At 68.9% G+C, this 57,671-nt stretch carries 47 protein-coding genes (1 of these 47 running past the window's edge); 11 read left to right on the top strand and 36 right to left on the bottom strand.

The genetic code is table 11. The features are described 5' to 3' along the window. The 4 genes from D3H34_RS22695 to D3H34_RS22710 form a co-directional block, all read right to left on the bottom strand. Positions 1 to 2,713, bottom strand: a 2,713-nt coding sequence (locus D3H34_RS22695) for a beta strand repeat-containing protein (protein ID WP_119556556.1), incomplete at its 3' end; no start/stop codon positions are given. 174 nt (positions 2,714 to 2,887) lie between these two features. Beyond that, complete coding sequence (locus tag D3H34_RS22700) at positions 2,888 to 3,517, bottom strand: hypothetical protein (protein WP_286186092.1); 630 nt, start codon at positions 3,515 to 3,517, stop codon at positions 2,888 to 2,890. 914 nt (positions 3,518 to 4,431) lie between these two features. Next, positions 4,432 to 5,121, bottom strand: coding sequence for a response regulator transcription factor (locus tag D3H34_RS22705; RefSeq protein WP_119556509.1), 690 nt, complete (start codon positions 5,119 to 5,121; stop codon positions 4,432 to 4,434). A 254-nt stretch (positions 5,122 to 5,375) separates the two neighbouring features. Further along, positions 5,376 to 5,609, bottom strand: coding sequence for a hypothetical protein (locus D3H34_RS22710; protein WP_119556510.1), 234 nt, complete (start codon positions 5,607 to 5,609; stop codon positions 5,376 to 5,378). Positions 5,610 to 6,007: 398 nt separating this feature from the next. Between D3H34_RS22710 and D3H34_RS22715 the strand changes: the two genes are divergently transcribed. After that, entirely contained in the window at positions 6,008 to 6,229 is a 222-nt protein-coding gene (locus D3H34_RS22715; protein WP_286186093.1) for a hypothetical protein, read from the top strand. A gap of 9 nt (positions 6,230 to 6,238) precedes the next feature. Beyond that, a complete protein-coding gene (locus D3H34_RS22720) occupies positions 6,239 to 6,490 on the top strand; it encodes a general secretion pathway protein GspL (protein WP_119556512.1) in 252 nt (83 codons plus the stop codon). 30 nt (positions 6,491 to 6,520) lie between these two features. On the opposite strand, the gene D3H34_RS22725 is transcribed toward D3H34_RS22720, so the two are convergent. The 3 genes from D3H34_RS22725 to D3H34_RS22735 are packed head-to-tail and all read right to left on the bottom strand — an operon-like array spanning position 6,521 to position 10,143. After that, positions 6,521 to 8,284: a cytochrome c biogenesis protein DipZ gene (locus D3H34_RS22725; protein ID WP_119556513.1), complete on the bottom strand. Its 1,764-nt coding sequence runs from the start codon at positions 8,282 to 8,284 to the stop codon at positions 6,521 to 6,523. Positions 8,285 to 8,316: 32 nt separating this feature from the next. Then, positions 8,317 to 9,675 carry an ATP-binding protein gene (locus D3H34_RS22730; protein WP_119556514.1) on the bottom strand — a complete coding sequence of 453 codons (1,359 nt, stop codon included), beginning with the start codon at positions 9,673 to 9,675 and terminating at the stop codon, positions 8,317 to 8,319. 48 nt (positions 9,676 to 9,723) lie between these two features. Further along, positions 9,724 to 10,143 carry an organic hydroperoxide resistance protein gene (locus tag D3H34_RS22735; RefSeq protein WP_119556515.1) on the bottom strand — a complete coding sequence of 140 codons (420 nt, stop codon included), beginning with the start codon at positions 10,141 to 10,143 and terminating at the stop codon, positions 9,724 to 9,726. Between the two features lie 212 nt (positions 10,144 to 10,355). Between D3H34_RS22735 and D3H34_RS22740 the strand changes: the two genes are divergently transcribed. Together D3H34_RS22740 and D3H34_RS22745 are read left to right on the top strand one after the other, a co-directional pair. Further along, positions 10,356 to 11,096 (top strand): response regulator, encoded by a 741-nt coding sequence (locus D3H34_RS22740; protein WP_119556516.1) that lies wholly within the window; start codon positions 10,356 to 10,358, stop codon positions 11,094 to 11,096. 398 nt (positions 11,097 to 11,494) lie between these two features. Continuing rightward, entirely contained in the window at positions 11,495 to 12,526 is a 1,032-nt protein-coding gene (locus tag D3H34_RS22745; protein WP_119556517.1) for an alpha/beta fold hydrolase, read from the top strand. A gap of 24 nt (positions 12,527 to 12,550) precedes the next feature. Here D3H34_RS22745 and D3H34_RS22750 read toward each other — a convergent pair whose 3' ends face one another. From D3H34_RS22750 to D3H34_RS22765, 4 genes are read right to left on the bottom strand one after another with little or no spacing between them, the layout of a single operon-like run. Next, a complete protein-coding gene (locus D3H34_RS22750) occupies positions 12,551 to 14,161 on the bottom strand; it encodes a GMC family oxidoreductase (RefSeq protein ID WP_119556518.1) in 1,611 nt (536 codons plus the stop codon). A gap of 6 nt (positions 14,162 to 14,167) precedes the next feature. Continuing rightward, positions 14,168 to 15,169 (bottom strand): ABC transporter substrate-binding protein, encoded by a 1,002-nt coding sequence (locus D3H34_RS22755; RefSeq protein ID WP_119556519.1) that lies wholly within the window; start codon positions 15,167 to 15,169, stop codon positions 14,168 to 14,170. 39 nt (positions 15,170 to 15,208) lie between these two features. Beyond that, positions 15,209 to 16,033, bottom strand: a complete 825-nt coding sequence (locus tag D3H34_RS22760) for an ABC transporter ATP-binding protein (protein ID WP_119556520.1) — start codon at positions 16,031 to 16,033, stop codon at positions 15,209 to 15,211. Further along, entirely contained in the window at positions 16,030 to 16,797 is a 768-nt protein-coding gene (locus D3H34_RS22765; protein WP_119556521.1) for an ABC transporter permease, read from the bottom strand. Before D3H34_RS22765 ends, D3H34_RS22760 begins: the two co-directional genes overlap by 4 nt. 86 nt (positions 16,798 to 16,883) lie before the next feature. Between D3H34_RS22765 and D3H34_RS22770 the strand changes: the two genes are divergently transcribed. The 4 genes from D3H34_RS22770 (at position 16,884) to D3H34_RS22785 (ending at position 20,315) form a co-directional block, all read left to right on the top strand. After that, positions 16,884 to 17,639 carry a GntR family transcriptional regulator gene (locus tag D3H34_RS22770; RefSeq protein ID WP_119556522.1) on the top strand — a complete coding sequence of 252 codons (756 nt, stop codon included), beginning with the start codon at positions 16,884 to 16,886 and terminating at the stop codon, positions 17,637 to 17,639. Beyond that, entirely contained in the window at positions 17,636 to 18,796 is a 1,161-nt protein-coding gene (locus D3H34_RS22775; RefSeq protein WP_119556523.1) for a mandelate racemase/muconate lactonizing enzyme family protein, read from the top strand. Before D3H34_RS22770 ends, D3H34_RS22775 begins: the two co-directional genes overlap by 4 nt. 194 nt (positions 18,797 to 18,990) lie before the next feature. Then, entirely contained in the window at positions 18,991 to 19,776 is a 786-nt protein-coding gene (gene xth / locus D3H34_RS22780) for an exodeoxyribonuclease III (protein WP_119556524.1), read from the top strand. 5 nt (positions 19,777 to 19,781) lie between these two features. Then, positions 19,782 to 20,315, top strand: coding sequence for a hypothetical protein (locus D3H34_RS22785; protein WP_119556525.1), 534 nt, complete (start codon positions 19,782 to 19,784; stop codon positions 20,313 to 20,315). 158 nt (positions 20,316 to 20,473) lie between these two features. Here D3H34_RS22785 and ntrC read toward each other — a convergent pair whose 3' ends face one another. The 12 genes from ntrC to D3H34_RS22850 all read right to left on the bottom strand — a co-directional run bounded on the left by ntrC (position 20,474) and on the right by D3H34_RS22850 (position 34,326). Further along, positions 20,474 to 22,006 carry a nitrogen regulation protein NR(I) gene (gene ntrC / locus D3H34_RS22795; protein ID WP_119556526.1) on the bottom strand — a complete coding sequence of 511 codons (1,533 nt, stop codon included), beginning with the start codon at positions 22,004 to 22,006 and terminating at the stop codon, positions 20,474 to 20,476. 26 nt (positions 22,007 to 22,032) lie between these two features. Further along, positions 22,033 to 23,112, bottom strand: a complete 1,080-nt coding sequence (gene glnL / locus D3H34_RS22800; RefSeq protein ID WP_119556527.1) for a nitrogen regulation protein NR(II) — start codon at positions 23,110 to 23,112, stop codon at positions 22,033 to 22,035. A gap of 14 nt (positions 23,113 to 23,126) precedes the next feature. Further along, positions 23,127 to 23,648 carry a hypothetical protein gene (locus D3H34_RS22805; RefSeq protein WP_119556528.1) on the bottom strand — a complete coding sequence of 174 codons (522 nt, stop codon included), beginning with the start codon at positions 23,646 to 23,648 and terminating at the stop codon, positions 23,127 to 23,129. A gap of 232 nt (positions 23,649 to 23,880) precedes the next feature. Next, on the bottom strand, positions 23,881 to 25,296 hold the full coding sequence (gene glnA / locus D3H34_RS22810; protein ID WP_119556529.1) for a type I glutamate--ammonia ligase: 1,416 nt from the start codon (positions 25,294 to 25,296) through the stop codon (positions 23,881 to 23,883). A gap of 147 nt (positions 25,297 to 25,443) precedes the next feature. Beyond that, a complete protein-coding gene (locus tag D3H34_RS22815; RefSeq protein ID WP_205736795.1) occupies positions 25,444 to 26,244 on the bottom strand; it encodes a competence/damage-inducible protein A in 801 nt (266 codons plus the stop codon). Continuing rightward, the gene (locus D3H34_RS22820) at positions 26,241 to 27,140 is read right to left on the bottom strand and encodes an EI24 domain-containing protein (RefSeq protein WP_119556531.1); all 900 of its coding nucleotides are present in this window, start codon (positions 27,138 to 27,140) and stop codon (positions 26,241 to 26,243) included. The genes D3H34_RS22815 and D3H34_RS22820 overlap by 4 nt, the downstream gene beginning before the upstream one ends. A 57-nt stretch (positions 27,141 to 27,197) precedes the next feature. Further along, on the bottom strand, positions 27,198 to 28,172 hold the full coding sequence (locus D3H34_RS22825) for a sterol desaturase family protein (RefSeq protein ID WP_119556532.1): 975 nt from the start codon (positions 28,170 to 28,172) through the stop codon (positions 27,198 to 27,200). A 16-nt stretch (positions 28,173 to 28,188) separates the two neighbouring features. Continuing rightward, positions 28,189 to 29,025 carry a polysaccharide deacetylase family protein gene (locus tag D3H34_RS22830; RefSeq protein WP_119556533.1) on the bottom strand — a complete coding sequence of 279 codons (837 nt, stop codon included), beginning with the start codon at positions 29,023 to 29,025 and terminating at the stop codon, positions 28,189 to 28,191. Continuing rightward, on the bottom strand, positions 29,009 to 30,016 hold the full coding sequence (locus D3H34_RS22835) for a YncE family protein (RefSeq protein WP_119556534.1): 1,008 nt from the start codon (positions 30,014 to 30,016) through the stop codon (positions 29,009 to 29,011). Before D3H34_RS22835 ends, D3H34_RS22830 begins: the two co-directional genes overlap by 17 nt. A gap of 105 nt (positions 30,017 to 30,121) precedes the next feature. Beyond that, positions 30,122 to 30,862, bottom strand: coding sequence for a pseudouridine synthase (locus tag D3H34_RS22840; RefSeq protein ID WP_119556535.1), 741 nt, complete (start codon positions 30,860 to 30,862; stop codon positions 30,122 to 30,124). Positions 30,863 to 30,923: 61 nt separating this feature from the next. Continuing rightward, positions 30,924 to 32,657, bottom strand: coding sequence for a gamma-glutamyltransferase (ggt, locus tag D3H34_RS22845; protein WP_119556536.1), 1,734 nt, complete (start codon positions 32,655 to 32,657; stop codon positions 30,924 to 30,926). 73 nt (positions 32,658 to 32,730) lie between these two features. After that, complete coding sequence (locus D3H34_RS22850; protein ID WP_119556537.1) at positions 32,731 to 34,326, bottom strand: class I SAM-dependent methyltransferase; 1,596 nt, start codon at positions 34,324 to 34,326, stop codon at positions 32,731 to 32,733. Positions 34,327 to 34,472: 146 nt separating this feature from the next. Between D3H34_RS22850 and D3H34_RS22855 the strand changes: the two genes are divergently transcribed. Beyond that, on the top strand, positions 34,473 to 34,679 hold the full coding sequence (locus tag D3H34_RS22855) for a hypothetical protein (RefSeq protein WP_119556538.1): 207 nt from the start codon (positions 34,473 to 34,475) through the stop codon (positions 34,677 to 34,679). A 55-nt stretch (positions 34,680 to 34,734) separates the two neighbouring features. Here D3H34_RS22855 and D3H34_RS22860 read toward each other — a convergent pair whose 3' ends face one another. The 3 genes from D3H34_RS22860 to D3H34_RS22865 all read right to left on the bottom strand — a co-directional run bounded on the left by D3H34_RS22860 (position 34,735) and on the right by D3H34_RS22865 (position 36,204). Next, entirely contained in the window at positions 34,735 to 35,172 is a 438-nt protein-coding gene (locus D3H34_RS22860; RefSeq protein ID WP_119556539.1) for a PPC domain-containing DNA-binding protein, read from the bottom strand. Positions 35,173 to 35,200: 28 nt separating this feature from the next. Then, positions 35,201 to 35,554, bottom strand: coding sequence for a hypothetical protein (locus tag D3H34_RS34015; protein ID WP_147400473.1), 354 nt, complete (start codon positions 35,552 to 35,554; stop codon positions 35,201 to 35,203). 95 nt (positions 35,555 to 35,649) lie between these two features. After that, a complete protein-coding gene (locus tag D3H34_RS22865) occupies positions 35,650 to 36,204 on the bottom strand; it encodes an ureidoglycolate lyase (RefSeq protein WP_434057710.1) in 555 nt (184 codons plus the stop codon). A 186-nt stretch (positions 36,205 to 36,390) separates the two neighbouring features. Between D3H34_RS22865 and D3H34_RS22870 the strand changes: the two genes are divergently transcribed. Continuing rightward, positions 36,391 to 37,716 (top strand): MFS transporter, encoded by a 1,326-nt coding sequence (locus D3H34_RS22870; protein WP_119556541.1) that lies wholly within the window; start codon positions 36,391 to 36,393, stop codon positions 37,714 to 37,716. Positions 37,717 to 37,790: 74 nt separating this feature from the next. Next, the gene (locus D3H34_RS22875) at positions 37,791 to 38,504 is read left to right on the top strand and encodes a FadR/GntR family transcriptional regulator (protein ID WP_119556542.1); all 714 of its coding nucleotides are present in this window, start codon (positions 37,791 to 37,793) and stop codon (positions 38,502 to 38,504) included. 12 nt (positions 38,505 to 38,516) lie between these two features. Here the strand turns inward: D3H34_RS22875 and D3H34_RS22880 are convergent, their stop codons facing one another. From D3H34_RS22880 to D3H34_RS22925, 10 genes are all read right to left on the bottom strand, one after another. After that, complete coding sequence (locus D3H34_RS22880; protein WP_119556543.1) at positions 38,517 to 38,774, bottom strand: hypothetical protein; 258 nt, start codon at positions 38,772 to 38,774, stop codon at positions 38,517 to 38,519. Next, positions 38,774 to 39,322 (bottom strand): YbjN domain-containing protein, encoded by a 549-nt coding sequence (locus D3H34_RS22885; RefSeq protein WP_167481259.1) that lies wholly within the window; start codon positions 39,320 to 39,322, stop codon positions 38,774 to 38,776. Before D3H34_RS22885 ends, D3H34_RS22880 begins: the two co-directional genes overlap by 1 nt. 40 nt (positions 39,323 to 39,362) lie before the next feature. Further along, positions 39,363 to 40,319, bottom strand: a complete 957-nt coding sequence (locus D3H34_RS22890) for a peptidylprolyl isomerase (RefSeq protein ID WP_119556545.1) — start codon at positions 40,317 to 40,319, stop codon at positions 39,363 to 39,365. Next, complete coding sequence (locus D3H34_RS22895) at positions 40,316 to 41,047, bottom strand: hypothetical protein (RefSeq protein WP_286186102.1); 732 nt, start codon at positions 41,045 to 41,047, stop codon at positions 40,316 to 40,318. The genes D3H34_RS22890 and D3H34_RS22895 overlap by 4 nt, the downstream gene beginning before the upstream one ends. A 19-nt stretch (positions 41,048 to 41,066) precedes the next feature. Then, positions 41,067 to 42,926 carry a putative porin gene (locus D3H34_RS22900; protein ID WP_350308485.1) on the bottom strand — a complete coding sequence of 620 codons (1,860 nt, stop codon included), beginning with the start codon at positions 42,924 to 42,926 and terminating at the stop codon, positions 41,067 to 41,069. A gap of 5 nt (positions 42,927 to 42,931) precedes the next feature. After that, a complete protein-coding gene (locus tag D3H34_RS22905) occupies positions 42,932 to 43,702 on the bottom strand; it encodes an energy transducer TonB (RefSeq protein ID WP_205736796.1) in 771 nt (256 codons plus the stop codon). A 10-nt stretch (positions 43,703 to 43,712) separates the two neighbouring features. After that, positions 43,713 to 44,126 carry an ExbD/TolR family protein gene (locus D3H34_RS22910; protein ID WP_062474100.1) on the bottom strand — a complete coding sequence of 138 codons (414 nt, stop codon included), beginning with the start codon at positions 44,124 to 44,126 and terminating at the stop codon, positions 43,713 to 43,715. A 12-nt stretch (positions 44,127 to 44,138) separates the two neighbouring features. Further along, a complete protein-coding gene (locus tag D3H34_RS22915) occupies positions 44,139 to 45,956 on the bottom strand; it encodes a DUF2341 domain-containing protein (protein WP_119556547.1) in 1,818 nt (605 codons plus the stop codon). A gap of 90 nt (positions 45,957 to 46,046) precedes the next feature. Next, positions 46,047 to 47,699 carry a ShlB/FhaC/HecB family hemolysin secretion/activation protein gene (locus tag D3H34_RS22920; RefSeq protein WP_286186103.1) on the bottom strand — a complete coding sequence of 551 codons (1,653 nt, stop codon included), beginning with the start codon at positions 47,697 to 47,699 and terminating at the stop codon, positions 46,047 to 46,049. Between the two features lie 280 nt (positions 47,700 to 47,979). Beyond that, a protein-coding gene (locus tag D3H34_RS22925) for a filamentous hemagglutinin family protein (protein WP_167481260.1) crosses the window boundary here: on the bottom strand, positions 47,980 to 57,671 show its 3' portion. It continues 3,985 nt past the right edge of the window; 9,692 of the gene's 13,677 nt are visible here — the last part of the coding sequence; its start codon lies off the right edge, out of view; its stop codon occupies positions 47,980 to 47,982.

Here is a 57,671-nt window from a genome sequence, read left to right on the forward strand (position 1 = left end):
ACATGTTGGTCACCGGAGCGGCGCCTTCATTGGTGGCAACGACGCGGTACACGATGCACTCACCGGGCTTGGCGACCAGCGGAGCCGACGAGGACGGGACCTCGGTGCCGTCGCAGTTCGTGTCCAGTGCCTGGGTCTTCACGAGACGCATCTGGCCCGTGATGACAGTGGTCACGTCGGTGGCCGAGGGCGTACCGCACGAGGTGGGACCTGCGGGGAAGGTCACCGTGACGGTGGCCGTGTCCACGGCGCCAGCCGATGCGCCGCCCGGTGCGAACACCTTGACGAGCAGCTTCTGCGTGCCGTTCGCGAGCAGCGGGCCCGCGATCGGACCGGTCACCAGCGTATCGCCGCCGTCGATCTGGCCATCGCCGTTCACGTCGATGTACAGCGCCGTCGTCCAGCCTGCCGTCACGTCCGCCGCGGGCAGCGTGGCCGCCACGGTGTACGGACCTGCGCAGCTTTGCGTGCCGGTGTTGGTCAGCGTGTGGGCGTACACGACCGAGCCGCCGGGGGCGATCTGGCCGTTGTTGTTCGGCGTCAGCGTCGCACCGTAGGTCACGGATTGCGTCACGGTCACGGCATCGGTCTTCGTGTCGATCGCCACGGCGCCCGTCGAAGTCACGATGGTGGAACGCACCTGGAAGTACACCAGCTGGCCGGTGACAGGCGTCTGCGTGGCAGGCGGCGTCACGCAGGCATCGACCGGCGTCTGGGCGTTGGCCGCAACGTTCACCGTGGTGATCGCTGCGCCCGTGCAGGTGCCACCCGCCGCCACGAACTTGACGGTCCAGCCCGCGGGCAGGCTGCCCGGGAAGCTGTTGGTCTGGCTCGCCGCCAGGCTGTAGGTGTTGGCCACCGTGTCGTTGTTCTTGACGAACAGCGTGAAGATCGTGCCGGTGCCGGCAGCGGTCGTGTTGGTGGTCGTCGGCTGCGGGCTCGGGCCCGTGCCCACGTCGCCGTTGCCGGTGTTGCCTGCCGTGCCGTTACCGGTGGCCGTGTTGGTCAGGTCGACCAGCACGCCGATCATGGCGGTCAGGGTGTCGCGGGTGGATTCCGTCTTCGTGCTGTCGCCCGTCGAGGTACCCGTCACGATCGCGCTGAACGGACCGGTGGGCAGCGTGCCGGGCGACGGCAGGGTGGCGGCGAGCACGAACTGCACGCTGCCATTGGCCGCGACCGGGCCGGTGTCGGGAATGCCGTCGCTGTTGTTGTCGATCAGCGGCGTCACGCCGTCGGCGGCGAAGAACTTGAAGGTCGTGCCGGCCGGGAACGTGCCCAGGGCCGCCGTCAGGTTCACGACGTCCGGCGCATTGCCGACGTTGAACACCGTCTGCGTGAACTTCACCGTGGCACCCATGGCCGCGCTGGCGACAGTCGTCGTGTCGGCTGCGGTCGTGTTGGGGTTGCCCACTGCCGTGTCCAGCGAGGTGGTCGGGCTGCCGCTGGCGGAGCCGAGCACGATGCCGAAGGTGCCGATGACGTTGTAGCTCGCCGGGTTGGTCGGCGAGTTCGTCGCGCCAGGCGTCGTCGAGGTGGCACCCGGTGCGTCGACGGGGTTGTACTTGGCGGTGTTGGTCGTGGTCGACGTGCCGATGGCCGCCGTGTTGTTGACCATCACCACGAAGCTCACCGTCTGCGTGACGTTCGGCTGCAGTGCGTTCACGACGACGGTCAGGTCGTTTCCAGCGGCGCTGAAATCGATCCCGGCCGTGTCGCCCGCTGCCGCATCCGTGAGCGCGACGCCGGGGGCGTTGCTCCAGACCGCGGAACCGGGGACGTACGTGAAGCCTGCAGGCAGCGTGTCCGTCAAGGCGAACCGGCCGACCGCGCCACCCGTGTTGTTGAACTTCAACGTGTAGGTGGTGTAGACGCAACCTGCCGCGGGCGCGCCAGCAGCCGTGGTGGTAGCCGCGCAACCTGCGACCGAGCGCGGACCGCTCACCGAAGCCGCGGGCCAGGTGCCGCCATTGGCGGACCAGGCGACCGACGGAACGCTCAGGCTCTTGGTGGCATTGAAGGCCGCCTTGTCCGTGAGGTTCACGTTGTCGACGTCGGCTGCCGTCAGGTTGGCCGGTGCGTACAGCGCCGGCGTGCCTGCGGTGGCCGTGATGGTCGCAGCGACCGGCGAGGTGAACGTGCTCGACGATGCGGTGCTCGGGATCGAGTACGCGACAACGAAGGGGAACGTGCCGTTGCCGCCTGCCACCGTCTGGGCCGGGACATTACAGACCGCGCCCGGAACGACCGAGCACAGTGCGGTCGTGCTGTCAGGCACGCCGTCCGCATTCGCGTCGGCGAACACTTCGACCTTGGTGAAGCCATTCGGGCTGGCCGGTGCGGCCACGCTCAGCGTGAACGTGTCGCTGCCGTTGCCGGTGTTGGTCAGCACGTGCGGTGCGTACACGGTCGTGCCTGCAGCGCCGGTCTTCGTGTTGACCACGTTGGTCGTCACGGTGGTGTAGGTGTCCAGGTTGAACGAGCCGACCTGCTGCACCGTCGTCTGCACGAGGTTGGAGGTGGCCAGCTGGCTGGCGCCGTTCGGATCCAGGTACGTCGCCGAAGCCTGGTTACCGATGATGGTGTTGGCGGGTGGTGCCGCAGCGAGCGCGCCGGAACTTCCAAAAAGGAAGCTCAGCGTCAGGGCTGCTGCGCCCGCCCAGAGCGCGCGCGGCGCGGGGCCGGTGCGACGGGCAGACAAGGTAGGGGTCACTTGGTTTTCTCCTCGGGGTTGGGGTCAGAAAAAGGTCAAAAAAAAGGACGAACTCACCCCGGCCGGGGATTTCCGCGAACGGAAACCGGCAATGGAAAAACCAACGGGGTTTGGAAAAAGAGATCCGGCCGTCAGGGCGGCTCAGTGCCGCCGACGGCCGTCAGCACCGGGAACTCAGGGCGCGATGCGCGCCACCTTCTGCGGTTCGCCAGCAGCAGCTGCTGCAGGTGCGGGCGGCACCACCGTCTCGACCTTGGCGCGCGCGGTCACCGCGGCCGAGCCGTTGGCCGGCAGCTGGCCCAGCGTCCAGCGCAGCGAGCGGTATTCGTTGTACGGAACCGCTTCGCTCTTGCCGTTGACGGTGCGTGCCAGCGGCTCGGCGGCGAACGCGCCGTCCTTGGTCGCTGCCTTGACCAACGTCGCGCCGGGCTTGGCGGTCTTGGGCAGGTACTCGAGCCCTTCAGGGATCGGCAGGTTGGCCACCAGGCCGGTGACGGCCTTGCCCGTGTGATTGGTGTAGGTCGCCGTGTACTCGAGCACGTCGCCCGGCTTGACCGAATCGGCCGCCACCAGTTGCTCCTTGCCCTGCGCGTCCTTGACGACCTTGGCCTGCGTCAGCACGACCGCCACGGTCTTCTTCTGCGCGGCCTCGGTGGGCGCGGGGGCGGCTTGCGTGCCCTGCGCGGCGGCCAGGCCACCCAGCCCCAGGGTCATGGCCACGCCGAGGCCCAGGCCCAGGCGAACGGTGAGCCGGACGACCGGCGAGACGAATGAATTCAAGGGAGACGAATTTCCGATAGACATGAATAACTCCTAAAAAACAGCTTCAAAGCCAGACCGAGGCCACACAAAGGTCAAGGAACTTGACCCGTGGCCTCCGGAACTGGCGTTCGACGCCATTTCCCAGCCACCTGCTACACGCCACTGACACAACGACATCGAAGGCTTTCGCGAACACCCCGATGTCAACCCAAAACCTCATGTGAAGCCCGACTTTTCGGGCGCTTCAATGAGCCAGTTACCACGTTCATATTATTTTCGAAATGTTTACAAAAGCAATCTGAGCTGTTCTTTCGGCGCCTCTCAATCGCCAGATCTTTCGTGAAAATGTCACGACGGGTCTTCGAAAGTTAACGACTGTGAATGAGTATGTAAATCTTCGAAGCAGCCGAAATGTGAATGGATTTGCAATTACCCATACGCCCTATCGCCCGCCAAGCGATCACCCAAGTAGTTGATGCAGTTGGAAAATTTCTCAGAATCATGGATTCGCTCGACCCAAGCCTCACAGATCTCGGCGAGACAAAGAAGCCGAAAACTAGCGTCTCCAGCGATTCGTGAAACTCAATTTACATTTACATGGATACATTGATTGAGTTTCTCGATTTGACAGAACAACATTCCAATTACCGGCTTCACAGCGGTTGACAGCCGGCTCCACCAAATTCAAAAACCATTCATCTTTTCGGTAATAAATCACACGCAACAGGCATGACCGCGCGATGGCCCCTGATTCAAATCAAGCCCATCCGCACCGGCTCACCGGGCCGAAATTCATTTGTCGTTTTTTTGGAATACCGGCTCAATTCGCGGCCGGATGAGGGAGCACCTGTTTTTCAGGTGAAACGCGCGCCCACGGACGCGCCCGCGAGGCCGCCTCAGGCGCTCGCGTTCGTCACATCTTCAGGAAAGCAGCGGGTGCGGGCACCCGCGCGGATTCACTCGCCGCGCCTGTTCGCGCGCTCCAGGGTGTAGCCCACCCCGTAGAGCGAGCGGACCCGGAATTCACCCGCCACGATCGACTCGAGCTTCTTGCGCACCCGGGACACCAGCGCGTCCAGCGAGCGGCTGGCGCCCTGCTCTTCACTTCTGCGGAATCCCTGAGGCAATTGCTGTCTCGACACGGGCGTGTCGAGATAGCGCACCAGCATCCGCGCGATTTCGAACTCGCTCGGCGTCAGGATGGCTTCCTTGCTCGCGTACTCGACGGCCAGGCGGCTGCGCACGAGCTGAAAGCCGTAGAGGCTGTGCGGCTTGGCGCTTCTTCGCATGGACTTCGTGCCGCACAGCGCCGACACCCGCGCGATCACGTCGTCCGCATTCCACGGACTCACCAGGAAATCGTCGACATCGAACACCGAGACGCGCGGCGCTTCCAGCACGGCGCGCGAGCGGGCCAGGGCCATCACCGGCGCCGTGGACGCGCGGCTCGCGCTGAGACCGAAGAGCACCTCGGGCAATGCGCGCTCCAGCACCTCGCCCATCAGGAGGAACAGCCCGACGCCCGGCATCGATGCGGCCTCCAGCAGGTCTTCCTCGTTCACGACACACACCGGGTTGAAACCGGCGTCCTTCAACCGGCTGCGCAGCCAGTCGATCTCTTCGCCCGAATCGGTCAACACCACCACTCGACAGTTCTTCTGTTCCAACCTATCCACCTTCGGCTCCCTTGTTCATCGCCCCACCTGCCTCTCAATGGAGTGGAATGTATTAACGTTCATCAACAGTTGATAGGGAAAAGTGCCGGGATTTGACCAACGGAAACAGGTAGGTCCGTTTTTTCGGGAAAGTGTGCAAACAAACTCACATTGGCGGGGTGACAACCCCTCCAAACGGGTCTAGCAAATCCTGGATCGACCTTCCATTCCAGGAGGATCGAAGCTCAGGAAACCCTCTGGGAAGTGGTATCGGACGCAGTTTGCGTCTTGCGCGCGGACAGCCTTTCGAGCAGCCCGACAAGCCAGCACATCGGGCAACCGCGCAACAGCAACAAGGCCCCGACGATGGCGGGCGGTGCGATCCATGGATGCTCCTGCGACAGCAGCACGGCCATCGCGATGAGCGCGAGGGCACCTGCGCCGCGCAGCAGGTGCCAGGTGATGGAAAGAGAACACATGAGACAGGCTCCTTGCACATGAACACCTGACAAGGAGGCGGCGAGACGCCCAGACGGTTCGCGATCCGCAAATTCGCAATTCGCAAGAGGTCTTCCATCGAACCTCGGCAGCGCGGCGCCGCACGGGCGTGAAGTACTGCGCACATTCGCACGGAGACTCGCTGTGTCGCGCACACATTTCTGACAAATGTGCGCATTTCCCTGTGTGATTGTTAACGACGCAACTATCGTCCTGCCCATTGCATCGTGTGCACTCGGCCAAGGCCGGTGCGACGGGCAAGAAAACAATCACCGCAGGGAGCCCCATGAACACATCCACGATCGCCACCGCGATGCGCGCGCCTGCGCTTCGAGGCCCCGGCCGCTGACTCGCCATGCTGAACCCGTTTCTGCGTGACATGAGTCCCGACGAACTGCCGGCCGCCCCCCAACGGTCGACCTACCTCGCGCTGCTGCCCGTGCTGGCCTACGTGCTTGTCGCCGTCGTGTTCCTGAGCATGTCGGTGGTCGTGCCGAGCCTGGTCGTGGCCTGCCTGTTCGCGACCGCGGCGGCCATGTCGCTGGGCGCGGGCGTGGTGCTCGGCATGAGCATCTGGATCTTTCCGCAGCTGTCGAGCTGAGGGGACGCCATGAGCACATCCAACGCCTCCGTCTTCCGCGTCCACAGCTGGCGCACGACCTTGCTTGCCGCATCGGTCGTGTTGCTGATCGTGATGGCGCTGCTCATGAAGTGGCTGGTCGAGCTGCAGGTGGAATCCGCCCAGGAGCGGCAATCCCGCGAAGCCGTGGCGCGCGAGGCCGAGGCCCGCTGCTTCGCGATGGTCTCGCGCCAGGAGGCCGATGCCTGCCGGGCCGCCAACGCGGCGCTCCTCACGCCCTGACCCCGGCGACCGCCCGGGCCGCGTCGGCGCTCAGCCGAAAGTGAACGCGTAGGCCTGCGCGCCGGCGTCGAGAAACTCGATCTCGAACAGCCGCTCCCTGCCGCCCGACGCCTGCCGCACCAGCTGATAGAGCTTCTGCGCATCGACCACGCCGCGGCCTTGCGCATCGGTGTCGGCGCCGTGATCCGCCAGCGGCGGCTGGCCGTCCACCCGCACCGTGAAGCGCACCGGTTTGCCATCGGCCGCCGGCCCCAGCACGAGGTGCAGGTCGCGCGCCTTGAAACGGTAGGCGATGCGGCCGTCCGCATGGTTCAGCACGGCACGCTCGGCCTCCACGGTCCAGTCGCCCCCCAGTGCCCACTGGTTGGTGCGCAGCGATGACGCAGCCGGTTCGTAAGCCTTCGCACGGTCGCGCGCGATGCCGCCGGGCGACGCGAAGCCGTGTGTGCGTGCATGGCCCAGGTAGGTTTCGCCGGACTGCGCCGGCTCGGCGCCGGGCGCGGCCTGCGTGCCCTGCCCCAGCGGCGCCACCAGCCCGGCATGGGTCTTGTCCGCTTGCCCGGCCTCGGCCAGCAGTTGCTGGATGACCTGCTCGGCCTTGTCGTAGCGGTTCTCGCCGAACTGGTGATGGCGGATGCGCCCTTGCGCATCGACGAAGTAGAACGCGGGCCAGGCCTGGTTGTCGAAGCCGCGCCAGATGGCGAAATCGTTGTCCAGCGCCACCGGGAACCCGATGCCCAGGTCTTTCACGGCCCTGCGCACGTTGGCCGGGTTCTTCTCGAAGGCGAACTCCGGCGAGTGCACGCCGATGACGACCAGGCCCGCGTCCTTGTACTTGTCGGCCCACGCGCGAACGTAGGGCAGCGTGCGCAGGCAGTTGATGCACGAGTAGGTCCAGAAGTCGACCAGCACCACCTTGCCGCGCAAGGCCTCGGGCGTGAGCGGTGCCGAGTTGATCCACCCGGTCGCGCCGGCCAGCGAAGGCAGGCGGCCCTCGACGCGCAGGTCGCGCGCGGGCACCGGGGCCGGGCGGGTGTCCGAGACGCGCATGAAACCCGTGTCTTCGCGCTGCGCTTGTGGCGCGTCTTTCCGGAGCGTGTCCACCAGCGCTTGCTCCAGCGTCGACGTGGTGCCCAGCGACAGGCGCGCAAGCCATCCGGTGTCCAGCCCCAGCGCGATGGCGCCCACGCCTGCCAGCACCGCCGCACCCGCGGCGCGGCGCGCCCATTCGCCGGTCGGCAGCGTGCGCTGCAGGGCCGAGAGCAGCCGGCCGCCGGACAGGAGCGCCATCGCAAGCGAGGTGCACGCACCGGCCGCGTAGGCGAGCAGCAGCAGCGAGGTGCCGACGCTCGCGCCGTTGAGCGCCGCGCCCGTCAGGATCAGCCCGAGGATCGGCCCTGCGCAAGGCGCCCAGAGCAGGCCCGTGCCCACACCCAGCCACAGCGGCGAAAACGCGGAAGCCTGCCCCGCACCCGACATGCGAAGACCCATCGCCACCAGCGGCCGGCTCAGACGTTCGGCCACGCGCGGGAACAGCAGCGTCGCACCGAACAGCGCGAGCAGGCCCATGGCGGCGTAGCGCCCGTATTCGTTGAGCGTGACGATCCAGCCGCCGCCCACCGCTGCCAGCGTGGCCACGACGGCAAAGGCCAGCGCCATGCCGGCCAGCATCGGCAGGCCGTGCGAGCGGAACGGCCGGTCGGCACGCGCGAACACGAAGGGCAGCACCGGCAGGATGCAGGGGCTCAGGATCGTGAGCACCCCGCCCAAGTAGGCAATGAAGAGGATGAGCATGGTGTGTGAAAGGTCCAGGGGGTCCAGGGGGTTCAGGCCGCAGGCGCCGTGAGCACGGCAAGCCGCGCCTCGAGCCCGCCTTCGGCGCGGTTGTGCAGCGTGAGTTCCGCGCCCATGGCCATGGCCAGCTGGTGCGCGATGGCCAGGCCCAGGCCGGTGCCGCCGGTGCTGCGGTTGCGCGAACTCTCGACGCGGTAGAAGGGCTTGAGCACGGCGTCGAGTTCGTCGGGCGGAATTCCCGGGCCGTTGTCGAGCACGCTCACCACCAGGCGTTGGTCGCCGGCCTGCACGCGCAGCGTCACGTCGGTGCCGAACTTCAGCGCGTTGTCGATCAGGTTCATCAGGATGCGGCGCAGCGCATTCGGGCGGCTCACGATGGGTGCGCCGGCCCGGCCTTCAAGCCGCACTTGATGGCCCGTGTCTTCGTAGTCGGCCACCATGCTCTCGAACAGCGCGTCGGCGTCGATGCGCAGCGGCGGCTCGGTGGCGCCGTGGAGCGTGCGCGCATAGGTCACGCCTTCGCGCACCAATGAGTGCATCGCGTCCAGGTCCTGGCGGAATTTCTCGCGGTCGTGCGTGTCGTCCATCAGATCGGTGCGCAAGCGCATCCGCGTGATGGGCGTCTGCAGGTCGTGCGAGATGGCCGCAAGGATCTCGACGCGCTCCGCCATGTAGCCGGCGATGCGCTGCTGCATGGCATTGAAGGCGCGCGCCGCGTGCGCCACCTCGGTGGGGCCCTCTTCCGCCAGCGCGTGGCTCTTCAGGTCGGGCCCGAGCTGGTCGGCCGCCTCGGACAGCTGCGCGAGCGGCCGCGTCACCAGCCGCACCGCCACCCAGGCGCACACGGCCAGCACCAGCAGCTGGACCGCCAGCAGCCACATCACCCAGCCCGACACCGGCATGCCCACGCGCATGGCATGCACGACCACGGACGCACCGTCGCCCAGCCGCACCTCGATCTGCAGGCCCTCGGGCGGCCAGGCCACCTCGCCGACCTTGACGACCTGGAACGGGCGCAGCGCATCGACGATGGCCGCGGCGAACTGCCGCGACGCCTGCGAGCCGGGCTCGCCGCCCTGCGCATGGCCGCCCAGCACGAAGCGGTAGTTGCGCCGCTCCAGCCGATCGAGCCAGCCGGCGCGCTCCGTCGCGGGAAGCCGGTCGAGAATGGCGACCGAGCTCGCGATGTCGCGCTCGATGCCGATCATCATGAGCTCGCGAAGCGCCATGTTCCGCTCGTAGCGGATCGCCGCGAAGGTCAGCAGCTGCGCGATCGCCAGGCCCACCACGATGATCAGCGTCACGCGGGAGAACAGCGAGCCGGGCAGCAGCCGGCGCCAGCGCGGCGCGGCAGTGGCCGGGTTTGCAACGGGGTTCGCGGAAGTGGACATGGACAGCTTCTTCGTCAGGCGGCGTGGCGATGCGTCAGCGCAGCGGGCTCACACCAGGTGGATGGCAACGTCGATGTTGCCTCGGGTGGCCTTGGAATAGGGGCAAGTCTGGTGCGCAGCTTCGGTGAGGGCCTGCGCCACGTCGCGGTCCAGGCCCGGCAGGCTCACGTTCAGGCGCGCCTGCAGGAAGTATTCGCTGCCTGCCGTGCCCAGGTCGACCTCGGCATCGACGGCCAGGTCGGGCGGCAGCGCGACCTTCATCCTGCCGGCCGCCTTGCCCATCGCGCCGATGAAGCAGGCCGACCAGCCGGCCGCGAACAGCTGCTCGGGGTTGGTGCCGCTGCCGGCGCTGCCGGGCGACGAGAGCTGGATGTCCAGGCGGCCGTCGTCACTGCGCGCCTGGCCGTCGCGGCCGCCCGAGGAGGTGCGGGTCTTGCCGGTGTAGAGGACTTTGTCGATGCGGGTCATGGGGTTCCTTCGGTACAGGGTGGTTGGAAAACGGACGGATTGTTGGGCCGCCTTCCCCCTGCCGGATCGCTTCTTGTATGCCTGTGTATCTGCGCCGGAAACCCACACACTACGTTTCAACGGCGACGGCCCGCGCGCCGCCGGAAGGCTACATTGCGGCTGCGGCGCCCGGCGCGCCGCCCTCCCTTGCTGCCACTGCCCACCCTGCTGCCATGACGCCCAAGACCTCCGACCACATCCTCATCGTCGACGACGACCGGGACATCCGCGAACTGCTCACCACCTACCTGGTGAAGAACGGCTTGCGCGTGGTCGCGGTGCCCACCGGGCGCCACATGCGCGCCGCGCTCGAAGCCTCGGGCCCCTTCGACCTGATCATCCTGGACCTGATGCTGCCCGGCGAAGACGGGCTCACGCTGTGCCGCGACCTGCGCACCGGCAAGTACAAGGCCACGCCCATCCTCATGCTGACCGCGCGCAGCGAGGAAGCCGACCGTATCCTGGGCCTGGAGATGGGCGCCGACGACTACCTGGCCAAGCCCTTTTCCGCGCGCGAACTGCTGGCGCGCATCCGCGCCGTGATGCGGCGCACGCGCATGCTGCCGCCCAACATGGGCGCTGTCGAGCCCTCGCAGAAGCTGTGGTTCGGGGAATGGCAGGTCGACACGGTGGCGCGCCACCTGATCGACGAGGCCGGCGTGATGGTGGCGCTCAGCGGCGCCGAATACCGGCTGCTGCGCGTGTTCCTCGACCATCCGCAAAAGGTGCTCAGCCGCGACCAGCTGCTCGGCCTCACGCAGGGCCGCGACGCCGAGCTCTTCGAGCGTTCCATCGACCTGCTCGTGAGCCGCCTGCGCCAGCGCCTGCGCGACGACGCGCGCGAGCCGCGCTACATCAAGACCGTGCGCAGCGAAGGCTACGTCCTCGCTTCGTCGGTCGAAGCGAGAGACTGACCGACGCCACGCTCTGGCACTGGGTCGGGTTGCGCACCTCGTGCGCCAGCCCGCCCGCGAGGAACAGCAGGGCGAACCAGAGCTTCCTGAATCCGCGAGCACGCGTCATGGGAGTTTCCTTCGGGCAATGAGTGGACGACGGGCGGATTGTTGGCCGCCCGCCAGCGCGACAGCAGGCATTGCGTATGCCTGTGTATCGCGGCCCGCCCTCGACACAGCACGTTTCATCGAGGCCGCCTCGAGCCCCTTCGATTGAAATTTAGTGTGGCCGGAACCCGCCCGGATACAGAGGCATACACAAGCCGATCAACGAGCGATCACCTCGCCGAACAATCGCGCCGTCAGCTCGAAGCGCCCATGCGATCGGGCTGGCCCCCCTCGAATTCCAGGAGATTTCCATGACCGCTTCCCCTCTGCTGCCACGCCGCTCGTTCCTCGGCAAGGCGGCCCTCGGCCTCGCCGCCACACAGCTGACATCGATCGTTCCCGCCTTCGCCCAATCCGCCGCAGCGGCCGCCGCAGGCAGCGCCCGGCGCCTCGAACCGCTGCGCAGCATCGAGGCCGGCAGCCTGCGCATCGGCTACCACGAGGCCGGGCCGGCCGACGGCGCACCGGTGATCCTTCTGCACGGCTGGCCCTACGACATCCACATGTTCGTCGACGTCGCACCGCGGCTGGCCGCCGCGGGCTTTCGTGTCATCGTGCCGTACCTGCGCGGCTACGGCACCACCCGCTTCCTGTCGGCGGACACGCCGCGCAACGGGCAGCAGTCGGCGGTCGCCGTCGACATCATCGCGTTGATGGATGCGCTGAAGATCTCCGCCGCCACCGTGGCCGGCTGCGACTGGGGCGCGCGCACCGCGTGCATCATGGCCGCGCTGTGGCCGCAGCGCGTGAAGGCGCTGGTGTCGGTCAGCGGCTACCTCATCGGCAGCCAGGAGGCCGGCAACGCGCCCCTGCCGCCGCAGGCCGAGCTGCAATGGTGGTACCAGTACTACTTCGCGACCGAGCGCGGCCGCGCGGGCTACGAGAAGAACCGCCACGACTTCGCCAAACTCATCTGGCAGCTCGCCTCGCCGAAGTGGAACTTCGACGCCGCCACCTTCGAGCGCAGTGCCGTGGCCTTCGAGAACCCCGACCACGTGGCGATCACCGTGCACAACTACCGCTGGCGCCTCGGCCTGGCCGAGGGCGAGGCGAAGTACCAGGCACTCGAGAACCGGCTGGCTCAGGCACCGGTGATCGGCGTGCCGACGATCACGCTCGAAGGCGACGCCAACGGTGCGCCGCACCCCGAGCCCGCCGCGTACGCGAAGAAGTTCTCGGGGCGCTACGAGCACCGGCTCGTCAGCGGTGGCATCGGCCACAACCTGCCGCAGGAAGCGCCCGAGGCGTTCGCGCAGGCGGTGCTCGACGTGGCGCGCGGGTGAGAGCCGCCCCGGCCCCGCAGCGCGTCAGCCGGCGCGGCCCAGCAGCAGGTCGGCGCCCTTCTCGCCGATCATGATGGCCGCCGCGTTGGTGTTCGCCGAGGTCATGGTGGGCATCACCGACGCGTCGATCACGCGCAGGCCGTCGACACCGCGCACGCGCAGCGACGCGTCGACGACCGCGCCGTCGTCCTCGCCCATGCGGCAGGTGCCGACGGGGTGGAACACGGTGCCGCCCTTTTCGCGCGCGAACTGCGCCAGCGCCGCGTCGCTGCGCGTCGCATTGCCGGGCAGGTATTCCTCGCCCGTCACCAAGTCGCGGAACGCGGGTTGCTGGTAGATCTCGCGCAGCATCTTCAGCCCCTCGACCAGCACCTTCACATCGTGCGGCTCGGTGAGGTAGTTGGAGACGATGCGCGGCGGCGCCAGCGGATCGGCCGAACGCAGCCCCACGCTGCCCCGCGACTCGGGCCGGCATTGCGCGGCCGAGGCTGAAAAGCCCGAGAAGCGATGCAACGGATCGCCGGGCTTGTCGACCGACAGCGGCATCACGTTGAAGAGCACGTCGGCGCGCGCGTCCTTCGCGACCGCGGTGCGCACCATGCCACCGACCTGCCCGGCCCCCACGGTGAGCGGGCCGCGCTGGCCGAACAGCCATTGCGAGCCCATGCGCGCCAGCCCCAGCGGGCTGCGCACCTGGTCGTTGAGCGACATCCTGTGGCGCAGCTTGACGATCACGCGCGCCTGGTAGTGGTCCTGCAGATTGGCGCCGACGCCGGGCGCGTCGACCTGCACGTCGATGCCGTGCGCGCGCAGCATCGCGGCCGGGCCGATGCCCGAGAGCTGCAGCAGCTGCGGGCTCTGCAATGCGCCTGCCGACAGCACCACCTCGGCGTCGGCGCGGGCCTCGTGCGGACGGCCGTCCTGCAGCCACTGCACGCCGACGGCGCGGCCGTTTTCGATCAGCACGCGCGTGACCTGCACGCCGGTGCGCACCTGCAGGTTCGCGCGTCGGCGTGCGGGCTTCAGGAAGGCCGTCGCCGCGTCGCAGCGCCAGTGGCCGCCGATCGTGAGCTGGTAGGCGCCCAGGCCTTCGTCCTGCGCGCCGTTGAAGTCCGCGCTGGACGGAAAGCCCGCCTGCGCGCCGGCCGCGAGCCACGCCGCGCAGTACGGGTGGTCGTTGCGCAGGTCGGAGACGCACAGCTCGCCCGAAGCGCCGTGGTAGTCGCTTTCGCCGCCCGCGTAGCGCTCTGACTTTCGGAAGTACGGCAGCACGTCGCGGTAGCCCCAGCCGGTCGCGCCCAGGCGGGCCCAGTCGTCGAAGTCGGCATGCTGGCCACGGATGTAGAGCAGCCCGTTGATGGCGCTGGAGCCGCCCAGCACGCGTCCGCGCGGCCAGACGATGCGGCGGTGCGCCGTCTGCGCCTGCGGCTCCACATCGAACTGCCACGAGAAGCGCGTGTCGTAGATCGAGCGGAAATAGCCCACCGGCAGCCGCAGCCAGAAGTTGCCGCCCGTGCCGCCCGCTTCCAGCAGCAGCACGCGGCGAGTGCCGTCGGCGCTGAGCCGGTTGGCCAGCACGCAGCCGGCCGAGCCGGCGCCGACGACGATGTAGTCCCAGCCGCCTTCAGCCTGCATGCCGCATCACGCCTTCACCACCTCGTTGAAGATCGACGGATCGAAGTACTGCTCTGCCTTCACCGCATTGGCGATGCTGGCGTTCTGCACGAAGAAGTCGGTCACCTGCTGCAGCCAGCGCGTGGCGGTGCCGTCGGCGTACTTCACGCGCCAGTCGGGCGAGCTGTAGTACTTGGAGGCCTTGAATTGCTCCTTGAACTCGGCCAGCGGCACTTCCTTGTACTGCGCCTTCTGCAGCGCCTCGGCGGCGGCGTCGGGGTTGTTGACGATGTGGTCGTTCACCGGCACCCAGGCCGCCACCAGCTTGCGCAGCGTGGCCTTGTTCTTCTCGTAGTAGTCGTTGCGCGCGGCCCAGCCGCCCATGATGGCCGCCTGCGGGAAGAAGGCCGAGGCATCGATCAGCTTGCGCGCGCCGGCCGCCTTCTGGCGCACCGTGGTGTCGAACGGCGACCACAGCGCCACGGCGGGCACCGCGCCCGAGATGAAGGAGGTGACGGCTTCCGCCATGCGCTGGTTGACGATGCGCACGTCGCGTGCCGGATCGAGCTGCGCCGAGCGCAGCGCGCGGTCGAGGAACACGTGGGCGGTGGTGCCGGTGGTGGTGGCGATCTGCTTGCCCTTGAGGTCGGCGAGCGTGGCAATGCCGGCGTCGCCGCGCACCCACAGCTGCGCGGTCGCGTACTCGATGTTGTTCAGCAGGAAGACCTTGCCCTGCCCGCGCGCCGGAAAGTTCGACAGCACCGCGCCGGTGGCCAGCACATCGAGGCTGCCGCCGATCATGGCCTGGAAGAGTTCGAGCCCGGTGGTGAACTGCACCAGCTCCAGGTCGAGCCCCTGCTTGGCGAAGGCGCCGCTTTGCTGGCCCAGCCAGATGTGGCCGTCGACCGCCGGCGTGTGCAGGTAGCCGACCTTGACCTTGGCGCGCGACTGCGCCAGCAGCGGCAGGGCAGTGGCGGCAGCCGCGGCGCCGGCGGCGGCGCGGATGAGGGTTCTTCGCTGGATGGCCATGGTGTCTCCTGGGAGTGCCTGTGATGAAAGGGGTCGGTGTCAGTCGGACAGCCGCACGGTCTGCCGCGCCTGGGCTGCGTACTCTTCCATGACGAGCGCGCGGATCTGCGCGCGCAGCTCGCCGAAGCGCGGGTCCTCGTGCACGTTCTCCGCGCGCGGGTAGCCGAAGGGCACGTCGATCACCGTGCGGATGCGCGCCGGCCGCGCGGTGACGACCACGATGCGCGACGACAGGTAGATCGCTTCCTCCACCGAGTGGGTGATCAGCATCACCGTCTTGTCCTCGGTCTGCAGCACCTCCAGCAGCAGGTCCTGCATGGCGCTGCGGGTCTGCGCGTCGAGAGCGCCGAAGGGCTCGTCCATCAGCAGGAACTGCGGCCGCACCGCGTAGGCGCGCGCGATCGCCAGGCGCTGGCGCATGCCGCCCGACAGGTGCTTGGGGAAGTGATCGGCGAAGTCGCGCAGCCCCATCAGACCCATGTAGCGCGCGACGATGCTTTCGTGCTCCGCCTTCGGCACATGGTTGCCCGCGAGCTTCAGGCCGAACGCGATGTTCTGCCGCACGGTGAGCCACGGGAAGACACCGTACTCCTGGAAGATCACGCCGCGGTCCGGCCCCGGGCCGCGCACCGGCTTGCCGTCGAGCAGGACCTCGCCGGAACCGGGCTGCACGAAGCCGCCGAGGATGTTCATCAGCGTGGTCTTGCCGCAGCCCGAGGGGCCGATGATCGAGACGAACTCGCCCTGGCGGATGTCCAGCGACACGCGGTCGAGCACGCGCATCGGCCCCTGGGCGGTGGGGAACTCCACCGAGACGTCGCGGAAGGAAACGCGCACCGGGGCGCCTGTGTCGAGCGTGCTCATGCGATGCGGTCCTGCCAGGCCAGCAAGCGGCGGCTGATCGCGCGCAGCGCGAGGTCCATCGCCAGCGCGATGAAGCCGATGCAGATGATGCCGACGTAGATGATGTCGAGCTGGAAGAAGGACGAGGCGTTCTGGATCAAGGCGCCCAGGCCCTGCTGCGCGGCGATGAGTTCCGAGGCCACCAGCGTGGCCCACGCCACGCCCAGCGCCACGCGCACAGCCGTCAGGATGTGCGGCACCGTGAGCGGCACGATCACCTTGCCGAAGATCTCGAGGTCGCTTGCGCCCAACGTGCGCGCCACGCGGATGTAGATCGGGCTGATCTGCGCGATGCCTTCGTACATCACGATCACGCCGGCGAAGAAAGCGGCGTAGAACAGGATCACCGTCTTGGCCACTTCGCCGATGCCGAAGTACACGATGACCAGCGGGATCAACGCGATCGGCGGCAGCGCGCGAAAGAAGTTGATCACCGGATCGATGAAGCTGCGCAGCCCCTTGTACCAGCCCAGGCAGAAGCCCACCGGCACCGCCAGCAGCGTGCCCAGCGCCACGCCGATGAACACGCGCTGCGTCGACATCCAGATGTCGGCCAGCAGCCGGTCCTGCAGCAGCTGCACGAAGCGCGCCGCCACCTCGTGCGGCGCCGGCACCAGCGACGGGTTGACCAGCCCGCTGGCGCGCACCGCGTACCACAGCAGAAGCAGCACCACCCAGGGGGCGAGAATCAGCGCAAAGCGCCACGGCGCCGGCCGGCTCAGCATGAAGCGTGTCTCCAGGTCAAACGAAGCACCTCGGGGGATGGTTGTTTCTGTGATTTGGTCGTACTATAGACCAGACGTTTAGACATATGCAAATAACCCAGACACAGGTTGCGGGCGGTCCGCCCCGCTATGCCGACAGCCCCATGCCGCGCTACCTGCAGGTGGCCGACCTGCTGCGCCAGCGCATCGCGCGCGGCATCTGGCCCGAAGGACACCGCCTGCCCTCGCTGGAAGAGCTGGTGACGGAGTTCGGCGTGGCCCGCGTCACCGTGCGCCAGGCCGTCGAGCTGCTGGCGCGCGACGGCCTCGTGTCGCCGCAGCAGGGGCGCGGCACCTTCGTCACCGGGCGCCCCTCGAACGAGCGCTGGCTCAGCGTGGTCACCACGCTGGACGCGCTGGCGCGCGTGTACCGCGACACCGAGCCGCAGATCGTCAACATCGACGAAGCCACCTCCGCGCCGGCACTGCGACCGGGCGAAGGCGTGGCGGCCGAGCGCTACGTCTACATGCGCCGCGTGCACTCGCGCGACGGCAAGCCGTACTGCGTGATCGACATCCACCTGGACGAGCGCATCTTCCGCCGCAGCCCGAAGCGCTTTCGCGAGGAAACCGTGATCCCGCTGCTGACCTCGATGAAGAGCGTGAAGATCGCCAAGGCGCACCAGGTGCTGACCATCGGCACCGCCGACATGGAGGTCGCACGCCTCATCGACGTGCCGCTGAACGCGCCGGTCGCCGAGGTGCGCCGTGTGTTCCGCGACCCCGACGACCGGGTGATCTACCTGGGCGAGGTGGTCTACCGCGGCGACGCGATCCATGTGGAGATGGACCTGAAACCATGAGCCTCGCCGCCCTGCCCTCGTTGCCCGTCTTGCCCCTGACCATCGCCCGCCTGGACGCGATGGTGTTCCGCTATCCGGTGAAGACACCCGTGCGCACGTCGTTCGGCGTCATGCATGACCGCCCCGCGCTCTTCGTGCGCGTGGAGGACACCGACGGTGCCGTGGGCTGGGGCGAGGTGTGGTGCAACTTTCCGGGCTGCGGCGCGGAACATCGCGCGCGGCTGCTCGACACCGTCATGGCGCCGCTGCTCGTCGGCCGCGCCTTCGACAGCGCGCAGGCGGCCTTCGCGCACTTGAGCAATACCACCGCCGTGCTCGCCATCCAGTCGGGTGAGCCAGGCCCTATCGCGCAGACGATCGCCGGCATCGACCTCGCCCTGTGGGACCTGTGCGCCCGGCGCGCCGGCCTGCCGCTGTGGCGCCTGCTCGGCGGCACGCACGGCCGCGTGCCCGTGTATGCGAGCGGCCTCAACCCCGACCGGCCCGAGGAACTGGCCCTGCAACGCCGCGCCGAGGGCTACCGCGCCTTCAAGCTCAAGGTCGGCTTCGGCGAGGCACGCGACATCGCCAACCTCGAAGCCCTGCGCCTCGCGCTGGGCAACGACACGCCGCTCATGGTCGACGCCAACCAGGCCTGGTCGCTCGCTCAAGCACAGCACATGGCCGCGCGCATCGCGCCCTTCGGGCTCGGCTGGCTCGAAGAACCGCTGCGCGCGGACCGCCCCTGGAGCGAATGGCGCACGCTGCAACAGAGCACCCCGCTGGCGCTGGCCGGCGGCGAAAACCTGGCCGGCGACGACGCCTTCGACGCCGCGCTGCAGGCGCAGGTGCTCACGGTGCTGCAGCCCGATGCCGCCAAGTGGGGCGGCATCTCGGGCTGCTGGCCGGTGGTCCGCCGCGCGCAGGCGGCTGGCCTGCGCTACTGCCCGCACTACCTGGGCGCCGGCGTCGGCCTGCTCGCCTCGGCCCATCTGCTGGCCGCAGCAGGAGGCGACGGCATGCTGGAAGTCGATGCCAACCCGAACCCGCTGCGCACCGCGCTGAGCCCGCCGCTGCAGCGCATCGAGGACGGCATGATCGATCTCGGCGAGTTGCCCGGCATCGGCGTCGAGCCCGACCCGGCACGGATTGCCGACGCGATCGCCAGCGCGACCTAGCCGCGGCGGCTCCCGTTCCCGACGGCTGTTGCGCCTGCTTACCTGCCTGCGCCGGGCCGCACGTCCCATTTGCTAAGCTGGCGAGGCGCGCACCGACCACGGTGCGGCGCCCCACCGCGTGCAGGGCCGGGCACGCAAGCCCACGGCCCCCCGCGCAAGAACAGAATCTACGAAATCAATCTTTCAGAGCCACCATGAAAATCGCCACGTGGAACGTCAACTCCCTCACCGCGCGCTTGCAGCATGTGCTCGACTGGCTCATCGCCAACCCGGTCGATGTGCTGTGCCTGCAAGAGCTCAAGATGACCGACGACAAGTTTCCGCTCGAGGTGCTGAAGTCGGCCGGCTACGAGGCGGCGGTGTTCGGACAGAAGACCTACAACGGCGTTGCCATCCTCAGCCTCGCGCCGGTGCGCGACGTGGTGAAGAACATCGAGAACTTCGCCGACGAGCAGTCTCGCGTGATCGCCGCCACCATCGAGACGCCCTCGGGCCCGCTGCGCGTGGTGAACTGCTACTTCGTGAACGGCCAGGAACCGGGCAGCGAGAAGTTCGCCTACAAGATGAAGTGGCTCGGCGCGCTGCACGACTACCTTGCGCGTGAAATCGCAGCGCACCCGAACCTCGTGCTGCTGGGCGATTTCAACGTCACGCCCGAAGACCGCGACAGCTTCGACCCGGTGGGCCTGAAGGAAACGATCCACCACACGACCGAAGAGCGCAACCATTTCAAGGCGCTGCTCGACCTGGGCCTGACCGACAGCTTCCGCATGTTCGAGCAGCCCGAAAAGAGCTTCTCGTGGTGGGACTACCGCATGCTGGGCTACCAGAAGAACCGCGGCCTGCGCATCGACCACATCCTCGTCAGCGAGCCGTTGGTGCCGCGCGTGACGGGCTGCGTCATCGACCGCGTGCCGCGCAAATGGGAAAAGCCGAGCGACCACGCCCCCGTGGTGCTCGAACTCGGCCCGGGCGCCTGACGGCCATGAAGACGCCGGTCGCCGCACGCCTGGCCCGTTCCGCTGCGATCGCCGCCGCAGCGCTGGCCCTGACTGCCTGCTCGGTCCTCAAGCCAGGCGGCGGATCGGAAAGCGGCACGGGTGCGGCCTCGCCCAGCAGTCCAACCGCCGCCGAGGGCGGCAGCCGCGACATCCCGACCGTGCGGCTGATCACCGCGCAGACGCCCGCGATCCGCACCTACCGCAAGACCGGCGCGCGCCACATCTACAAGGCCTACGCCAACCGCATCTACAAGGGCAAGATCCCGCCGCTGGTGTATGCCGTGGTGGTGGTCGAGACCGACATCGACGCGAACGGCAAGGTCAACAACGTGACCTTCAGCCGCGTGCCCAGCCATGCACCCGAAGTGCCGCCGATGATCGCGGAACTGATCAAGGCCACCTCGCCCCTGCCGAGCCCGGGCAAGCTGGGCGGCCACACCTATGTCGACACCTGGCTCTGGGACAAGAGCGGCAAGTTCCAGCTGGATTCACTCACGCTCGGCCAACGCAGCCGATAACCTGGCACACCCCCAGGCTGCGCGCACTTCGTGTCGCTACGCCAACCCCCTTGCAGGGGGCGATACCGGCGGCCCGGCAAAGCCGGTTCCGCGGTATCTCTGGAAGGACGCTCTGCTTGCTGGCGGGCGGCGTAAAAAAAGGCCCTGGGAAGGCCTTTTCATTCGATACCGAGTTCCTGGATTTTCCGGGTGATGGTGTTTCGCCCGATGCCCAGCTTCTGGGCCGCCTCGATGCGCCGGCCCCGCGTGTTGGCCAGCGCGGTGAGGATCAGCCGCGATTCGAAGCGGCGCGTGAGCACATCCCACACGTCGGTGCGGCCTGCGGCGAGCAAGGCCTGCGCTTCGGCTTCGAGGCCGCTTTCCCAGGCACTGGCGCCGACCGATGCGCTGGACACCGTCTCCGGTGCAACGGCGGCAACCGGCATGGAAGCAGCGTCGTGTGCGACAGCCGCAGGGGCGATTGCGACGGCCTGCGCGGGCGCAGCGGTCTCTGCGACCACGGCATGTCCTTCCGCCCCACCGCCCGTCATCACTTCGGGTGGCAGGTCCTTGGATTCGATCAGCTGCGCGGGCGCCATCACGGTCAGCCAGTGGCAGATGTTCTCGAGCTGGCGCACGTTGCCCGGGAAGTTGAAGGCTGCGAGCCTGGCGAGCGCGGCGTCGGAGATGCGCTTGGGCTCGACACCCAGCTGGCGCGCGCTCTGTTGCAGGAAGTGGCGCGTGAGCGCGGGCACGTCCTCGCCGCGTTCGCGCAGCGCCGGCAGGCGCAGGCGGATCACGTTGAGGCGGTGGAACAGGTCTTCGCGGAAACCGCCCTGCTTCACGCGCTGCTCCAGGTCCTGGTGGGTGGCCGCGATCACGCGCACATTGGCCTTGACCGAGTTGTGGCCGCCCACGCGGTAGAAATGGCCGTCGCTGAGCACACGCAAGAGGCGCGTCTGCAGGTCGAAGGGCATGTCGCCGATTTCGTCGAGGAACAGCGTGCCGCCCTCGGCCTGCTCGAAGCGCCCACGGCGCATGGTCTGCGCGCCGGTGAAGGCGCCGCGCTCGTGACCGAAGAGTTCGCTCTCGAGCAGGTCCTTGGGAATGGCGGCGGTGTTGATCGCCACGAAGGGGCCGCTGGCGCGCGGCGAATGCTTGTGCAGCGCGCGCGCCACCAGCTCCTTGCCCGAGCCGGATTCGCCGGTGATGAGCACCGTGACGTTGCTCTGCGAGAGCCGGCCGATCGCGCGGAACACGTCCTGCATCGCGGGCGCCTGGCCGAGCATCTCGGGGGCGGCGGCCATGCGTTCTTCGGACACCTCTTCGCGCTGGCTTTCGTCGACGGCGCGGCGGATCAGCTCCACGGCGCGCGGCAGGTCGAAGGGCTTGGGCAGGTACTCGAAGGCGCCGCCCTGGAAGGCCGAGACCGCGCTGTCGAGGTCGGAGAACGCGGTCATGATGATGACCGGCAGGCCGGGGTGTTTCGCCTTGATCTTGTCGAGCAAATCGAGCCCCGAGCCGCCCGGCATGCGGATGTCGCTCACCAGGACCTGCGGGCCCTGCTGCTCGTCACCCTCGGCCTGTTCGAGCGCGGCCAGCACTTCGCGTGTGTTCGTGAAGCTGCGCGTGGGCAGGTCTTCGCGCAGCAGCGCCTTCTCGAGCACGAAGCGTATCGATTGGTCGTCATCAACTATCCAGATCGGCTTCATGCATCTCCTCTGTTGCCGGGGCTGCGCTAGGGCAGCGGAATCAATATCTTGAAATCGGTTCGGCCCGGGACGCTGTCGCACTCGATCACGCCGTGATGCTGCTGCACGAAAGTCTGTGCAAGCGTCAACCCCAGCCCGGTCCCGCCTTCCCTGCCCGAAACGAGCGGATAGAAGATGCGGTCCTTGATCGTGTCCGGCACACCCGGTCCATTGTCGATGACATGCAATTCCAGTGCCAATCGATACCACTGCTTATTGAAGATCACTTGTCGGGCCACGCGGGTCTTGAAAGTGATCTGCGCATCGCCCGCCGCGCGGCGCTCGGCCAGGGCCTGCGCCGCGTTGTGCGCGATGTTGAGGGTGGCCTGGATGAGCTGCTCGCGGTCGCCGCGGAACTCGGGAATGGAAACGTCGAAGTCGCGCTCGATGTGCAGGTCGCGCGGAAACTCCGCCAGGATGACCGAGCGCACGCGCTCGCAGACCTCGTGGATGTTCACGTCGCCCACCACGTGCGGGCGCCGGTGCGGCGCCAGCAGCCGGTCGACGAGCGTCTGCAGCCGGTCGGCCTCGTGGATGATGACCTGGGTGTACTCGATGAGGTCGCGCGACTCGACCTCCATCTGCAGCAACTGCGCCGCGCCGCGGATGCCGCCCAGCGGGTTCTTGATCTCGTGGGCGAGGTTGCGGATGAGTTCCTTGTTGGCCTGCGCCTGGTCGATGAGGCGCTCCTCGCGATCCTGGCGCACCTGCTGCTCCAGCGGCGACATCTCGATGATGAGTTCGCCCTTCTTGTCGCCGTGCGCGAGCGTGACCTGCACGGGCATCAGCTCGTGGTTGACGCGGCGCAGGAAGGCCTCGTAGCGCAGCGTGGCGAAGTCGTTGCTGCTGGCGCCATCGAGGGCGGTGCGCAGCACCTGCGGCTCATGGAAACAGGCGCCGAACTGCGAGCCTTCGAGCGTGCGTCGCGAAGTGCCCAATGCATCTTCGAGACCCGCATTGGCAAACAGCACCGAGCCGTCGCGGTTGACCACCGCGATCAGCGTGGACAGCAGGTCGAAGGACTGAAAGCGCGGATTGGCGCCAGCCGCCTTCTTCCCGAACACCATGGATTGCGCGCCTCTTACTGCGCTTGCGGCTTGGCCGGCAGGCGGCCGATTTCGCGGCGGATGCCGGCGATGTCACTCTCGTTGCGCGCGAGTTCGGCCTTCATCTCGGCCACGCGGTCGAGGTACTTCTGGTAGTTGCGGCCTTCGCTGCCCTGCTTCTCGGGCTCGCCGTTGTTGTATTCCTTCTTGAGCTCGGTCTGGCGCGCCTCGGCCTTGCGCAGCTCGGCCTCGAGCACCGAACGCGCCTCGCCGTCGCGGGCGCGCTGGTCGACGCCTTCGACGCGCGGGCTGCCCGCCGGCGCACGAGCGGCAGACCCGCCCGAGCCCGACGACGCGCTGCCACCACCGCCCGAGGGCTTCGTGCCCTGCACGACGGTGACGTTGCCGCCTTCCATGATCTTGCAGCCCTTTTGCTGGGCCACGGTCGCGTTGTTGGTGTACTCGTTGCCACAACGCCAGACGCGCTCCTGCGCGAGTGCCGGGACAGCGGCGGCGACGGAGGCAGCGGCCAGGAAAATCAGGGAAGCAGTCTTCATTGGAGTCCGGTGAGGGCGCGACAAACGCGCATTTTGATGCAATTCGAGCCCCCTCAGATCAGGATGTTCCGCACCAAGGAAAAAGGACGGCCGGGGCCGTCCTTTCGTCTTACTCATCAGGCTCGCTCCCTTCGCGAAACACCGAGGAACCGGCTTTGCCGGGCCTCCGGTGTTGCCCCCGGCGGGGGTTGGCGAAGCGACACGAAGTGCGCGCAGCCTGGGGGCGAGCTTCTTACAGCGAGTAGTACATGTCGAACTCGACCGGATGGGTCGCCATGCGGAAGCGGGTGACTTCCTGCATCTTGAGGTCGATGTACGCGTCGATGTACGAGTCGGTGAACACGCCGCCCTTGGTCAGGAACGCACGGTCCTTGTCCAGGTTTTCGAGGGCCTGGTCCAGGCTGTGGCAGACGGTCGGGATCAGCGCGTCTTCTTCCGGCGGCAGGTGGTACAGGTCCTTGCTGGCGGCTTCGCCCGGATGGATCTTGTTTTCCACGCCGTCCAGGCCGGCCATGAGCAGCGCGGCAAAGCCCAGGTACGGGTTCATCAGCGGATCGGGGAAGCGCGCTTCGACGCGGCGGCCCTTGGGGTTGGCCACGAACGGGATGCGGATCGAGGCCGAGCGGTTCTTGGCCGAGTAGGCCAGCTTCACCGGAGCTTCGAAGCCGGGGACCAGGCGCTTGTAGCTGTTGGTGCCGGGGTTCGTGATGGCGTTCAGGGCGCGGGCGTGCTTGATGATGCCGCCGATGTAGTGCAGCGCGAAGTCCGACAGGCCTGCATAGCCGTCGCCGGCGAACAGGTTCTTGCCGTCCTTCCAGACCGACTGGTGCACGTGCATGCCGGAGCCGTTGTCGCCGACGATGGGCTTGGGCATGAAGGTGGCGGTCTTGCCGTAGGCGTGGGCCACGTTGTGGATCACGTACTTCTGCAGCTGGACCCAGTCGGCGCGCTGGACCAGCGTGCTGAACTTGGTGCCGATTTCGAGCTGGCCGGCGTTGGCCACTTCATGGTGATGCACTTCGACCGGGATGCCCAGCGATTCGAGCACCAGGCACATTTCCGAGCGCATGTCCTGGAAGCTGTCGACCGGGGGAACCGGGAAGTAGCCGCCCTTGACCGCCGGACGGTGGCCGCTGTTGCCGTGCTCGAACTCCTTGTCGGTGTTCCACGAGGCTTCTTCGGATTCGATCTTCACGAAGCAGCCCGACATGTCGTTCTTCCAGCGCACGCCGTCGAACACGAAGAATTCGGGTTCCGGACCGAAGTAGGCGGTGTCGCCCAGGCCGGAAGCCTTCATGTACGCCTCGGCGCGCTTGGCGAGCGAACGCGGGTCGCGCTCGTAGGCCTTGCCGTCGGCCGGATCGATCACGTCGCAGGTCAGGATCAGCGTCGTTTCTTCGAAGAACGGGTCGATGTTGGCGGTGTTGGGGTCGGGCATGAGCTGCATGTCCGAGGCTTCGATGCCCTTCCAACCGGCGATGGACGAACCGTCGAACGCGTGGCCCGAGGTGAATTTGTCTTCATCGAAGTGCGACACAGGCACGGTCACGTGCTGTTCCTTGCCGCGGGTGTCGGTGAAGCGCAGGTCGACGAACTTGACCTCGTTTTCCTTGACGAGCTTGAGTACATCGGCGACGGTCTTTGCCATCAGTTTCTCCTGAGTTGGATGGGTGGTTGGAAATACGGGAGGGGAGGATGCAGTTTCTGTGCCATTGTCGCCCCGCCGGATGAGGCCCGGGTGACGGCCAGAAGGCTGCCGGGAAGGGAAATAATCACCAAATTGGTGCAATTCAAATTAACGCACCAATTCGGGGCCAAGCCTCGCATCAAAGCTGTGCAAGCCTTCGATCAGCTGGCCATAGGCGGCATCGAGCCGGTCGGGGTCGCCCTTGACGCCCAGCTCGATGTGGCGGCCGTACTGGGGGTGATCCACGCTGGGGAGGCTGAATACCTTGATGCCGGCATGGGCCTGCTCGATGGCCTGCATCAGCGGCGTGAGGGTGGCTTCCATCGCACCGAAAACGATCACGGACTTCTCGGCGATGGCGTTTCGGGTGAAAAGATCGGTGTAGCGGGTGTCGAGCACCGACTCGATCATCGGCCAGGCCATGACCGGGAAACCCGGCACGAAATGGACGTGCTCGACGCTGAACCCCGGGATCTTGTTGTACGGGTTGCGGATGATCGACGCGCCCTGCGGGAACACGCCCATGTTGAGCCGGTGGATGTTGTCGGGCCGGTCGGGCTCGTAGGGCACGCCCTGCTCCGCGGCCGTGTCCTGCATGCGCTCGCGGATCAGCGCCTCGGCCTCGGGGTGCAGCGCCAGCGGCACGCGCAGGGCCTGGGCGGCGCATTGGCGGGTGTGGTCGTCGGGCGTGGCGCCGATGCCGCCGGTCGAGAACACGATGTCGCCCGAGGCAAAGGCCCGCATGAGGGCGGCGGTGATGCGCGTGGGCTCGTCGCCCACGTACTCCGCCCAGCCCAGTTGCAGGCCGCGCGCGGCCAGCAGCTCGATGACCTTGGCCATGTGCTTGTCGGCCCGCTTGCCGGAAAGGATCTCGTCGCCGACGACGATGAGACCGAATGCGCGTGTCATGGTGAACCCCATTGAGAGAGAGCGGCCTTGTTGGCCTCGGCGGCTTCGGCCGCCTCCAGCGCCGGCACGTCGCCGCCACCGGCCGCGGCCTGCAGCGCCGCGCGCTGGGCGCGCAACTGGGCCAGGGCGTCGAGGCAGTAGTGCGCGAACCAGAGCGCGGAGAAGGCGAAGACCAGCGTGTAGATCCAGATGGCGATCGGCACCAGCACGAAGAAGGCGGCGGCGAACAGCAGGCCCGAGGCCCACACGATGCTCGGCGCGGCGCCCAGGTAGCCGCACAGCACGCCGATGCACAGCAGCGGCAGCCGGTGGGCGCGCAGCAGCGCGGCGCGTTCCTCGGGGCTGGCGTGCTCGGCCAGCGCGTCGAAGCTCATCACCCGGTAGGTCAGCCAGCCCCAGATCAGCGGCGGCAGGATCAGCACCAGCGGCGGAATGAGCCACAGCGGCATCGACACCACCAGGGCCACCATCGCCAGCACGGTGGCGCCGAGCGAGCGAACCACGCTGCCGAAGAAGGAAGCGCCCTTCTTCTGTTCGAGCGTCGGAAAGCGCCGCTCGGCCACGAGCTTGGTGAGCGCCGGCGCCATGAAGCCCGCCACGATCAGCAGCGACAGCACCACGATCAGCGGGGTGACGGCGAACACCACCACCAGCGGTGCCAGCGCGGCCGTGACGTCACTCGAGAAGAGGCGCCCGATCCAGGCCCAGAAGCTGGACAGCAGCGGCCAGGCCTCGAGGGCCTCGCGCGTCCAGACCACGGCCGCGTCCCAGTAGAAGTAACCGAGCCCCGCGGCCAGCAGCACCATGAGCGCCAGCGGCAGGAGCGACAGCACGATCACGCGCGGGAGCATGCAATAGGCCACCGCGCGCCAGAAGGAGTCGAGGAGCAGGCGCATGAGGCGTCGAGGATAGCGCAAGGCCCCGGCCCGCCAGCCGTAAGACCTCTGCCCGGGTCAAGCGCGGCCGAACAGCCGCTTCAGGCCCAGCCACTGCTGCGACCAGAAGCCCTGGCCGTAGTCGCGCGGCCGGCCGTCGGCGCCGGGCTCGACCTGGTCGCGGATGCCGGTCGGGTCGTAGCGGTTCTCGAAGTTGGCGGTGCGAAAGAGCATGTCCCACCAGGGCAGCAGCACGCCGAAGTTGTGGCCGCCGAGCGTGCTGCGGCCATGCGACTCATGCCCGAGCCCGATGCTGTGGTGCAGCCGGTGAAAACGCGGGCTGACCCACAGCCGTTCGCCGATCGCCCCGAAGCTCAGCCGCAGGTTGGCGTGCTGCAGGCTCTCGCTGAGCTGGGTGAAGGCCACCACGGCGATGAACTGGCCCGGCGCCACGCCGATCAGCTGCGCCACGATGACGATGAGCGTGTCGTGGATGACGTCGTCCAGCAGGTGGTTGCGGTCGTCGCTCCACATCGTCATCTGGCGCTGCGAGTGGTGCAGCGAATGCAGGCTCCACCACCAGTTGAACTGGTGCTGCCCGCGATGGATCCAGTAGCCGACAAAGTCGAGCACCACGAGGTAGATGGCAAAGGCCACCCACGGCACGTCGGTCACGCCGGGCCACACCTCGTCCAGGTGGAAGGTGCCCCACCCTGCCATGCGCAGGCTGCCCAGCAGGTCGTCGAACACAGGCTGCAGCGTGAAGAACAGCGCCAGCCGGAACAGGCCGAGCCGGTGGATCAGCGTGTAGAGCACGTCGATGCGGATCGCGCGGCGGTCGGTCACGGGCTCGACCGCGCGCCAGCGCTGCAGCGGGCCGATCACGGCCAGCAGCACGAGGATCTGGACCACGCCGACCAGCAGCCAGCCGGTGGCGTCGAAGGCGTCCTCGGCCCAGCCGCCCAGGCCGATGGCGTACACCAGCGGCTGCACGGCGGTCTCGAAGAGCCAGCCCTGCATGGCAGAAAAAACGTCGGTCAACCAATCGATCACGGCGAAAACTCAGGATTCAAGGGTGGGAAGCGATCCAGGCGCGGTAGTCCGGATGCTGTCGCAGGGTACGGAAGCAGAAGCCCTTGGCCTTCAGGCCGACGATCAGGGGTTCGAGGTTGGCTGGCGCCCACGGGTCCTTGCGCGACCAGATGCCCAGGTGCGCCAGCAGGATGTCACCGGAGCGGATGCTCCCGAGCGCCTGGGCCAGCAGCTTCTGGTTGCTGAAAGTCTCGCTCGGCAGCTCGTCACCCAGGAAGCCGGCGGGCGACCAGCCCACGTGCGCGTAGCCGCAGTCCTTGGCAACCGCCAGCAGCGCTGGCGATGTCTTGCCGCCCGGCGCGCGGAACAGCGGCAGCGGCTTCTTGCCGGTGATGGCGGCCAGCCGGTCAGACGACTTGCGGATGTCGGCGCAGTAGTCGGCCGCGCGCCAGACCGATTCCTTGCCGGTCTGCGGCCCAGCGGACGGCTTGATGCGAAAGCTGGGCGGCGTGCCCTTGACGTCGCCGCGCCAGTAGGCGTGGTCGTAGGTGTGCGAGGCGAACTCGTGGCCTTCGGCCGCCCTGGCCTTCCACCACGGCGCCCAGTGGTCGTCCAGGCTGTCGCCGTCGGTCTGGGTGCGCTCGGCGGCGGCAAAGAAGGTGACACGCACGTCCTGGCGCTTGAGCACGTCGGCCACCAGCGGCGCGATGCCCATGTGGCCGGTGTCCAGCGTCAGGTAGACGGGTTTCTCGCAGGTGGCACCCGCGGCTTCCTGTGCTCCTGCCGCCGGCAGGGTGGCGCAGGCCAGCGCCGCAACGGCGCAGGCGACACCGCCAAAACGAACCCCGCGCACGAACTCAGATCCGCTTCGCATGGTCGAGCGTCCAGACGCCGTGCGGCGAGCGGCCGACGTTGACCTGCCGCACGACCTTCTGGCTCGCGAGATCGACCACCGTGAGCTTCTTGGCCCAGCGCGAGGTCACGTACAGCGTCTTGCCGTCGGCCGAGACGTCCATGCAGTCGGGGCCGCCCGGCACGTTGTAGGTGGCGACCACCTTCAGCGTGGTCAGGTCGATGCGGCTGATGGTGTTGGCCACCCGGTTGCTCACGAACACGGTCTTGCCGTCGCCGGCCGAGCGAAAGGCGTGTGCGCCCTTGCCGGTGGGGATCTTGCCGACCAGCTTGGGCTGGGCGCCGGCCACGTCGAACACCTGCACGCCGTCGCTGCCGGTCAGGCCCACGAGCAGCGTCTTGTCGTTGTGGGCGCCGAAGATGTCGGCCGGCATGGCGCCGGTGGCCATGCGCCAGCGGATGGTCTGCGTCGGCAGGTCGACCGCGATCAGCTCGTCGCTGTCCTGCATGGTGACGTAGGCCACCGTGCTGGTGTTGTCGATCCAGATGTGGCTGGGCGTCTTGCCGGTGGCGATGCGCTTGACCAGCTTCAGGTCCTTGCCGTCCCAGCGGTACACGTCGACGTGGTTCAGGCGGTTGGCCGCCGTGACGAACCACTTCATGTCGCGCGAGAACTGCAGCTGGTACGGATCGATGATCCCGTACACCACGCGCTGCACCTCGCCCGTGCGCGGGTCCAGGAAGGTCAGCGAATCGCCCGCCGAATTGGCCACGATGACCGACTTCTCGTCGGGCGTCATGTAGATGTGGTGCGGCTCCTTGCCGGTGGAAATGCGCTGCTTCTCGGTCCAGTCGACCGGGTTGATCACGCTCACGCTGGCGTCCAGCGAATTGAGCACGAAAACCGGTGGAGGGGTCGGCGGCGCCGCCGCGGCTGGGAGGGTGACCAGGGCTGTCAGGCAGGACAGCAGGAAGGCCGCGATGCGGCCGTTCGGGCGGGCAGGGAGTCGCAAGGGAAGGTTCCGGGAGAGATTTAACAATCTTAACGGTCGATCCCGACGAACAGCTGACTGCCGGCGCCCCGGAACGTGTGTTTCGCCCGGGTCAGTTGACCTATGTCAACCAGCTTTGGGCACCGGCGCCCGCAACTGGGCCACCTGCTCGGCCGTGAGCCAGCGCCACTGCCCCGGCGCCAGATCGTCCGGCAGCGCCAGGCCGCCGATGCGCGAGCGGTGCAGGCCCTCGACCCGGTTGCCGACCGCGGCCAGCATGCGCTTGACCTGGTGGTACTTGCCTTCGGTGAGCGTCAGCCGCAGGTGCAGCGGGCTGTCCGATTCGCAGGCGGCGGCGCGCACCGGCTTCGGGTCGTCGTCCAGTACCACGCCGGCCAGCAGTTTGGCGATCTGCGCCTCGTCGATCGGGTGCTTGGCCGTCACCTCGTAGACCTTGGGCACATGGTGCTTGGGCGAGCCCATCTTGTGGATGAACTGGCCGTCGTCGGTCAGCAGCAGCAGGCCGGTGGTGTCCTGGTCGAGGCGGCCGATGGCCTGCACGCCCTGCACCGCGCCCTTGTTCGGCCGCAGGCGCAGCGGCGACGGCAGCAGCGTGTAGATGCTCGGGTAGGTCGAGGGCTTCTGCGAGCACTCGGTACCGGCCGGCTTGTGCAGCATCAGGTAGGCCTTCTCGTGACAGGCCCACTCGGTGCCCTGCACGGTGAACAGCAGGCCTTCGGGGTCGAGGTCGGCGAAGGGGTCGGTCACGACGGCGCCGCCGATGCTCACGTGGCCTTGCTGGACCAGGCCCGCACACACGCGACGCGTGCCGAAGCCCTGGGTGTAGAGGATGTCTTGCAGATGCATGGGAAATGAAAAAAGCGGCCGTGCCGACAGGGGCACGACCGCCTTCGAGTGTGCCGCAGGTTCAGTAGCCAGCAGCCAGGCCGGTATTGCGGCGCGGGTCGTTGGCGCCGTAGAAGCGGTTGGCACCCACCGGCTTACCGCCCAGCGAAGGCGCGCCGACGATGATCGCCGCCAGGTGGTTGGCCGGCTGCGGCACGCCCAGGTTGTGGCCCATGTCGGTCAGGATCTTGCGGGTGTCGGGGCTGATCGCGAAGGTCTCGACGTTGGTCACGTCAGGCAGCCACTGCTGGTGGAAGCGCGGCGCATCGACGGCCTCCTGCACGTTCATGCCGTAGTCGACCACGTTCAGGATGGTGTGCAGCACGGCCGTGATGATGCGGCTGCCGCCGGGCGTGCCGACCACGAACACCGGCTTGCCGTCCTTGGACACGATGGTCGGGCTCATCGAGCTCAGCGGACGCTTGCCCGGGGCGATGGCATTGGCCTCGCCCTGCACCAGGCCGTACATGTTGGGCACGCCGACCTTCGAAGTGAAGTCGTCCATCTCGTTGTTCAGCAGCACGCCGGTCTTGTCGGCCGTGACCTTGGCGCCGAACCAGTCGTTCAGCGTGTACGTCACGGAGACGGCGTTGCCCCACTGGTCGGTGATCGAGTAGTGGGTGGTGTTGCTGCCTTCATGCGGCGCGACGCCGGGCTTGATGTCCTTCGACACGCCGGCCTTCTTCGGATCGATGGCGGCGCGGATCTTCGCGGCGTAGCCCTTGTCGAGCAGGCGATCGAGCGGGTTCTTCACGAAGTCGGGGTCGCCCAGGTAGCTGTTGCGGTCCACGTAGGCGTGGCGCATGGCCTCGATCTGGTAGTGCACCGACTCCGCCGAACGGAAGCCCAGGTCCTTGAGCGGGTAGCCCTCGAGGATGTTGAGCATCTCGCAGATGATCACGCCGCCCGAGCTCGGCGGGGGCGCCGACACCACGCGGTAGCCGCGGTAGTCGCACTCGACCGGCGCGAGTTCGCGCGTCTTGTACTGGTCGAGGTCGGCCTGCGTGATGATGCCCTTGCCAGCCTGGCTCGACGCCACGATGGCCTTGCCGACCCAGCCCTTGTAGAAACCGTCGGTGCCCTTGGCGCTGATTTCCTTCAGCGTCTTGGCCAGGTCCTTCTGCACCAGCTTCTGGCCGACCGCGAAGGGCTCGCCCTTGTTCAGGAAGATCGCGCCGGACACCGGATCTTTCTTGAAGTCGTTGGTGGCCGTGAGCAGCATGTCGATGTCGCCCTGCTGCAGCGCGAAGCCCTTGTCGGCCAGCTGGATCGACGGGGCGATGAGGTCGGCGCGCTTCATGGTGCCGTACTTCTCGCGCGCGTATTCCATGCCCGACACCGAGCCCGGCACGCCCACGGCGAGATGGCCGTGGGTGCTCAGGCCCTTGACGACGTTGCCGTCCTTGTCGAGGTACATGTTGGCCGTGGCGGCCAGCGGCGCCTTCTCGCGGAAGTCGAGGAAGGTCTTGCGGCCGTCGGCCAGCTGCACGGTCATGAAGCCGCCGCCGCCGAGGTTGCCCGCGGCCGGATAGACCACCGCCAGCGCATAGCCCACGGCCACGGCCGCATCGACCGCATTGCCGCCACGCTTGAGCACATCGACGCCGACCTTGCTGGCCAGGTGCTGCGCGCTCACGACCATGCCGTGCTCGGCCGCCACCGGCGCCTGCGACGCGGCCTGCGAGGCGCCGGCCGCCAGGGTGAGCGCGGCCGCGACGGCGGCGCGCAGTGTGGGGGTCCACTTGAAGTGCTGCATGGAAAAGTCTCCTCTGTGCGTTGGATGAAGAATGAGGGAGGGGTGAATGATGAACGGAGCTTTCAGACCATGTTCAGGCCGTCAGCAGCGCCTTGCGCCGCAGGCTCTGCAAGGCCTGCGCGACCTGCTCCTGTGCGAAGGCATGGAGCGCCGACGGGTCCGTCAGCGGTTGCTCGTCCTTGAGGAAGCGCAGGCGTTCGGCGCGCACCTCGTCGATGAGGAAGGCGGCCAGCGCCTCGTGCGTGTGCGCCCCGTCGAGCAGCGGCAGCAGGCTGCGCTCGAGCACCGTGAGCGCCACCGGCTCATGCCACTGGTTGCAGACGACGGCCGACGCTTGCGATGCGGGCACGCCGCCCAGCGCGCGACGCACGGGCGCCGGCACCTGCGGCAGCGCGGACACCGTGCCAGCCGCCTGTACCGGCGTGCGCCGGATGCGCAACGCGCCGAGGATCAGCAGCTCTTCGAGCATGGCCATCACGATGGGCTCGACGGCCGCGCGCGGCTCGCCGGTGAGGGTCACCACGGCGGCCAGCAACGACTCGGTCGACATCGCGCACGGATAGCTCGCGTCGAGCGCCTGCGCCACCGCCTTGTGCGCCGGCAGCCGCAACGTGACCTTCAGGTCGCGCAGCGCGGTGCAGGGCTGCTCGCGAGTGTCCATGGTGAGTGCATCGCCGCCATCCACGCGGAAAATGCCGGCGAATTCCAGGGCGCGCAGGCACGGAACTTCGAGGCGATATCGGATGTTCGCGGCATTGCCCTGCTTCACCAGCAGCGTCTGGCGGAAGGTGCGGTTGACGAGGAAGTCGAGGTACTGCTCCATCATCACCTGGCTGCCGCCGCATTCGCGCAGCAGCGGGTCGCGCACCTTCTCGCCGTAGTTCTGCACGAACATGGTCGAGGGTTCGGCGTCGCACAGGTAGGCCAGCCCGCGCGCCTCGGCACGGGCGACGAACTCCTTGAAATAGCAGGGTTCGTTGCACGGCTCCAGGAACTCGTGCAGCAGGTAGTAGTTGCCGGAGTTGCGCACGATCGGCATCGCCTCGTCGAGCGTCTTCTTGAGCACGCTGTCGGGCCGGGCCGACTGTTCGAGAAACTCGAGCATGCCGCGCGCATAGGAAAGCTTTTCTTCCGGCGTGTCGCGCGGGCCGCCGCGCAGGATCATCGCGTCGCGCACGATCTCGCGCGCCTTCCAGCCCGGGTACACGTTGTAGCTCACGTAGACCACGCCGTTGGGCGCGAGGTTCTCGGCGCACACGCGCAGGATGGCGTCCTGCACCGGCCCCGGCACCCAGCTGTAGACGCCGTGGCAGACGATGTAGTCGAACTGGCCCCACGACGCGTCGATCTCGGCGATGTTGAAGGTCTTCAGCTCGATGTTCGACAGCCCCGCCTGGTCGAGCGCTGCCACGCCCTGGGCCACCTGCACGCGCGACAGGTCGACCCCGACCGCGCGGGCGTCCGGGTGGCGCACGGCGAATGGAATCAGGTTGCCGCCGGCGGCGCAGCCCAGTTCCAGCACGCGCGCGGTGTGGGGCACGGGCGCGTCGAGCCCGAACAGGAAGGCCAGGGCTTCCAGGTGCTCCACGGCGGATTGGGGGAACGGGTGCGAGTCGTAGGGCACCGCATCGTAGTAACTGGTGAGCGTGGAAGTCAGAGAGTCCGGCACGAACGTCCTTTGAGGATCGACAGGGGGATGCGGCAGTGCTCGCAGACTATAGCCCCGTGCCCGGGCAAAAAGAAGCGGATGGAAGGCCCGCCGCCCTCCTCCCGCCGCGGGCTCCCGCACGGACACGACCTCTTTAGAATGGCCCGATGAACTGGCGCACCACTCTGCTTCCCCTCGCTTTGATCATTGCCGGCTGCTCGACGCCGCCCAACCAGATCGTTCCCTTCCGCGACGGGGTGCTGCGCGCCATGACCTACACCCAGGCCTCGGACTACTGCAACGCCAAGGGGCAGGACCCCAAGTGGCTCGGCAAGGCGCCCGCCGAATCGGGCGTGCTGTTCCAGTGCCAGTGAACCTGCAGGCAGCAAACACCCGTCAAGAACCGCGCGACACAGCGCTCGCGACCGCTCAGGCGTCGATGTCGATGAGCGCCAGGCCGCTCTCGCGGTCGCAGGTCTTGCGCAGGTAGCCCGGCGACTCGATCAGCAACACCTCCAGCGTCGGCTGCACGGTGGCCTGCAGCACATGGCCGCCGACCGTGCTGCCATCGCGCCGACCCAGCACGGCGTGCGCATGCACCGTGGGCTGGTCGCCATCCAGCGCGATGTCGCCGTTCAGGGACAGCACCTCGACCTGCTCCCCCACGGGAATGCGGTCGTAGTCCTTGCGCTCCCAATCGAAGTAACCGAGCACCGCCCCGCGCAGCGCACCGATGGCGCTGAAGCGGCTGGCCGAGAGCGCATTCGCCTTGGCGAACTCCTCCAGCAGCGGGATGACCTCGTCGCCCGTCTCGAAGACGAGGGCGATGGTGCGCTCGGGGCCGGTGTTGAGGATCTTGGATTTCATGTCGCAGCGGCTCCTTCCTGTCGACGCGTCAGCGTGGCGTGTTCTGCTTGCAGTCCCCGGCGGTTCCGCGGCAGTCGTCCTGACGCGAAGGCGCGGCCGGGTCGTCCTCGGGCGCCCTCGTATCTGCCGGCGGCTTTTTCACCAGGCCCGGATCGCGATCGGGCGGCGGGGGCTTCAATAGCCGGGGGTTGCCATGGGGAGGCGGCTTCACGATGAACTCGGGGTCGGGGCCGGGTTGCGCTTTCGTCGGAGGCGGCTTGTCGGGCTTGTCGGCCGACTGCGCCGCGACCGGCGCGGCACAGACCGCCGCAATACCGAGCACCCCGGCAGCAACCGCTGCGCCAAGGCTTCCGGCAAAGATCGATGTCGTTGGATTGCGCATGGCGTTCACCCATGGCCCGAAGGTTTCACCGAGCGGCTCCCGACGGTGTAGGCCTCGTTCGCCAACAGCCGCAAGTCAGTGGCCCGGCGGTGAACTCAGGCCGCCAGACTCACGCGCACCGCGCACACCGGCGGCAGGAAGATCTCGTCGCAGTTCGGCCCGGCCCCGCCCCGGTCGATCACCACGAAGCTCGCCCGTTGCTGTGTGACCACCAGCGGGTGGTGCCACACGCCGCGCGCGTAGTTCACGCCCTGCCGGCCATTGGTGACGAAGGCGCGGATGTCCTCGATGCGCACCGCGTCGCCTGCCGGCGCCACCACCACGAGAAAACGGCTGCCGTCCATCGGCACGAAGGCCTGGCTGCCCAGCGGGTGGCGCTCCAGCATGTTCACCGGCAACGGCAGCGCATACGGCAGGGTCTCGAAGATGTTCACCAGCACGCGGCTGTCACCGGGGCCCGGGTCCACGCGCGCCAGGTCGTGAAAGCGCGTGGTCATGCCCCCGTTGATGGGCATCGACCGGCTGTGCGCGCTCTCGATGACATCGCCGAACGCGGCGAACGCTTCGCGCGTCAGCGGCTGCGCGACGAGCTCGAGCGCCGCGGGCGCGCCCGGCGTCGGGGGCAAAAAGGTGGGGCTGGCAATCGTCAACAGAAACTCCTCGGCACTTGGCCCAACTGGTATTACCAGTATCCTTGCAAGCGATCCACCCCGTCAATCTCCCGGCGTCAGGGAAATCGCTAGTGCATAGGGGCAAATGAAGCCTTAAGGTCACGGTCGCGTTAAATCAGACCGGTAATACCAGTTAATCCACCCATCGACGCTTCGAGGACCGCCATGTCAACCACCACCCTTCATGCGCCGCTGCAGCCGGCCACCACCTCTGCTGCAGCGGAGAACGCGCTCTACAAGAAAGTGGCATGGCGACTCATGCCTTTCCTGATGCTCTGCTACGTGGCCGCCTATCTGGACCGCGTGAACGTCGGCTTCGCCAAGCTGAACATGCTCAGCGACCTGCAGTTCAGCGAAGCCATGTACGGGCTGGGCGCAGGCCTGTTCTTCATCGGCTACTTCTTCTTCGAGGTGCCGAGCAACCTGCTGATGCACCGCATCGGCGCCAAGGCCACCATCTCGCGGATCATGATCACGTGGAGCCTGATCTCGGCCGCGATGATGTTCGTGACCACGCCCACGCAGTTCTACGTGCTGCGCTTCCTGCTCGGGGCGGCCGAGGCCGGCTTCTACCCGGGGATGATCCTGTACCTCACCTACTGGTTTCCCTCGCACCGCCGCGCCAAGATGGTGGCGGTGTTCATGTGCGCCATTCCGGTGTCGGGCGTGCTGGGCGGGCCGCTGTCGGGCCTGATCATGGACGCCATGCACGGCATGGGCGGGTTGCGCGGCTGGCAGTGGCTGTTCCTCATCGAGGCGTTGCCCTCGCTGGTCATCGGCCTGCTCGTCATCGTCTACCTCGACAACAGCATCCAGGGCGCCCGCTGGCTCAACGCCGAGGAAAAGGCCGTGCTCGCACGCAACATCGCGGCCGAGAACGCCACCAAGGGCGAGACCAGCCACATGTCGCTGCGCGCGCTGTTCGCCGACCGCCGCATCGTGAAGATGGCCATGATCTGCTTCTGCACGGTGATGGGCCAGTATGGCCTGACCTTCTGGCTGCCCACGCTGGTGCGCCAGTCGGGCGTGACCGGCGCGCTGAACATCGGGCTGCTCACGGCCGTTCCCTTTGCCGTGGCCATCGTCTCGATGCTGCTGGTGAGCCGCAGCTCCGACCGCATGCGCGAGCGTCGCTGGCACCTGATCGTGCCTTTCTGCTGCGGCGCGCTGGGCCTCACGCTGAGCGCGATCTTCAGCCACAACGTGTACCTCTCGCTGGCCGCCCTGGCGCTCGCCGCGGGCGGCAGCCTGGCCACCTCGCCGCTGTTCTGGAGCCTGCCGACCGCCATCCTGTCGAGCGCGGGCGCGGCCGCGGGCATTGCGCTCATCAACTCCTTCGCCAACCTGGCGGGCTTCGTGAGCCCCTACATGATCGGCCTCATCAAGGACGCGACGAAGAGCACCGACATCGCCCTGTTCGTGCTGGCCGGCGTGCTGCTGTTCGGCGCCTTCCTCACCTACACGGTGCCGGCGAAGCTGGTCAACAAGTAGGGAAGGCCCCGGGGTGCGGCCACAGTAAGATTTCCTGCTCCCGCCACAGCCGCACTCCGAACCGAAAACCGCCCATGCTCGCCTCCCCCGCCGTTGCCGCCACCGCCGCCCGACTGATCCAGCAGCGGATCGCGGACGGCACCTACGCGGCCGGCGGGCTGCTGCCTTCGCAACGCGACCTCGCCGAGCAGCTCGGCATCAGCCGGACCTCGCTGCGCGAGGCGCTGTCGACCCTTCAGGGCACGGGCCTCGTCATCCCGCGACCCGGCAAGGGCATGTACGTGGCCGAGGACGGCGCGCAGGCACCGGCCTCCCCCGCCTGGAAATTCGCCACCTCGCATTCGCTGCAGGACGTTTATCAGCTGCGCTTCGCGGTCGAGAACTTCACCGCGCGGCTGGCCTGCCTCGTCATCGAGCCCGAAGACCTGGAAGCACTGCGCGCCAACGCACAGGCCATGCGCGCGTGCATCGACGCCGCCGACTTCGCGCAGGCCACGCAGCTGGATTTCGACTTCCACATGCAGATCATCGGCATCGCGGGCAACCAGGCCATCGCCGAGATCCTGCGCAACAGCGCCGAGGTCATGCAGGAGAGCCAGCGCCTGCCGTTCTACAAGCGCGGCGCGCGCCATGCCACCTACGACGAGCACATGGCGATCATCGAAGCGCTGGCCAAGGGCGATCCGGCGCTGGCGCAGCAGGCCATGACGCAGCACATCGTGCAGGCCGCGCAACGCGCGGGCGTGCACTTTCCGACGGGGCTCGAAGCAGCCCCTTCGGCCCCCTGAAACCAACCGTCCCTACCGCTCCCGGCTGCGCACGCCGATCGCACGCCGCGCCGCGTTGAGCTCGGCCATCGAGATGTGCAGCTCCGCCATGGTCTGCACCAGCAGATCCAGCAGCGCGGCACGCTGGCGCTGCCGCACGGTCTCGGCACGGCGCGCGCGTTGCGCCTGCCGCGCCGCGGCCTGGATGGCGCGGCCCGTGGGCGAGTCGTGCGAGGGATGGCTGTGGTCGTGCGTCGTCGACGACAGGCCGGGCGCGGCGTGCGTGGGCATCACGCGGCGGCGGACACACCCTGGACGGCAGCGCCCTCGGCGTTCGCCGCGTCGCCGCGCGTCTCGGCGGCGGGGCCGTAGTTGCGCAGGTGCAGGAAGAACTCGCCCATCATCTGCATCCACAGCCGCACGGCGAAGGCCAGGTACGCGGGGCTGACGCCGCCGGCCACCACCACGTCCATCTCCAGCACGACGAAATCGCCATGCTGCGCCACGCGCGCGAAGCGCTTGCTGCGATGCCATGCGGCGAGCACGGCCTCGGGCAACGTGCCGCCCTGCACGCGCAGCGGGCAGCTCAGCGTGAAGTCGGTGTACTGGGTGGTGGTGACGGCATTGCCCCACAGCACCTGGAAGCCGATGCCGTGGCTGGCGCTGTGCAGGCGCACCACGCCGTCCTGCTCGATGGCGGTGACGGCGCCGCCGGCGGCCTTGATGGCATCCGACACCTGGTCGGGCGTGACGGCGTCGAGCATGTCGAGGGCGGTCGGCGCGGCGATGTCGGCGGCCGTGGGTTCACCGGCTTCGGTGGTCGTTGCGGTGGTGTTCATGGTGTTGTGCTTTCTTTCAGGAACAAAAGAGATATCGGATTCAGTTGGTTTTCTGGAGGGCGGCATCGAGCGCGGCGCTGTCGATGCTCAGCTGGGCCGGCGGTGCCAGCTGGGCCATGTAGGCCTGCACCAGTTGCTGTTGCCGCTGCTGGCGCAGCAAGGCCTGCAACTGCGGCTTCATTTCCTCGAGGGTGGCGGTGCGCGCGGGCTGGGTGTCGAGCAGCTTGACGATGTGAAAGCCGGCTTCGGCCTGCACCGGTTCGCTGACCTGTCCCTGCTTGAGCTTGGCGACGGTGTCGCGCAACTCGGGCAGGATGCGCGCGAGCGGCAGCGTGTCGACCTCGCCGCCGCGCTCGGCGCTGCGGCGGTCCTGCGAGCTGGCGCGCGCCACGGCGGCGAAGTCGCCGCTGCGGGCCTGCCGCGCGAGGCGGTTGGCTTCGTCGCGCACCTTGGTGACGGCGGCCACATCCCGGTCGGGCGTGGCCAGGTAGATCTGCGCGACGCGGTAGGCGGCCGGCAGGTTGAAGCCGGTCTTGCCCTGCTCGTACGCAGCCTTCACTTCGGCGTCCGACGGAAAGCCCGCGGGCACCTGGCTCACGGACTCGAGGTAGCTGGCGGCCACGATGCGCGCGGTGACCTCGCGCGTGGCGGCGTCGATCTTCGCCTTCACCTCGGGCCGGTCGGCCCAGCCCTTGGCGCGGGCATCGCGCAGCAGCGCTTCGCTCACGAGGCGCTGGCGCAGCCAGCCGTCCAGGCTCGCGCGGTCGGCCTTGACGGCAGCACGCTCGGCCTCGGGCAGGGTCTGCAGCAGTTTCTCGATCTCGTCCTGGCCGATGGTGACTTCGCCGATGCGCGCGACCACCGCGTGGCCGGGTGCGGCAGGCTGCTGCGCCGCAGCCACGCCGACCGACGAAACGAGCAACACGCCGGCCGCCGCGCGCAGGCGCCGGCCGATGCCGGCGGCAGGGGTTGTTTGGATTGGAGGGGTCTGGGTCATTGGGGCTTTCCTTCCGTGACAGGTGCGGACGCGGCGGCTGCCGCCGGCGCCGGCGCGCTCACTGCGCGCACGTCGAAGCGGCTTTCGTAGAGCTTGTCGCCGTACTGCTGCGCGACCTGTTCGAACTTGACGCGGCTTTGCGCCGCGAAGGGCTGGCGCGACGCGAGCACGCTGCCCACGTCGATGGTTTCGTAGGCGCGCAGCACCTCCAGCCCGACGGCATACAGCTGCGTGTTCTTGGCCTCGCACTGCGTGAGCGCGGTGCGCTGCAACGCGGCCTCGCCGGCCAGGCGCTGGCGTTCGGCTTCGGAGCTGCGCGCCATCTTCAGCAACTCGTCGTAGGCGCCGCGGTACTGCGCGATCTGCGCACTCGCCTTCTCGCTCGCGGCCTGCGCCTGCTCGCGCAGCTGCGCGTTGCCGGCACTGGCCTGACCGCGCGCGTGGCGCTCGAACGCCAGCTGGGCCTGGCTCGCAGCCAGTTCCTTCTTCAGCGTTTCGACTTCCGACGCGGCTGGTGCGGCGCCCGGTGCCGCGGGCGCCTTGCCCGCGGGTTGGCCGGCCTTGAGCGCGGCCAGTTCGTTCTGCGCCTGCTGCAACTGCGTGGTGGTGGTGCGCAGCTGCGCGCGCAGCCGCTCCTCCATGCTCGCGCCTGGCGTCTGCGCATGCGCCACGCCGGCCGTGGCGGCCAGCGCGGCCCATGCCAGCGCCGGGAAGATCGTTCGTGACACGGCAATCTCCTTCTTCGGCTTAGAAGCGCGCATTGAATTCAAGCTGCAGGGTGTCGATCGACAGCGGCGGGCCATAGACCTCCTTGGTCGAGATCCAGCGGCCGGTGAACCACATGTTCTTGTCGATCGCGTACGAGCCGCCCAGGAAGTAGCCGCGCGCATTGGTGCCGCCGCCGTGGAAGCTCGAATCGTTGTAGCCGTCGGGCATGGCATCGGGTTCGATGCGCTTGTAGCCCGCGAGCACGTTCCAGTCGCCGCGCGCGGCCGGTGCCGGCTTGCCGTAGGTGGCCTGCAGCATGTAGGCGTTGCCGCCGCTCTTGAAGTCGGACTTGTTCGTGCCGCCGGTGGGACCGAAGTTGTTGACGATGGCGCCACGGATGCCCGCGCGGTTCCAGATGTCGTTGGCGTCGTAGGCGGTGTTGCGCACGAAGTTCGCATCCAGGCGCAGGTTGTTGCCCGCCACCTGGGTGTCCCAGCGCAGGTTCAGGTCGATCAGGCGGAACTTCGAAGCCAGGCCCACGTACTGCGGCTGCGGCGTGCCGGCCGGGTTGAGCGGGTCGAGCGAGATGTCGCGCAGCAGCATGAGCGTGTTGCCCTTCTGCATGAAGGCCGGGCGCGACCAGTCGGTGCTGCAGCCGTCGGCGCCGGCGTACAGCGCGCAGGGCTGCGAGACCTGGCCGCTCACGTTGCGGAAGTTGTAGTACGCCAGCGCACCGCGCACGCGGTTGTCCTCGTTGATCTTCCAGTCGGCGCCCACCTGCGCACCCAGCAGCCACTTGTTCTCGCTCTTCATCTTGGTCTGGCTGCGGCTGGGCGAGTGGTCCGACGAGTACTCGAGCGGGATCAGGCCCAGGGTACCGAAGAGAGAAAGGTCGCGATTCGAGGCCAGCTTCTTGTCGAACTGCGCGGCAATGCCGTCGAAGTTCAGGTCGCTGGAATACAGCAGGTCGGTCGACATGAAGGGGTTGCCGAAGCGGCCGCCGGTCACGGTGAGCCAGTCGGTCGGCTTGTGCGAGATCCACATCTGGTCGAGCCACACGCTCTTCTTGCCCAGGCCGCCGCCCAGCGTGGTGGTGGTCGACACGGGGCTCTCGTCGCTGCCCGAGGCCAGGCGCACGCCGGCCTTGGTGTTCTCCGACAGGTCGGCCAGCAGGCCCACCCGCGCGCGGGCGCGGAACAGGTTGCGGCGGTCCTGGCGCGTGTTCATGATCGACGGCAGCGCGAGGTTGGTGTTCGGGTTGACGTCGTAGCCGCTGCCCTGGTTGAGCGAGGGCCAGTTGATCTCGATGTCGCTGTTGTTGCCCGCGTAGCTGCGCGACTCGTTGCGCACGCGCACGTCGCCTTCGAAGCGGATGCGCTTGCTCCACTCGGGCGTCTCGTTGGGCGCGGCCCAGCCTTCGTCCTTGGCCTGGGCCATGACCTGTGCCTTGACCTCGTCGCGGATCTGGTCGCGCACGGTCTGCGAGATGTAGGGCACGCGCACGTCGCCTGCTTCGAGCCGCATGCCGCCGGCCACGGTGGCCGATGCGGCGGTGGCCGACGCGGCCGCCTGGCGCTGCGCCTGCTGCGCGGCCATGGCTTCGGTCTGGGCCTGCGCAAGCAGCGCCTCGCCCACGTCCTTGGCGAGCGTGCCGCTCTGGATCAGGCCGCGGATCAGCTTGACCATGGCGGATTCGCCGGCCGGCGCGCCGGCCGTCTGGGCGGCCACCGGGCCGGCCGAGAACGCGAGCGCGCAGGCCGCGGCCGCCGCGAGCGCGCACTGGCGCAGGGCCGGCATCGCGCTGCGGCGCGTGAGTGTGTTGCTGTGAGTGTTCATCGCTTCGTTCACTGGATGGAAGGGGTCGGGCCGGGCGTCGGCCCCGGAGGTAGAAAAAGTCATGCGGGTCACGGCCGGCGTCCCTTCATGGACACGCGCATCGGAAAGCGCATCGAGGCCGGCGGACGTTCGTCGATGCGGTCGAGCCCGCGCAAGAGCGCCAGCACGGCCTCGTCGATCTCGTCGGTGCCGGTGCCGCGCACCAGCTGTGCGCGCGTGGTCTTGCCGTCGGCGCCAAGCCACAGGTCGACCTGGATGTCGTCGAACACCAGCTGGCGCGTGCGCGGGTCGCGCGACAGCGCCTGCTGCAACAGGCTCGACACGTAGCGCGCGTACGAGCCGCTGCCCAGGCCGCCGCCGGCGCCGGTGCCGCTCATGCCGCCGCCGCTGCCGGACTGGATGCCGAAGGCGTCGTTGCCGGCCTGGCCGGCCGCGTCCATGGTCACGGGGTCGCCCAGGTCCTTCGAGGGGCTGGGCGGCGCGTCGTCCTTCGGTGCCTCGAGCGGCTCGACCGGCTTGGGCTCGGGCTCGACCACTTCGGGCTTGATCTTTTCCGGCTCGGGCTCGGGCAGCTTCTCGGGTTCGGGCGGCGGTGGCGGGGGCGGCGGCAGCATCAGCGTGGGCGCATCGGCCACCACGCGCTTCTGGCTCGCGGTGTCGGACAGGAGCCGCCACACGAGCAGCGCCAGCGCGACGACGATCGCCAGGCCGATGACCACCCCGCCCCAGCGGCGCCAGAGCGCGGCCGTGCCACCGGCACCGCGGGCAGCGCCGGCACCACTGGTGCGCGGCGCGGAAGCCGCGGAAGAGGCTGCAGGAATCGGGTCGCGAGGGTTCACGCTCCGGTCCTCACTTCTGCTTGCCGGTCACGAGGCCGATCTGGTTCAGCTCGATGCGGCGCAGCAGGTCCAGCACGTCGACCACCTTCGCGTACTGCACGCTGGCGTCGCCGCGCACGATCACGGGGAAGTCGGGCGACAGCGCCTTCTCGGTGCGCAGGCGCTCCTCGAGCTCGGGCAGCGTGACCGGGTAGGCATCGAGGAACACGTTGCCCGCGTTGTCGATCGTGATGGCCTTGGTCTTGGGCTTTTCCAGCGCCACCGAGGCGCTGGCCTTCGGCAGGTCGACCTTGATGCCCGGGATGCTGGCGTTGCTGGTGAGGATGAAGATCACCAGCACCACCAGCAGCACGTCGACGAAGGGCGTGATGTTGATGCCGCCCGTGCGCTTGCGCACGGCGAACTTCGCGGCTGTGTTTGCCATGGTGCGCGGTCCTCAGGCGCGGCGCGCCTGCACGGCCACCGGCAGCGAGCGGCCTTCGCCCTGCTCTTCGGCCAGGCGCGTGACGAACTCGTCGACGAACACGGCCATGTCGGCACCGATGGCGTCCGAGCGCGAGGCCAGCCAGTTGTAGCCGAACAGCGCCGGGATCGCGACGCCCAGGCCTGCGGCGGTACACAGCAGCGCCGCCGCCATGCCGGGCGCCACCGAGTTGATGTCCACCGCGCCGGCCATGGCCGCCACCACGAACACCAGCATGATGCCGATCACGGTGCCGAACAGGCCCACGTACGGCGCACCTTCGATGGTGGTCGAGAGCCAGTTCATGCGCTTGGCCATGCGCTCGGTCTCGCGCACCATCACGCCGTCCATCGCGGCGCGGATGGCGCCGATGGTGGAGGCCGACACGGCGTTCAGGTCGTAGCCGCGGTCATGGCGGCGGCGCATCTCCTCGATGGCCACCTCGTACAGGCGCCACAGCGAGGAATCGGCACGCACGTCCTGCGGCACGGTGTTGTTCGTGGCCAGGCGGTCCAGCGGCGCGCCCGCGGCTTCGCGGAAGTGCTCGATGAAGGTGGCGTTGGCGCGCGAAGTGGCGCCGAAGTTGCGGCCCTTGCCGATCATGATGGCCCACGACAGCGCCATCATCAGCCCCAGCAGACCCACGACGATCCACGCATCCAGCGGCATCGCGGCCAGGATGAAGCCGAAGTGGCTCTTGCCGGCCTGCTGCTCGTCGGGACCGAAGGCAGCCAGGCGCGACTCGGCGCCCTGCGACACCGCATCGGCCAGCAGCAGCGCATCGGGGCGCGCGACCTTCGACAGGCGCACTTCGTCGATCGCGCCGGTGAACGGGGCGAAACCTGCGACGGGCGCGGCGCCCGGCGTGGCGGGTGCGGCGGGCGTGCCGGCCGGTGCATCGGCGCCGAGCGCGGCGGCGGTGTTCAGCGCGGGCAGCTTGGCCGCCAGCGACACGGCCGGACGGCCACCCACATACAGCGCGACGCTGTCGCCTTCGGCCTTCACCGCGAGGTGCGACCACTGGCCGGCCTGCACCGGCTGGCCGGGCGTGCTGCGTTGGCCGTTCACCTGCACGAAGGGCACGCCCTGGTCGATGCCGACCACGAGTTCACCGGCGCCGTCGCGGCGCGCATAGATGGCCTGGCGCGCGCCGAGCGAATCGGGCTTGATCCAGGCCGAGAAGGTCAGCGTGCCGCCGGCCGTCACGGCCAGCGAAGGCGTGGCGGGCAGCATCAGTGCGCCGTTGCCCAGCTGTGCGCCCTTGCCGATCACGGTGCCTTCGACGGGCACCGCGGCGGTCTGGCCGTTGTTGCCGTAGGCGGTCGTGTCGCGCGGCGGCACCGCGCCTTCGGCGAAGTGGTAGACCAGCGTGTAGTCGGGGTCGAAGCTGCGCTGGCCGTTGCCCGAGGCCGGGGCCTTGGGGTTGCCGTAGTACATCCACAGCTTCTGCGGCGTGCCGGCCGAGACGTTGGGCACGTCGACCCAGATCAGCGCGATGCCCAGCAGCGGATCGAACTGCTCGATCTGGTGGTTGAGCACGGTCTTGTCGTCGGCCGCGATGAAGCGCAGGTCGGCGCCGGTCTCGCTCACGCCTTCGAACTTGAAGTTGCCCGTGTGCAGGCGCACCAGCACCGGCACGCGGCCGGCATCGCTGCCGATGGCGCCGGCCTGCGGGCCGCCGTCGATGGTGACGGGCTTGCGGTAGGCCCATTCGGCCTGCCACCAGGCGTGGGCCAGGCCCGGCAGAAGCGTGCTCAGCAGCGTGAGCGCGATGAAAAGAAGTCGTCGCATGACAGGGTTCTCCGGAAAGCTTGAGAAGAAAAATCGGAAGGAAGAAAGGACGTCGTCGTCGGTCGTTCGGTCAGTCGTTGGGTCGCTGGGTCAGTAGCTCGCGGTGATGCTGAAATTCACCTGCGTGTCGTGCTTCTTCGTGCGCGGGCCGTCGACCAGCGGATAGCCGATGTCGACACGGCCCGAGAAATACGTGCCCACCTTGAAGGTCGTGCCCACGCCCACCGAATACAGAGAGAAGCGGTCGGCCTGCTCGGGCAGCGGGCTCTTCAGGCGCAGCCGCGCGGCATCGGCGAAGGCGTACACGCGCCAGTTCTCGACGGTGCTGCCCAGGAAGGTGAGCGGCTTGCTGCGCAGCTCGACCGAGCCGACCACGCCGTAGTCGCCGGTGGCCTCGGCCGAGAGGTAGCCGCGCACCGAGTTCATGCCGCCCGCGGCGATCTGCTCGCTGGACACCAGCGGCGAGTCGGTCATCTGCGCGTTGACGCGGAAGGCCACCTGCGTGCCGCCCTCGAAGCTGTGCGCGCCGTTGAGGTCGGTCTTGAGCACCATGAAGCTGGGCGAGGACTTGTAGCGCTTGTAGTCGAAGGCCGCCCAGTCGCTGCCGTACTTGAAGGAGCTGCTGGTGCCCGCCACCAGCGACACGCCCACGCCGTACTGGCTGTTCTCGCTCTGGCGGAAGCCCGAGTACGACAGCGTGATCGGCGCGTACTTCAGCGGCACGGTGTCGCCGCTGCCCTTGAGCGTCAGCGCTTCCTTGTTGTTCTTGAAGTCGATGCCCACGCTGAAGGCGTGCCACCAGTTGCCGGTGTTGGGCACCGTGTAGGTGGCCTTCAGGCCGATCGAGTGGCCCTTGCCCAGCACGCTGGTGCCGCCCACGGTGGCCACGTTGCTGTCGGACACGAAGGCGTTCGCCTCCAGGCTCCAGTTGGTGCCCTTGAGCGGCGCGGTGTACGAGGCCGAGATCACCTGCGTCTGGTTCAGGTCCTGCGGCGCGCCGAAGAAGCTGATGGAGGCGCTGTGGCCCATCTGCCAGAGGTTGTCGTGGCCCAGCGAGGCGCTGGCGCGCAGCTTGCGCGTGTCGGCGCTGTAGTCGTTGGTGAGGCCGACGCTGCCGCGCCACGGGCTCTGGTCCTCGACCTTCAGGTCGACGTCCATCGTGCCCGGCATCGCGCCCGGGCGCACCAGCGGCATCACCTGGCGCTTGGGGCCGCGGTTGAGCGCGGTGAGTTCGGCCTGGGCCTTGTTGAAGTCGGGCACGCCGCCCTCCTTCAACGCCGGCACCTGGTCGCGCACGTCGACGGGCGAGTTGTACTCGGCGCCCACCACGCGCACGCGGCCCACGCGGGTCTCGTTGACCTGCAGGAACACCACGCCCTGCGTGACCTGTTGTTCGGGCAGGTCGACGTACACCGACTGGTAGCCCGCCGCCTGGTAAGCCGCGAGCAGCGCGTCGCGCGCGCCCTCCACGTCCTTCAGCGTGCGTTCGGGGCCGAGGAAAGGCGTGACCGCCTTCTCGATGGCGCGCGCGTCGAGCACGGTGTTGCCGCGCACGATGTATTCGGCGATGTCGACCTTGCGCGCCGGCTCGGCGGCAGCCGGCGTCGCGGGTGCGGCAGCGGCAGCCGGGGCCGGCGTGGAGGGGGATGCGGGCGCCTGGGCCATGACCGCCTCGTGGGCGCCCAGGGCCATCACCGCCAGCCACACCGCTCTCCAGCAGGCCGGTGGGGCGTTCTTCTTCATGTCATGCATTTACAGCTCGGTTTTCAAAGATGAAGCTCGCGTGGCAGCGGCTCATGGTGGAGAGCCTTCATGTCGCTGCTGCGTACCGATACCTAGACGCACGGCGTGCGCGGCGACTGTCGTTTGTCACGAAAACTTCATCAAGAAATCGGCACGAGGCCCGGGAAGGCACGTTTCGCATGCATAAGAAGAAGGGCCTCCGCATGGGAGGCCCTTGTGTTTTCTTCGCGTGCGCGGGTAGCGCGAAAGTTCAGCGCACGGTCAACCTGCGCTCAACGCCTCAGCGCTTCAGCCCCCGCTGCTCGCCCGGCGTGAGCGACTGCATCTGCGCGGTGGTGAGCGCGCCCGCGCCGAGCACCTGCACCACGCCCTTGGGGTCGTAGGCCGCGCCGGTGCGCTCGCGGCCTGCACCACCGCCCTCGCCGCCCGGCGCCTCGTTGCCGAAGCCGAGCACGCGCACGGTGAACACCGACGGCAAGGCCTGGCGCTGCGCCGCGCGGTCGCGCTGCAGGGCGTCCTGCGCCGCCGTCGCGGCCTGCGAAGCGGCGGCGCTGGCGTTGGTGAGCGCGCCCACGTTCACCGCGGCCACGATCGGCACGCCGGTGGACTTGCCCTGCACCTGGATGTTCTCGGCATTGACCACGCGCAGCGCTGCCAGGTTCACGTTGCCCGAGACGCGGATGCCCGCCTCGCCGGCATCGATGGTGCCCAGCGGCGCGATCAGGTCGATGTCGCCCGGCGGCACCTCGGGGATCGGGTTCAGCGTGGCGATGCCGGCGCCGGTGTTCGGCGTGGTCGGCGACAGGCTGACGTTGCCGGCGTTGTCGTACAGCCGCCGCTGCGGCGTGTAGACCACGGTCGACTTGGAGCCGCGCCCGGCGTTGATGTCGCCTTGCGCCGACCAGGCCAGGATGCCGCCGCCGAAGGTGGTGAAGATGCGGCTCTGGCCCAGCAGGATGCTGTCCAGCGAATACACCTGCACTTCGCCCTCGCCCTGCGTGAGCACGCCCGATCCCTCGCCCGGCACGAAGCCGCCGTCCACCCCCACCAGCGTGCGGCCGCCCGGCGTGAGGATGTTCACGTTGCCGCCGAAGTTGGTGTGGATGCCGGCATCGAGCGCGTCGTACACGCCGATCTCGTAGGGCCGGCCCGCGGCGTTCCAGGCGTCGCGGCGCAGGTAGCTCTTGCCGGCCTGCGGGCGCTTGGTGAAGGTCTCCGAGCTCTGGTAGTAGTAGTTGGCGCTGCTGAACATCGTCAGGTCGCCCTGGTAGTGGCGCGCGATGCCGTCGCTGCCGAGCGCGGGGAACAGCGTGGCGATGGCCTCGCGTCCGCGCAGGTAGCTGCCACGGCGTGCACCGCCCTCCTCGTTGTACTCGCGCCCGCCGGCGCGCAGCTCGGCGTAGTACACGTTGCGCAGGTAGACCTGCTGCTGCTCCGGCGGCAGCGCGGCGAAGAAAGCGTGCGCGTCCATCGTCGCGGCATCGAAGTGGCGGCCCTGGCTGTTCTTGCCGCCGAAACGCTCGCCCAGCCAGTTCACGAGGTGCAGGCCCTCGGCCAGGCGGAACTCGCGCGCCAGGTCGCGGCGGGCACTACCGCCACCGCTCTCGCCGCCCTCGCTGCGCTGGCCGTCGATCTCGGCCTGCTTGCGCTGCAGGTAGGCCTGTGCGCCCGCTTCGTCGCCGCCGTAGCCGAACTGCTGCGCGAGCCAGCCGGCCAGCGTCAGGTGGCCGCCGTAGCTGTACAGCGCGGTGCCGGGCTGGTCGGCGAAGGGACGGCCGCTGTCGGCGCGGCGTTTCGGATCGAGGTAGCGCGCGGCGAAGCCGGCCCAGTCGGGCCCGTCGCGGCCCACGCCCACCGCCACCGAGATGCCGGCGCCGCTGCTGCGGTCGCCCGGCTTCACGTTGACGATGGCGCCCAGGCTCTTGAGCTCGCCCTTGTCGGCCATGTACAGGTCGCGCCCGGCGGTGATCGCCAGCTCGCCGGGGCCGGCGATGTGGAAGCTGCTGTTGCGGATGTCGCGCCCGGCCTCCACCACCGACACGTCGTCGGCATGGCGGTGCACGATCAGGTTGCCGCGCGCCGAGGTGGCGTTCAGGATCTGCGGCTGCGGCGCCAGCTCCGGCTTGCCGGGGAAATAGCGCGCGTACCAGCCCGCTGCTTCCGGCGGCGCGATCTCGGCCTGCCCCAGCGGGGTGCCGGCGTCGGTGATGTCGCGCCCGGCGCGGATCGCCACCGGCCCGGCGCCCTCGTACCAGAGGCCGTTGGGGGTCACGGCGCCGGTGTTGGAGCCTCGATAGAGGATCGAACCGGTGCGCAGCCCCACGATGTCGCCGTCCACCGCGTAGAAGCGCGACGGCGGCTGGCCCAGCGGCGCCACGTCGGCCACGCTCGGCGAGGTGAGCGTGAACAGCGGGAAGCTCATCTGCGTGCTCTGGCCGTAGAGGGCGACGGAGGACAGCAGGCCGTCGGCGGCCGCGTTGTGGATGCTCTCGCGCCCGTACCAGATCGGGCCGCCCAGCGCGGCGAAGCCCGGCTGGAAAGGATTCACCAGCCGCGACGGGTCGGCGCCCGAGGGCGTGATGGTGTAGCCCGAGGCATAGATCGAGTCGCGCGCCAGCAACTCCAGCTGTGCGGTGCGCTGCACCGCGAACTGCGGCCCGACCGGCGACGGTGCCAGCGTCAGGCTCCAGGGCGAGAACAGCGGTGCGTTGGTCGGGTCGCGCATGCCCGAGCTCGCATTGCCGTAGTACAGGCTGCCGCTGGCGGCCAACGCGCGCAACACCGCGGGGTAGACGAAGCGGCCGTCGGTGGGCTGGTGGTTGGCGTAATCGCCGAGGTCGGTCCAACCCAGCGTGGGCGTGAGGTTGCCGCCGGCACTGGCGAGATCGATCGCCGTCGACGGCGTCCACAGCGAGAACCAGCTCCAGCCTTCGCCCGCGTACTGCTTGCCGTTGGCGCTGAAGGGCGTGCCGTGGGTGAGCGTGGGCACGCGCCCCGGGTCTGCCACGCCGCCGAGCACCAGGTCGCCGCGCGCATCCAGCCGCACACCGGCGTCGCCGGGGATCACGACCGGACCGCCGGAGGCGATCGACGAGCCGGCGACGGAGGGATCGCGCGCACGCGAGTCCTTCGGGTCGGCCCCGCCGAAGCCCAGCTGGATGCCGCCCACCGCGCCGCTTTCCAGCCGCAGCGCGCCGCGCAGGTTGGCGAAGACCCCGTTGAGGTCCAGCCGCATGCGGTCGTAGCGCAGAGTGCTGCCGGCCTGCCAGCTGGTGGTGCTGGGCAGCGCGCGCACTTCGGGCGCGGGGTTCAGGGTGCCGCCGATGCGCACGTCCAGGTCGCCGCCGCCGGTCAGCAGCAGTTCGCCCGAACGCGTCACCCGGCCGGTGCTGCCCACCGCCAGGTTCAGCCCTTGGCTGCGCGAGACGTAGGTGGCGCTGAAGTCGCCCATCTGCTCCATCAGGCCGGCATGGCCGCCGGTCTCGAACACCAGGTTGCCGCCGCCCAGCGTGCCGATGCCGGTGAAGCCGACCAGGTAGGGCGCGAGGCCGGTGAGGTCGTACATCGCGCCTTCAGGGGCCGCGACGTAACTGCCGAAGTTGATCCACCAGGCGGTGGGCACGCCGTCGGCGCCCGGCGCCACGCTGCCGGTGCCCTGGCGCCACAGCCAGTTGCCCAGCATCGCGCTGGGATACTGCGTGCGGAACACGCCCAGCTCGTCGGTGGTGCGGCGCACGATGCCGCGCGTGCCGATCATGTCGCCGCGCGCATCGCCCTGCGCGCGCACCCGCAGGTTGCCGCCGTGGTCGGGGTACCAGGCGCGGTACAGGCTGCTGCTGTCGACGAGCTGATCGAACGGCGTGCTGTCGCCGAGCACCGTGCCCTTCGGCCCCTTGGCGCGCGGCAGATGGAAGTCGGCGTCGTCGGCGCGCGCCGGCGCGCGCGTGCCGGCGGTGTAGATGCCGTAGGGCGAGCGCTGCGTGAAGTCGTTGCCGGCCAGCAGGTCGAGGTCGCCGGTGCCGGTGCGCAGCACGCTGAACAGCGGCTGGCGCACCGGGTAGGACTTGTAGCTCCAGACTTCGGGGCTCTCGGACACCAGGTCGCAGTAACCCATGTCGCACAGGCCCCAGCTGACTTCGTCCGGCGTGAGGATGGCGCCGAACTCGCCCCATCCCTCGTCGGCGGCCTGCTGGTTCCAGCGCCAGACCTTGCCGCCGGAGACCAGCGACTTCGTGAAGCCATTGCCATAGTGCGTGTCGGCCAGCAGCAGGTCGCGCTGCTGCGCGCGCGGCTGCAACGAGCGGCTGTCGGCAGCCTGCGTGTCGGCGCCGGCCACCAGGCGCATCGACCACGACTGCGAGCCCTCGGCCAGCATCGGCGCGATGGCGAAGTTGCGGCCCTGGTTGCCGTCGGCATCGGCCAGGCGCAGCTTGACCGACGCCACGCCGCCGGGCAACTTGACCACCGTCTCGGCCGGGATGATGGCGCCGCGCTGCAGCGGCACCTGGCGCGCCAGCACCGGGCCGTTGTAGCGATAGAAAGGCGGATCGTTGATGTCCAGCACCGTGCCGTCCGGAAACGGCAGCGGCACGCCGGCCGGCCACAGCATCTGGCCGACCTTGGTCGCGCCCGCCAACCGCACGCCGGGGTCGAGCTGCGCGCCGGCGCCGAGCTTGAGCGGCTGGGCCAGCACGCTGCCCGCGGGCTGGATCACGTTGCCGGCCACATCGCGCACCGCGCCACCGAGCACGGTGCCCGCGGGCAGCGTGTAGTCCCCGGTCAGCACCGCGCGCACCGGCAGCACGGTGCCGGCGGCCAGGCTCATGGCCTTGAGCGGCGCGTTGAAGTTGAGCGCGCGCCCGGGCTGCAGGAAGGTGTCCTCGGCCAGCGTGACGACACCGCCGCGCGGCACCACCACGTCGCCGCCGAAGGGCACGCGGCCCTTGAGCAGCACCCAGCCGTCATCGTCGCGGGTCACCGGCAGCGCCGAGGTGTCGAAGCCGTCGTTGATGCTGCCGTGGATCTTCAGGTTGCCGCCCGCGCGCATCACCAGCGCGCCGGCCTCGCCCGAACCGTAGACGCCGGTGCGCTGCGTGCGCGGGTTGAGGCTGTCGTAGCGCAGGCCCGAGAGGTCGAGGTCGCCGTCGATCTGCAGGTCGCCGTCGGGCGTCCTGCTCACGATCTGCACGCCGGGGCGCAGGTGGAAGGCCTCGGTGTAGGCGCGCAGGCCGGCCAGCCGGCCGTTGACCAGACCGCCGTTGGCCAGCACGTTGCGCATGAAGGCCACGCTGTCGTCGTGCTTTTCGTTCAGGTAGGCCTGGTCGATGCGCTGGTAGGGCCGGCCGCTGATGTCGAGGTCGGTGCCCACGGGCGCGTCGTCGTAGCGGAAGAAGCCGTTGACGTTGATCGTGCGCGCGCCGTCGATGCGCTGCGTGCCGCCGGCGTCGATGGCGATGTCGCTGCCGTGCGCGCCACCCAGGCGCGGCGCGTTCAGCTCCACCGTGCCGAAGGCGCGCGGCGCGGCGTCGGTGCCGGCGCGCAGGTCCATGCGCGCGCCGTTCTCCAGCACGAGGCGGCCACTGCCGCTGTCGATCTCGATGACGGCGCGGTTGGGCGCCTCGATGGCCTGGCCGTAGCTGTCCACGCGCAGGCGCGTGCCGTGCGCATCGAGCAACGCATTGCCGCCGACGGTGACGCCGTCGCGCGCCGCCAGCCGGATGCTGCCGACCTGCACGCCGCTGGCGTCCACCTTGCCGGCCACGGTGAGATGGCCGCCGTCGACCGAGAGGTTGATCTCGCGCGCCTTCAGCTCGTCGCCCACCACGAGGTCGCCCTGCTTGACCTGGAAGCTGCGCTCGCCCACCACGCCGGTGTCGGTGAGACGGCGGTTCAGGCCGGCGAAATCGGCGATGCGCTGTGCGCGCAGGTCGATGCGCCCCGCCGCGTAGGGCACCCACGTGCCGCCGGCGTCGTACTCGCCGCTGCTGCCACCGGCGATACGGCCCAGCAGCTCGACCTGGCCGGCGCCGGCGTCCACCGCGGTGACGGCCAGCCGGCCGGCGCGGTTGTTCCGCGCCGAGAGGTCGATCTGCGCGCCCCCGGCCAGGCGCACGTTGCCCTTGCGGCTTTCGAGCTCGACGTCGCCGCCCCAGCTGTACTTGTCGACGTCGAAGAAGCTCAGCCGGCGGCCGGCCAGGTCCAGCCGTGCGCCGTCCTGCAGCTGCACGTCGCCCTCGGCGCGCAGCACCAGCTTGCCGCTGGGCAGCACCACCGCGGTGTTGACGGCCACACTGCGGCCGTCGATGGCGATCTCGGCACCGAGCGCGCGCGCCGCGTCGGCATCGGTCATCGCGGCGGGCTGCATGCCTTCGGGCGCGGCCACGCGCACGTCGCCGCCAGCCTTGTAGCGCATCACCGAGCCAGCGTCGCCGGTCAGGAGCGGCGTATCGATCTGCAATGTGCCGCCGGTGCGCACGTAGCCCTTGGTGGCCTCGTCCCAGCCGCCCTGCGACTGGTACACCGACAGCGAGCCCTTGTAGCGCGCCGTGACCTGCTCGCTGGCGTTCAGGCGCACCTCGCCGAAGCCCAGCGTCAGCCGGTCCATCTCGTGCACGGTGTCGGCGCGCATGTCGCGCGCCGCGCCCAGCTCGATGCGCCGCGCGTCGATCTGCAGCCGGCCGCTGCCGGTGCCCGCGCCGCCTGCGGCCACCAGGCCGGGCGGCGTGTTGGTGCCGTTCCATACCAGCACGTCGGTGTGGATGCGCGCCACGTCGTCGGGGCCGCCCCAGCCGTGGATGGCAGGCGTGGTCAGCACCAGGCGCTCGATCGGCGACTTGCCCGTGGCCTGATCGATGGTGGACAGCTGCGTCGTGCCGAAGAAGTTGACCGCGTCGCGCACGGTGAGGACCAGGTTCTCCAGCGCCGGCGCGCCGGTGCTGGTGTCGCCGCGCAGCAGGCGGTCGAGCACGGACTGGTTCAGCGTCAGGCCCGGCGGCAGCGCGCCGCGCGCGGCGGCATCGCCCAGCGCGCGCTCGCTGCCGACGTTGATGCCGCCCAGCGCCAGCACCAGGTTGCGCGTGCCGTAGCGCGAGCTTTCGCCCAGCGTGAAGGCCTGGTCGGTGGCGGCGGTGATGGTGCCCTCGGAGTACAGCCGCGCGCCGCCGCAGCGGGCGGTGCTGGCGCACACGCCGATGTCGATGCGCCCGGGGCCCGTTTCGCCGCCGCTCACCGCGCTCGGCGGCAGGATGTCGATCCAGCCGTTGGACACGGCCAGCACGCTGCGCACCCCTGGTCCGTAGATGTAGCCGCGGCGCGAATCCCAGGCCGCCGGGCCGCGGCCCAGCGTGTCGATGCCCGCGCCCGATTCGACGGTGATGCCGCCGTCGCGGCGGTCGGTGACCAGGAACACTTCGCCCGCGCGCAGCACCGCGCCTTCGCGCAGCACGATGTTCCAGGCGGCGCTGCTGAAGCCGAGGTCCCTCGCGTCCTTCAGCCGGTCGGCCGCCGTGGGGTCCTGCACCATCGTCCCCATGGGCGCGCCGCCGATGCCCAGCTGCGCGGCGCCGATGAGGTTGAGCGCGCCGGCATGCAGCGAGACCCCCTGGAATCCCGGCGTGGGTGCGGCGCCATCGGCCAGCACCTCGAAGCTGCGGGCGGTGCCACCGACCACCAGCGCCGTGCCGCCCATGCCGTCGCCCACCGTGGCGTAGCGCGTGGTGCCGGCGAAGCGCAGCGAAGGTACGCCAGCCACCGCGCCCGGGCTGCCCCAGTTGGCGAAATCCAGGCGCAGCGACTTCGCGTCGCGCTCCAGCAGCGGACGCGGCACGCCGTCGCGCATCGCCTGCGCCACGGCGAAGTCGGCATAGCCGGTTTCGTTGTACTGCGCGTAGGTGCGCAGCACGTCGGCCGGCGTGAACACCGCCTGCAGCGGCAGCGCGTCGCGGATGCCGGTGCCGGCCACGCCCAGCTGCGCGGGCGCGGTGTAGGAGCCATTGCGCATCGCGGTCGCGCTGCCCGGCGCGCCGACCTGCGGCGCCAGCCCGTTGAGCTCGACGCGGAAGGCGCCTGGCAGCAGCGCGTAGGTCGAGGGCATCAGCGTGTAGGTGCCCGCGGGCAAGCCGGGCACGCCGGCACCGAGGGTGATCTGCCGGCCCAGCGCCGGATCGCTCGCGCCCTTCTCGCCATTGAGCGGTGCCTGCAGCGGTTGCACGCCGGGCACGATGGCGTAGACCGGGTTGGTGGCCAGCGTGGGCAGTACGAAGCCCTTGCGCTGCGCGCCCACCTGCACCAGCGGGTGCATGCGCGCATCGGTGGAGCCGCCGCGGCCGGCCAGGAAGGCGGTGCCGGTGAGCGCGCCGCCGCCCGACATGTCGAGCACCGCGCCCTCGCGCACGTCCACCGCGTGGCCGGCCAGCGTGATGGTGGGGCCGACGCCGGGCACGCGGTACACCACGTCCTTGCCGTTGAAGAGGTAGCTCAGCCCGTCCTGCGTGCCGCCGTAGGGCATGAGCAGCCCGTCGGCGCTGACCGAGGTCAGGCTGCCCGGGTGCAGTTGCACGCTGCTGGCGACGGTGATGCTGCGCGTGTCGCCCAGCGTGATGCCGCCCAGGGGCGCGCGCAGCACGCCGCGCTGCTCGATATTCGCGGCGTGGAAGGTCATGGCGCCGAAGGCCGACTGCGGCGCGGCCGGCAACTCACCGGCCGGGCCCACGCGCTCGATCACCAGCCGGCGGTTCATGTCCAGCTCGACCTGGCGGGCTCCCCACTTGTCGATGACGTTGTGCTGGCCGACCTGCACCAGGCCGCTGTCGCCGGTGGCCGGATAGATCTGCGCCGCGGCCAGCGTGAGATCGCCCGGCACATAGAACCTGGCGTTGCCCGAGAAGCGCAGGTCGCCGCTGCTGCGCAGCAACGCCTGGTCGAAGGCATTGCGCTCCACGACGAGGTCCTCGGGCACGTTGCGCACGATGGTGCCGCGCACGCCCATCTGCACCATGCCCACCAGGTCGATGAGCTGCGCGTCCATGCGCAATGCGCTGCCGGCCGACACCGCCGGCACGCCCAGCGTGCCGGTGCCTTCGCCGGTGTTGCGCGAGCCGACCACCGGATGGGGCAGGATGTGGTCATCGATCTGGCGGCGCGTGGTGCCGGCCACGCGGATGTAAGGCGCGGCCAGCGCCACCCGGGCATCGGGCGCGGCCGTGTCGGCCAGTGCCAGCGCGGTAGTGGCCAGGCGCAGGCTCTGGCCCAGCGAGAGGTCGACGCTGCCGTCGAAGGACAGCATGCCGTGGCTGAGCAGCGAGAGGTTGTCGAAGCCGCCCTCGTGGATGCGGTCGACGCCGATGCGCGCCGTGCCGTAGGCCAGCGCGCCGTGTGCCTCGCCCGGACGCAGATCGACGGCATCGCCCACCGCGCTGCGGCCCTGCACCTGCGCCAGCAGCATCTCGCGCGGCACGCGCACCACGTCGTCGACCTTCGGGCCCTTCAGGCTGTAGCGCTCCACCGTGCCGTAGATCGGCGTATCGAGGTTCAGCGCCAGCATGCCGCCGGCCGCGCCTGCGCCGCCCGCGGCGGCGCGCATGTTGCCGTCCAGGAACAGGCCGCGGTAGGAACTGAGCGCGATGGTGCCGCCGTGGCTGGCGACCTCGGTGGCGCCACGGCCCGGCAGGTCGAGCGTGGCCGCCGTGCCCGAAGCCTCCAGGCGCGCGCCGGGGCGCAGCACCACGAAGGCATCGGCCGCGTCCACCTGCGTGGCGTCGAGCGCATGGCGTGCACCGATTTCGATGGTGCCGCCGTTGGCCACCTGGCCGTAGCGGTGGCCCCGCACGTCGGTGGCCACCACCGGGCGCGCGGCGACGTCGATCAGCGCGTGCTCGCCGATCCAGTACGAGCGCGCGTTGGCGATGCCGTCGGCGAGGTTGCTTTCATTGCCGGTGCCATGCGTGCCCGGCAGCAGCGCGACGCGCCCGCCCC

The sequence above is a fragment of the Acidovorax cavernicola genome, from assembly GCF_003581445.1.

Bases quoted from the DNA above. Each gene is read 5' to 3' on its own strand.
- D3H34_RS22700 (WP_286186092.1), bottom strand. From the start codon at position 3,517: ATGTCTATCGGAAATTCGTCTCCCTTGAATTCATTCGTCTCGCCGGTC.
- D3H34_RS22710 (WP_119556510.1), bottom strand. From the start codon at position 5,609: ATGTGTTCTCTTTCCATCACCTGGCACCTGCTGCGCGGCGCAGGTGCC.
- D3H34_RS22715 (WP_286186093.1), top strand. From the start codon at position 6,008: ATGAGTCCCGACGAACTGCCGGCCGCCCCCCAACGGTCGACCTACCTC.
- D3H34_RS22720 (WP_119556512.1), top strand. From the start codon at position 6,239: ATGAGCACATCCAACGCCTCCGTCTTCCGCGTCCACAGCTGGCGCACG.
- D3H34_RS22725 (WP_119556513.1), bottom strand. From the start codon at position 8,284: ATGCTCATCCTCTTCATTGCCTACTTGGGCGGGGTGCTCACGATCCTG.
- D3H34_RS22730 (WP_119556514.1), bottom strand. From the start codon at position 9,675: ATGTCCACTTCCGCGAACCCCGTTGCAAACCCGGCCACTGCCGCGCCG.
- D3H34_RS22735 (WP_119556515.1), bottom strand. From the start codon at position 10,143: ATGACCCGCATCGACAAAGTCCTCTACACCGGCAAGACCCGCACCTCC.
- D3H34_RS22740 (WP_119556516.1), top strand. From the start codon at position 10,356: ATGACGCCCAAGACCTCCGACCACATCCTCATCGTCGACGACGACCGG.
- D3H34_RS22745 (WP_119556517.1), top strand. From the start codon at position 11,495: ATGACCGCTTCCCCTCTGCTGCCACGCCGCTCGTTCCTCGGCAAGGCG.
- D3H34_RS22750 (WP_119556518.1), bottom strand. From the start codon at position 14,161: ATGCAGGCTGAAGGCGGCTGGGACTACATCGTCGTCGGCGCCGGCTCG.
- D3H34_RS22755 (WP_119556519.1), bottom strand. From the start codon at position 15,169: ATGGCCATCCAGCGAAGAACCCTCATCCGCGCCGCCGCCGGCGCCGCG.
- D3H34_RS22760 (WP_119556520.1), bottom strand. From the start codon at position 16,033: ATGAGCACGCTCGACACAGGCGCCCCGGTGCGCGTTTCCTTCCGCGAC.
- D3H34_RS22765 (WP_119556521.1), bottom strand. From the start codon at position 16,797: ATGCTGAGCCGGCCGGCGCCGTGGCGCTTTGCGCTGATTCTCGCCCCC.
- D3H34_RS22770 (WP_119556522.1), top strand. From the start codon at position 16,884: ATGCAAATAACCCAGACACAGGTTGCGGGCGGTCCGCCCCGCTATGCC.
- D3H34_RS22775 (WP_119556523.1), top strand. From the start codon at position 17,636: ATGAGCCTCGCCGCCCTGCCCTCGTTGCCCGTCTTGCCCCTGACCATC.
- xth (WP_119556524.1), top strand. From the start codon at position 18,991: ATGAAAATCGCCACGTGGAACGTCAACTCCCTCACCGCGCGCTTGCAG.
- D3H34_RS22785 (WP_119556525.1), top strand. From the start codon at position 19,782: ATGAAGACGCCGGTCGCCGCACGCCTGGCCCGTTCCGCTGCGATCGCC.
- ntrC (WP_119556526.1), bottom strand. From the start codon at position 22,006: ATGAAGCCGATCTGGATAGTTGATGACGACCAATCGATACGCTTCGTG.
- glnL (WP_119556527.1), bottom strand. From the start codon at position 23,112: ATGGTGTTCGGGAAGAAGGCGGCTGGCGCCAATCCGCGCTTTCAGTCC.
- D3H34_RS22805 (WP_119556528.1), bottom strand. From the start codon at position 23,648: ATGAAGACTGCTTCCCTGATTTTCCTGGCCGCTGCCTCCGTCGCCGCC.
- glnA (WP_119556529.1), bottom strand. From the start codon at position 25,296: ATGGCAAAGACCGTCGCCGATGTACTCAAGCTCGTCAAGGAAAACGAG.
- D3H34_RS22815 (WP_205736795.1), bottom strand. From the start codon at position 26,244: ATGACACGCGCATTCGGTCTCATCGTCGTCGGCGACGAGATCCTTTCC.
- D3H34_RS22820 (WP_119556531.1), bottom strand. From the start codon at position 27,140: ATGCGCCTGCTCCTCGACTCCTTCTGGCGCGCGGTGGCCTATTGCATG.
- D3H34_RS22830 (WP_119556533.1), bottom strand. From the start codon at position 29,025: ATGCGAAGCGGATCTGAGTTCGTGCGCGGGGTTCGTTTTGGCGGTGTC.
- D3H34_RS22840 (WP_119556535.1), bottom strand. From the start codon at position 30,862: ATGCATCTGCAAGACATCCTCTACACCCAGGGCTTCGGCACGCGTCGC.
- ggt (WP_119556536.1), bottom strand. From the start codon at position 32,657: ATGCAGCACTTCAAGTGGACCCCCACACTGCGCGCCGCCGTCGCGGCC.
- D3H34_RS22855 (WP_119556538.1), top strand. From the start codon at position 34,473: ATGAACTGGCGCACCACTCTGCTTCCCCTCGCTTTGATCATTGCCGGC.
- D3H34_RS22860 (WP_119556539.1), bottom strand. From the start codon at position 35,172: ATGAAATCCAAGATCCTCAACACCGGCCCCGAGCGCACCATCGCCCTC.
- D3H34_RS34015 (WP_147400473.1), bottom strand. From the start codon at position 35,554: ATGCGCAATCCAACGACATCGATCTTTGCCGGAAGCCTTGGCGCAGCG.
- D3H34_RS22870 (WP_119556541.1), top strand. From the start codon at position 36,391: ATGTCAACCACCACCCTTCATGCGCCGCTGCAGCCGGCCACCACCTCT.
- D3H34_RS22875 (WP_119556542.1), top strand. From the start codon at position 37,791: ATGCTCGCCTCCCCCGCCGTTGCCGCCACCGCCGCCCGACTGATCCAG.
- D3H34_RS22880 (WP_119556543.1), bottom strand. From the start codon at position 38,774: ATGCCCACGCACGCCGCGCCCGGCCTGTCGTCGACGACGCACGACCAC.
- D3H34_RS22885 (WP_167481259.1), bottom strand. From the start codon at position 39,322: ATGAACACCACCGCAACGACCACCGAAGCCGGTGAACCCACGGCCGCC.
- D3H34_RS22890 (WP_119556545.1), bottom strand. From the start codon at position 40,319: ATGACCCAGACCCCTCCAATCCAAACAACCCCTGCCGCCGGCATCGGC.
- D3H34_RS22900 (WP_350308485.1), bottom strand. From the start codon at position 42,926: ATGACTTTTTCTACCTCCGGGGCCGACGCCCGGCCCGACCCCTTCCAT.
- D3H34_RS22910 (WP_062474100.1), bottom strand. From the start codon at position 44,126: ATGGCAAACACAGCCGCGAAGTTCGCCGTGCGCAAGCGCACGGGCGGC.
- D3H34_RS22915 (WP_119556547.1), bottom strand. From the start codon at position 45,956: ATGCGACGACTTCTTTTCATCGCGCTCACGCTGCTGAGCACGCTTCTG.
- D3H34_RS22920 (WP_286186103.1), bottom strand. From the start codon at position 47,699: ATGAAGAAGAACGCCCCACCGGCCTGCTGGAGAGCGGTGTGGCTGGCG.